Origin of the sequence: Siphonobacter sp. (assembly GCF_048595215.1) — a bacterium.
Taxonomy (GTDB): domain Bacteria; phylum Bacteroidota; class Bacteroidia; order Cytophagales; family Spirosomataceae; genus Siphonobacter.
The window spans coordinates 1-42894 of sequence record NZ_JBMDWJ010000031.1 but is presented as its reverse complement, the minus strand read 5'-3'; the positions used below and the strand labels follow the sequence as shown (position 1 = coordinate 42894).

The 42894-nt window shown below is 49.5% G+C and carries 37 protein-coding genes; 9 read left to right on the top strand and 28 right to left on the bottom strand.

What is annotated here, in order from left to right; all coding sequences use genetic code 11:
* Together ACOJTG_RS02190 and ACOJTG_RS02185 are read right to left on the bottom strand one after the other, a co-directional pair.
* Positions 1-682 (bottom strand): MlaE family ABC transporter permease (locus ACOJTG_RS02190; RefSeq protein WP_420152306.1); only part of this gene is annotated, 682 nt, incomplete at its 3' end.
* A 285-nt stretch (positions 683-967) separates the two neighbouring features.
* Positions 968-2878, bottom strand: a complete 1911-nt coding sequence (locus tag ACOJTG_RS02185; RefSeq protein WP_420152305.1) for an amidophosphoribosyltransferase — start codon at positions 2876-2878, stop codon at positions 968-970.
* Between the two features lie 579 nt (positions 2879-3457).
* On the opposite strand from ACOJTG_RS02185, the gene ACOJTG_RS02180 reads away from it, so the two are divergent.
* Entirely contained in the window at positions 3458-4975 is a 1518-nt protein-coding gene (locus ACOJTG_RS02180; RefSeq protein WP_420152304.1) for an FAD/NAD(P)-binding protein, read from the top strand.
* A complete protein-coding gene (locus tag ACOJTG_RS02175) occupies positions 4975-5892 on the top strand; it encodes an AEC family transporter (RefSeq protein ID WP_420152303.1) in 918 nt (305 codons plus the stop codon). The genes ACOJTG_RS02180 and ACOJTG_RS02175 overlap by 1 nt, the downstream gene beginning before the upstream one ends.
* A gap of 94 nt (positions 5893-5986) precedes the next feature.
* Here the strand turns inward: ACOJTG_RS02175 and ACOJTG_RS02170 are convergent, their stop codons facing one another.
* From ACOJTG_RS02170 to nuoL, 3 genes are all read right to left on the bottom strand, one after another.
* Positions 5987-7453 (bottom strand): NADH-quinone oxidoreductase subunit N, encoded by a 1467-nt coding sequence (locus ACOJTG_RS02170; RefSeq protein WP_420152302.1) that lies wholly within the window; start codon positions 7451-7453, stop codon positions 5987-5989.
* Positions 7454-7523: 70 nt separating this feature from the next.
* Complete coding sequence (locus tag ACOJTG_RS02165; protein WP_420152301.1) at positions 7524-9179, bottom strand: complex I subunit 4 family protein; 1656 nt, start codon at positions 9177-9179, stop codon at positions 7524-7526.
* Between the two features lie 58 nt (positions 9180-9237).
* A complete protein-coding gene (gene nuoL / locus ACOJTG_RS02160) occupies positions 9238-11091 on the bottom strand; it encodes an NADH-quinone oxidoreductase subunit L (protein ID WP_420152300.1) in 1854 nt (617 codons plus the stop codon).
* A 192-nt stretch (positions 11092-11283) separates the two neighbouring features.
* Between nuoL and ACOJTG_RS02155 the strand changes: the two genes are divergently transcribed.
* Together ACOJTG_RS02155 and ACOJTG_RS02150 are read left to right on the top strand one after the other, a co-directional pair.
* Complete coding sequence (locus ACOJTG_RS02155) at positions 11284-11835, top strand: acyl-CoA thioesterase (RefSeq protein WP_420152299.1); 552 nt, start codon at positions 11284-11286, stop codon at positions 11833-11835.
* A 169-nt stretch (positions 11836-12004) separates the two neighbouring features.
* Complete coding sequence (locus ACOJTG_RS02150) at positions 12005-12547, top strand: DUF2911 domain-containing protein (RefSeq protein WP_420152298.1); 543 nt, start codon at positions 12005-12007, stop codon at positions 12545-12547.
* An 87-nt stretch (positions 12548-12634) separates the two neighbouring features.
* Here ACOJTG_RS02150 and nuoK read toward each other — a convergent pair whose 3' ends face one another.
* The 5 genes from nuoK to dnaG form a co-directional block, all read right to left on the bottom strand.
* On the bottom strand, positions 12635-12940 hold the full coding sequence (gene nuoK / locus ACOJTG_RS02145) for an NADH-quinone oxidoreductase subunit NuoK (protein WP_094814041.1): 306 nt from the start codon (positions 12938-12940) through the stop codon (positions 12635-12637).
* Between the two features lie 7 nt (positions 12941-12947).
* Positions 12948-13487: an NADH-quinone oxidoreductase subunit J gene (locus tag ACOJTG_RS02140; protein WP_420152297.1), complete on the bottom strand. Its 540-nt coding sequence runs from the start codon at positions 13485-13487 to the stop codon at positions 12948-12950.
* The gene (locus tag ACOJTG_RS02135; protein ID WP_420152296.1) at positions 13484-15154 is read right to left on the bottom strand and encodes a 4Fe-4S dicluster domain-containing protein; all 1671 of its coding nucleotides are present in this window, start codon (positions 15152-15154) and stop codon (positions 13484-13486) included. The genes ACOJTG_RS02140 and ACOJTG_RS02135 overlap by 4 nt, the downstream gene beginning before the upstream one ends.
* A 180-nt stretch (positions 15155-15334) precedes the next feature.
* Positions 15335-15754 (bottom strand): hypothetical protein, encoded by a 420-nt coding sequence (locus ACOJTG_RS02130; RefSeq protein ID WP_420152295.1) that lies wholly within the window; start codon positions 15752-15754, stop codon positions 15335-15337.
* Between the two features lie 79 nt (positions 15755-15833).
* Positions 15834-17873 (bottom strand): DNA primase, encoded by a 2040-nt coding sequence (gene dnaG, locus ACOJTG_RS02125; RefSeq protein ID WP_420152294.1) that lies wholly within the window; start codon positions 17871-17873, stop codon positions 15834-15836.
* 172 nt (positions 17874-18045) lie between these two features.
* Between dnaG and ACOJTG_RS02120 the strand changes: the two genes are divergently transcribed.
* On the top strand, positions 18046-18564 hold the full coding sequence (locus ACOJTG_RS02120; RefSeq protein ID WP_420152293.1) for a phosphoheptose isomerase: 519 nt from the start codon (positions 18046-18048) through the stop codon (positions 18562-18564).
* Between the two features lie 110 nt (positions 18565-18674).
* Here the strand turns inward: ACOJTG_RS02120 and ACOJTG_RS02115 are convergent, their stop codons facing one another.
* From ACOJTG_RS02115 to ACOJTG_RS02105, 3 genes are all read right to left on the bottom strand, one after another.
* Positions 18675-19472 carry an anti-sigma factor gene (locus ACOJTG_RS02115; protein ID WP_420152292.1) on the bottom strand — a complete coding sequence of 266 codons (798 nt, stop codon included), beginning with the start codon at positions 19470-19472 and terminating at the stop codon, positions 18675-18677.
* 34 nt (positions 19473-19506) lie between these two features.
* Positions 19507-20094 (bottom strand): RNA polymerase sigma factor, encoded by a 588-nt coding sequence (locus ACOJTG_RS02110; protein ID WP_104709868.1) that lies wholly within the window; start codon positions 20092-20094, stop codon positions 19507-19509.
* 484 nt (positions 20095-20578) lie between these two features.
* Positions 20579-20971 carry a DUF1573 domain-containing protein gene (locus ACOJTG_RS02105; protein ID WP_420152291.1) on the bottom strand — a complete coding sequence of 131 codons (393 nt, stop codon included), beginning with the start codon at positions 20969-20971 and terminating at the stop codon, positions 20579-20581.
* 301 nt (positions 20972-21272) lie between these two features.
* Between ACOJTG_RS02105 and ACOJTG_RS02100 the strand changes: the two genes are divergently transcribed.
* Positions 21273-23741: an alpha-ketoacid dehydrogenase subunit alpha/beta gene (locus ACOJTG_RS02100; RefSeq protein WP_420152290.1), complete on the top strand. Its 2469-nt coding sequence runs from the start codon at positions 21273-21275 to the stop codon at positions 23739-23741.
* On the opposite strand, the gene ACOJTG_RS02095 is transcribed toward ACOJTG_RS02100, so the two are convergent.
* The 5 genes from ACOJTG_RS02095 to ACOJTG_RS02075 all read right to left on the bottom strand — a co-directional run bounded on the left by ACOJTG_RS02095 (position 23680) and on the right by ACOJTG_RS02075 (position 30800).
* Positions 23680-25629 carry a hypothetical protein gene (locus tag ACOJTG_RS02095; protein WP_420152289.1) on the bottom strand — a complete coding sequence of 650 codons (1950 nt, stop codon included), beginning with the start codon at positions 25627-25629 and terminating at the stop codon, positions 23680-23682. The two genes, ACOJTG_RS02100 and ACOJTG_RS02095, sit on opposite strands and share 62 nt — an antisense overlap.
* Before the next feature lie 72 nt (positions 25630-25701).
* Positions 25702-27024, bottom strand: coding sequence for a Gfo/Idh/MocA family protein (locus ACOJTG_RS02090; RefSeq protein WP_420152288.1), 1323 nt, complete (start codon positions 27022-27024; stop codon positions 25702-25704).
* A 220-nt stretch (positions 27025-27244) separates the two neighbouring features.
* Positions 27245-28216: a formylglycine-generating enzyme family protein gene (locus tag ACOJTG_RS02085; protein WP_420152287.1), complete on the bottom strand. Its 972-nt coding sequence runs from the start codon at positions 28214-28216 to the stop codon at positions 27245-27247.
* A 66-nt stretch (positions 28217-28282) separates the two neighbouring features.
* Positions 28283-29281: an FAD:protein FMN transferase gene (locus ACOJTG_RS02080; protein WP_420152286.1), complete on the bottom strand. Its 999-nt coding sequence runs from the start codon at positions 29279-29281 to the stop codon at positions 28283-28285.
* Between the two features lie 64 nt (positions 29282-29345).
* A complete protein-coding gene (locus tag ACOJTG_RS02075; protein WP_420152285.1) occupies positions 29346-30800 on the bottom strand; it encodes a UDP-N-acetylmuramoyl-L-alanyl-D-glutamate--2,6-diaminopimelate ligase in 1455 nt (484 codons plus the stop codon).
* A 170-nt stretch (positions 30801-30970) separates the two neighbouring features.
* On the opposite strand from ACOJTG_RS02075, the gene ACOJTG_RS02070 reads away from it, so the two are divergent.
* Positions 30971-32194 carry an NAD(P)/FAD-dependent oxidoreductase gene (locus ACOJTG_RS02070; protein ID WP_420152284.1) on the top strand — a complete coding sequence of 408 codons (1224 nt, stop codon included), beginning with the start codon at positions 30971-30973 and terminating at the stop codon, positions 32192-32194.
* A gap of 1 nt (position 32195) precedes the next feature.
* On the opposite strand, the gene ACOJTG_RS02065 is transcribed toward ACOJTG_RS02070, so the two are convergent.
* The 8 genes from ACOJTG_RS02065 to ACOJTG_RS02030 all read right to left on the bottom strand — a co-directional run bounded on the left by ACOJTG_RS02065 (position 32196) and on the right by ACOJTG_RS02030 (position 37369).
* Positions 32196-32594, bottom strand: a complete 399-nt coding sequence (locus tag ACOJTG_RS02065; protein ID WP_420152283.1) for a DUF983 domain-containing protein — start codon at positions 32592-32594, stop codon at positions 32196-32198.
* Positions 32595-32750: 156 nt separating this feature from the next.
* The gene (locus ACOJTG_RS02060) at positions 32751-33224 is read right to left on the bottom strand and encodes a DUF6691 family protein (protein ID WP_420152282.1); all 474 of its coding nucleotides are present in this window, start codon (positions 33222-33224) and stop codon (positions 32751-32753) included.
* Between the two features lie 22 nt (positions 33225-33246).
* Complete coding sequence (locus tag ACOJTG_RS02055) at positions 33247-33807, bottom strand: YeeE/YedE family protein (RefSeq protein WP_420152281.1); 561 nt, start codon at positions 33805-33807, stop codon at positions 33247-33249.
* A gap of 155 nt (positions 33808-33962) precedes the next feature.
* The gene (locus tag ACOJTG_RS02050; protein ID WP_420152280.1) at positions 33963-35360 is read right to left on the bottom strand and encodes an MBL fold metallo-hydrolase; all 1398 of its coding nucleotides are present in this window, start codon (positions 35358-35360) and stop codon (positions 33963-33965) included.
* A 58-nt stretch (positions 35361-35418) separates the two neighbouring features.
* Positions 35419-35724, bottom strand: a complete 306-nt coding sequence (gene trxA, locus ACOJTG_RS02045) for a thioredoxin (protein ID WP_094814081.1) — start codon at positions 35722-35724, stop codon at positions 35419-35421.
* 189 nt (positions 35725-35913) lie between these two features.
* On the bottom strand, positions 35914-36219 hold the full coding sequence (locus tag ACOJTG_RS02040; RefSeq protein ID WP_094814083.1) for a thioredoxin family protein: 306 nt from the start codon (positions 36217-36219) through the stop codon (positions 35914-35916).
* A gap of 42 nt (positions 36220-36261) precedes the next feature.
* A complete protein-coding gene (locus ACOJTG_RS02035) occupies positions 36262-37059 on the bottom strand; it encodes a sulfite exporter TauE/SafE family protein (protein WP_420152279.1) in 798 nt (265 codons plus the stop codon).
* 1 nt (position 37060) lies between these two features.
* Positions 37061-37369: an ArsR/SmtB family transcription factor gene (locus ACOJTG_RS02030; protein ID WP_102201142.1), complete on the bottom strand. Its 309-nt coding sequence runs from the start codon at positions 37367-37369 to the stop codon at positions 37061-37063.
* Positions 37370-37496: 127 nt separating this feature from the next.
* Between ACOJTG_RS02030 and ACOJTG_RS02025 the strand changes: the two genes are divergently transcribed.
* Complete coding sequence (locus tag ACOJTG_RS02025; RefSeq protein WP_420152278.1) at positions 37497-38894, top strand: sodium:solute symporter family protein; 1398 nt, start codon at positions 37497-37499, stop codon at positions 38892-38894.
* Between the two features lie 242 nt (positions 38895-39136).
* On the opposite strand, the gene ACOJTG_RS02020 is transcribed toward ACOJTG_RS02025, so the two are convergent.
* The gene (locus ACOJTG_RS02020) at positions 39137-39823 is read right to left on the bottom strand and encodes a response regulator transcription factor (RefSeq protein ID WP_420152277.1); all 687 of its coding nucleotides are present in this window, start codon (positions 39821-39823) and stop codon (positions 39137-39139) included.
* 43 nt (positions 39824-39866) lie between these two features.
* Complete coding sequence (locus ACOJTG_RS02015; RefSeq protein ID WP_420152276.1) at positions 39867-41732, bottom strand: sensor histidine kinase; 1866 nt, start codon at positions 41730-41732, stop codon at positions 39867-39869.
* A 208-nt stretch (positions 41733-41940) separates the two neighbouring features.
* Between ACOJTG_RS02015 and ACOJTG_RS02010 the strand changes: the two genes are divergently transcribed.
* Positions 41941-42744 (top strand): T9SS type A sorting domain-containing protein, encoded by an 804-nt coding sequence (locus ACOJTG_RS02010; RefSeq protein ID WP_420152275.1) that lies wholly within the window; start codon positions 41941-41943, stop codon positions 42742-42744.
* The last annotated feature ends 150 nt before the right edge of the window (positions 42745-42894 follow it).

Here is a 42894-nt window from a genome sequence, read left to right as displayed (position 1 = left end):
TGGAAGAATGGTAGCCTTTGTAACAGCCTACGGTTCCAATCGTGAATCCAAAAACGAACGATTTAGTAATCGAAGCAAAAACATCCGTAAACGTAATGGTATTAAACACCTGCGTAAAGTAGGTCTGAAAACTGGTGGCTTCGTGCTGGTGAATGTTGATGAAACCGCCGAGCAATGCCAGAATCGTTGTATAGACGGTGAGAATCGGAATCATGGTTGTGGTGGCAATGACCCGGCTAACGACCAGAAACTTGAACGGATTCGTAGCAGAAACTTCCATCGCGTCAATTTGTTCAGTCACATTCATGGAACCCAGCTCAGCCCCAATATTTGACCCGACTTTTCCAGCCGCAATCAATGACGTAACCAGCGGGGCCAGAGCCCGCACAATGGCAATGGCAATCAGCGAAGGGAGCCAGGAGACGGCCCCGAATTCAGAAAGTGACGGACGCGACTGGTTCACAAAAACGATACCCGTAATAAAACCAGTCAAAGAAATGAGGGGAAGTGACTTCACGCCTACCTCGAAACATTGCTTAACGATTTCCTTGAATTCGTAAGGAGGCAGAAACGCTTCCTTAAAAATTCGAATAACAAACAGAAAGACGTCATGCAAATCCAAGAAAAAGCGATTGATCCTGCTTAGGCGTTTACTGCCATCTTGGGTATCAGTTTTATTCATTCGATAGGATGGTCTATAAAAGCAGATCTGACTACTCAGAACGTACTCTGGAGGATTTTCACGGCGACTAAAGGTTGTCAGATGGTTTGATAAAAAATCATACCTCATCTGCTCATTGAGGCTGCGAAGATACAACGAGCCCTTTATGGCAGTACTATGGCCCGTCGAAATTACGGGGTTGCTGGTCTATTTTGTAAACCAGCGTACTCGAATTCAGATCTTTGAAACACAAGAAAAAGACCAGCCTTTTTTAAAGCTGGTCTTTACTTAATCATACTAAGAATATTAGAAAGCTCCGTACGCCCGTTCGTTGCCCTTGCCAATCATGTAATTGACGAAAGCCCGGTTTACGACTTTGTTTCCGCCCGGCGTTGGATAGTTTCCGGTGAAGTACCAGTCGCCCGTATGGTTCGGACATGCTTTATGCAGGTCGTCCACGGTCTGGTAAATGATGGAAACTTCCGCCTGACAGTTTTTCGGCGTTACGATTTCAGCAATTTTCTTGGAAATCTGTTCGTCCGTGAAGGGTTCGTAGAGGGCTTTCACGTAGTTCTCCTGCGTGGCGTAACCATTCTCCAATGCATCTTTACAACGGGCCAACGTTTCTTCGAGTAACTCTTCGCGGTTTTCTTCTTCCAGTAATTTCAGTACCGCCCGGAACGCTACAAAATCCTTCATTTTCGACATATCAATGCCGTAGCAGTCGGGGTAGCGAATTTGCGGAGCAGAACTGACAATCACGATTTTCTTGGGTTCCAGCCGATCGAGCATCCGTAAAATCGAACGCTCTAACGTCGTACCCCGTACGATGGAATCATCAATCAGTACAATCGTGTCTTCTTTCTTTTTGATTACTTCGAAAGTCGTCTCGTACACGTTCGATACCATCTCGTCCCGGTGGGTGTCGTTGGTAATGAACGTACGCAGTTTAACATCTTTCGAAATAATCTTCTCCGTACGAGGCCGGAAGGAAAGCAGACGATCCAGGTCTTCCTCGAACAGAACGCCTTCGCGAATATGTTTCTTGCGTTCCTTCACCAGATGTTCGTCCAACCCTTCGACTAAGCCGAAGAAGGCCGTTTCTGCCGTATTAGGAATATAACTAAAGACCGTATTGGCCAGATCGTTATCAATTTCTTTCAGAATCTGGGGCAGCACCAGCTTACCTAAATTCTTACGTTCCCGGTAAATGTCCGGATCGGAAGCCCGTGAGAAATAGATGCGTTCGAACGAGCAGGATTTCTTTTCCAGCGGATCGCGGAATTGTTCTTCGCGGTACTCGCCGTTTGTATCGATGATCAGGGCATTGCCCGGTCCGATTTCTGCAATTTCGTCGTAATCGCAATTGAACGACATCTTGATCGCGGGCTTTTCAGAGGCCACGACAATCACTTCGTCATCCGCATAATAGTACGCCGGACGAATCCCTGCCGGGTCGCGAGCTACGAATGCAGCTCCTGAACCTAACATACCGCACATCGTATAGCCACCGTCAAAATCACGGCAAGACCGCTGTAACATACGGGCTACGTCGATGTTCTCTTCAATCAGAGAAGTCAGTTGCTGATTATCTTCGGGAAACAGCGGTTTGAAATGGTCGAATTGACGCTGTACTTCCTCATCTAGGAAGTGGCCAATTTTCTCCATTACCGTTACTGTATCCACTTTATCTTTCGGGTGTTGACCCAGGGAAACCAACTTATCGAACAATTCATCGACGTTGGTCATATTGAAGTTACCGGCTACAACCAGATTCCGACTCCGCCAGTTATTCTGACGCAAAAACGGGTGGCAGTTTTCGATTTCGTTCTTACCGTGCGTACCATACCGCAAGTGCCCCATCCAGACCTCGCCCGTAAAGCCGTAATTTTCCTGTAGCCATTCGGCGTTCAGGTACTTCTTCGAGTCTTCTTTCTCGGCCTTACGATACTTCTTATTGATTTTCTCGAAGATGTCTTCGATGGGCTTGGCCTCCACGGAGCGGTACCGACTGATGAAGCGATACCCGGGAGCTACATTGAGTTTGATATTCGCTATGCCTGCTCCATCCTGTCCCCGGTTTGCCTGCTTGTTCATGAGCAGGGCCATCTTGTTTACGGCATATAAGGGCGTGCCATACTTGTCGATGTAATACTGGAGCGGTTTGCGGAGGCGGAGAAGAGCGATCCCGCACTCGTGTTTGATTTCGTCGGACATTTAGGATGTCGTTTTGACTGCTCGCTTAATGAAGTAAATTTCCTTGAATCGAAATTACAACTTTAAGCCGGGAATGGTTCAACAAAAGTTCACAAAAAATTCATACTCGCATCAACGTCCGAATCGGACTTGGAATTGTTCAATTTCTCTAGTACTTACGTTAACCTACTCGTTTTTGGTTTCCCAAGTATGCCTATCCATGGTGAATTCATCCAAAATAATCGGGCCATCTTTCTAAAAACAGAAGCGATTCCTGCGAATTGCCAAATATTTCCCTAGCATCTATGTATTAGTAACAAATCAAAGGGTAGTGAGTTCGATTAATCACCTAATAAATAAAAAGTCATTCGTTGACGGAAGCTCTATACGTTGTCTTCTCGCGTCCCCTTCAGTGCCTTCCAATCCATACCTGCTCAAAATCAGGGCATGTTTTTTTAATGCTTTTTTAATACCACGAATACGCGTGTATGCTAAAGGTTTTTTTGACCTAAGCAGTACTGACCATCTTTTATGATCCGATAGCCCATTCGAATTCTACCCTTAGCCGGGGAAATCAAGAGTCGAGTAAAACCCACGCAAATGAATCAGAACTACCGGCAAACCATTGCCATTGTTGGAGCAGGAGCCAGCGGAACCACCTGCTTAATCCAGCTTGTACTCAAATACGTTGTCAACCGCTGTACTACGCCCCTCCGCCTGTTACTCTTCGAACGTAAACCGGAATTTGGTCCTGGACTTGCCTATGGTACGGGTCAGGAAGGGCACTTACTCAATACCAAAGCGGGACTCATGGGGATTGTACCCGGCGAACGTCTGCACTTTGTTGACTGGATGCATGCCAACAAAGCTGTTCTTGAGGAAGAGTATCCCGATCTGGAAATTAGCCCGGACTCGTACCCACCCCGTATGCTTTTTGGTAGCTACGTAAAGGCCATGCTTCAGGAATACACCGATCTGGCGGCAGAACATGACATTGAAATAGAAAAAGTTCAGGACGAAATCGTTGACGCTCAATTACTTGACGACGACCGTTTTGAATTGAAGTCGACGCAGGGCGAGACTTTTTTGTGCGATTACGCCATTCTGGCTACGGGTAATCCGGCTCCCTCTGCTTTTCAGGAATTCAAAGATTTACCGCAGTTTCTGATGTCTCCCTGGCCTTCCAAAAAAGTTCTGGAAACCATACGCGACAAAGAGGCTTCCGTGGCTATTATTGGGAGCAGCCTGACAGCCATTGATGCCCTCATTACGCTGGTTTCCAATGAGCACAAGGGCAAGATTCGTTTCTTTTCGAAAACCGGGTTACTTCCCCGCGTACAGGCCGCTCAGGAAGTGCCTTTCGATCGAAAATACCTGACGTTGCCCATGATTCGGCAGTGTATTCGTGAAAAACGGAGGGCTCTGCGAGTCACGGACCTGATCCGGCTTTTTAAGAAAGAGGTAGAAGAGCATCAGCCCCTGAAACCCGAATGGTCGATTGAAAAACGTACAGCAACGGATACGCTTCCCCTGCTGGAGGAAGATCTTCAGCAAGCCTATGAAGGTAGTAACCTCTACCAGAATATTCTGTACGACCTGCGGGATGATATTTATCCCATTTGGCAACTGCTCTCTCCCGATCAGAAATTACTCTTTTTATCGTGGGTAAAACCCTTTTACGACATCAACCGACATTCCATTCCTATCGAAAATGGGGAGAAGCTCGCCGCGTTACTCAAACAGGGACAGCTAAGTGTTACGGGCAGCAGCAAGGATCTGGAATGGGATGGCAAGCGATTCGTGCTACAAATGCAGGATGGATCGACCGAGTACGCGGATTTTGTCATCAATGCTTCCGGTCCGGCGGTTACGGTCGATGAAATGGTTGACCAACCCCTGCTCAAGCAATTGCTGGAAAAAGACCTGATCCGTAGCTACGAAGCGGGTGGTATCGTGGTCGATCTGCGTACCATGCAGGTCGTAGCCGATCAGACTGCCGGAAATTTATACGCCATCGGGCAACCCTTAGCGGGCATCCAGCACGAAGTAAATTCCCTTTGGTTTAATGTGGAACAGGCGGATTTGCTTACGAATCACCTGCTTGAAAAGATCAGCTGATGGAGATACTACAGGAATTATTACGTAAGGTACTGCCGCTGTACGGGTTCATTATCCTGGGCTTTTTTGCCGCCCGCAAATGGGGTCTCCAAAGCAAGTGGATTTCAAAAGTGATGCTGTATGCCCTGATTCCCCTCATCATCATTGAGAATCTGCTGAAAGCAGACTTGGCCGAAACGGCAGTCATTGGGGCCATTGTCTTCATACTGGCTAGCCTGATGAACTTACCCGCTATGCTGACGACCCGCTTTCTGGCGAAGGATCTGAATCCGAACATGCTGAAAAGCAGCTTTTCGTACTACAACATTGGCTGGTTTGGTATACCCGTGGTGATGGCCCTGTTTGGAGACGAACAAATGCCGCTGATCATCAGTGCTTACGTAGGGAATGCCTTGTACGGCGACACCGTTTGTTACTATCTGATGTCGCGAACCAAGGATATTCCCGTCAAGGAATCGGTGTTGAATGTTTTCAAGATTCCCGCTATTTATGCCTGTGTACTGGCGATTGTCCTGAACGTACTTGAGGTAGAAGTACCCGAAAGTATGGAGGTAGTGGGCGATGTGGTTAGCTGGGTCGTATCGGCCTCCGGGATGTTGCTCATTGGCATCACGCTGGAAAAGATCGATTTCAAAAAAATTCCCTACGCCACCTTTGCCAAGATCCTGAGCGTACGCTACATCGCGGGAGCGATCATCTTGGTAGCTTTAGTTTTCCTGGAAAAGGGTTTAATTGGCCGACTGGACGAAAATCAGAGTAAGCTGATGCTACTGCTCGCCAGTTTCCCTATTGCGGCTAACCTGGTCGTATTTGCCACGAATCTGGATACCGAAAAAGAAAACTCAGCCCTGCTGGTTGGCCTGTCTTCCATAGCCTCGCTGGTACTAGTACCGGCGGTTTGTCTGGTGTTGTTTTAGGAGGTACACATGTCTAAAAAACGAAAACGCAGCCTTTGAAAGGTTGCGTTTTCGTTTTCTGGTAATGTCACAAGCCGTTTACTCTTCGGCTTTTCTAACTCACAAATCCCGCAATCCAGTTCATCAGCCAGTCCGTTCGAAGGAATAGGACAATAATGGGAATTACTAACACCAGAGCGAGGATTACTTGCGGCCAGCGGGGCGATACCAGCGACTGCCCCGGTTCAGCCGTTTTGAAGAATAGGGCGTAAGGAATTTTCACGTAAAAAGCCAGGGAAACCGCCGTATTGAGCAAGCCAAAGACAAACAGTATCAGGAACAGCGATGCGTTCGTATGCTGATACGCCTCCCAGAGCGAACTAAAGATGAGTAGCTTGGCCGAAAATCCAACCGTCAACGGCAAGCCTACCAGCGAAATAAAAGCGATACTAAGCAAAATAGCGGGCAACGGCTGTTGCCGCCCTACCCCACTAAAACTTTGAATGGGTACTTCATTTTTCGAACGGGACGTCGATAAAATGTCAATCAGCAGAAAGCAGGCCATGCTGGCGAAGACATAACTCCCCAGGTAGAACGTAGCCGTTTGCTGACCCAATTCGGAAAAAGCCACTAAACCCACCAGTACAAAACCCGACTGAGCAATGGAGGAATACGCCATGAGTCGCTTGGCTTCGGTTTGCCACAGGGCTGAGAAATTGCCTACGGTAATGGTGGCCAGCGAAAGCACCGCTAGTACGGGCTGGAAATTCAATGGCAGTACGCTAAACAAACGCATCAAAACCAGAAAAGCCACCGCCTTCGGTGCTACTGAAAAAAAGGAAACAACGGGTGTGTCGGCCGCTTCATAGACGTCGGGATTCCAGACCTGAAAGGGTACCGCCGAAACCTTGAAAAGTAACCCACTGATCGCCAGTAAAATGGCCGACGCCGATACCAGCGGATCGGTTTCGAGCAACGCCCGACTAAAGCTCGGATTGGTGAAATCAAGCGTACTGGTCAGGCCATACAGCAGACTCATTCCGTAGAGCATCAGGGCCGATGCGACGGACCCAAACAGTACGTATTTCATGCCCCCCTCGGAGCTTTTCCGGTCGCCGCGAAGGGCGGTAAGGATGTAACTGGAAATGGATACGACTTCCAGGGAAAGGTACACCATTAGCAGGTTCGTAGCCATCGACAGTACCAGCAATCCGAATACGGTGCCGATGAGTACGGAGAAAAATTCGCCCGACCACCGCCGTCCCGTCACCCAGCTGTGCAAAACCGTAATCAGGGCCGTCAGCGTCACCAGTAGCTTAAAGAAAATAGCCCGGTCGTCGAGCCGCAGCATGGATCCAAACAGGACTCCCCGCGGCTGTATCTGCCACTGTTGTACCAGCAATACCCCCAGAAAAGCAAAGGCCAGAAAGGTAAGTCCGTGAAAGAATCCACCCCGACTTTCGGCGTGTGCTTCGGGAGCAATCAAATCCCAGGTAATAATTCCCACAAAAGCCACCACCAGCCAAACTTCGGGAGTGAAGCCGGAAAGACTGGCCAGGATGTGGTCGAGTTTTTGAAGCATGATGCGTATAGGCCGTTCGCTCCAGGCGGCAGGCTGTTATGGACGAAGGGCCAAGGCCCTTTTCATTGCGTTAAAAGTGTTTCATGAACTCCAGCACGTAGCCTTCGGTAATGGCGAACACGGTACCCGGTAGTATCCCGAAAAACAGAGAAAGCAGAGCCAGGGGTACCAGCATGAGTTTTTCCCGGGCGTTGAGATCCGTCAACAGCTGGGCATCGTGCGTGGACCAGCGTTTGCCCAGAAACACCCGCTGGAAGGTCCACAGGAAATAGCCCGCTCCCAGAATCAAACCGAATCCCCCCGCTACCACCATCCACACGGGAATGTACAGCGAATTAAAGGCTCCCATCAGACTAAAAAACTCTCCAATAAAGCCCGAGAAACCGGGTAAGCCCAGAGAAGCAAAAAAGGCGATGGCCGTCAAACCCGTATAGGCAGGCATGGTACTGGCGAGTCCCTGGTAATGGTCGATGTTTCGGTCGTGCGTCCGGGCGTACACCACTCCCACCACCAAAAACAGCATAGGTGAAAGAATACCGTGCGAAAACAGCTGGTAGATGGCCGCATTGGCTCCCTCGGGCGTGAGGGCCGCTAATCCTAGCAACACAAAGCCCATGTGCGAAACCGAAGAATAGGCAATGAGCCGTTTGAGGTCTTTCTGACTCAGGGCATTAAAGGCTCCGTAAACGATACTCAAGACGCCCAGCCCGGCAATCCAGTCGGCAAAGTAAATGGCTCCGTCGGGGAAGATTTCGTAGGCAATCCGGAAGAATCCGTATCCGCCAATTTTCAGCAAAATCCCCGCCAGTACGACCGAAATCGGCGTAGGGGCTTCCACGTGGGCATCGGGCAACCAGGTATGCAGGGGCACCATCGGTAGCTTTACAGCAAAACCAATGAAGAGCATCAGAAAAGCCAGCAACCGGGCCGATAGACCGAAGATTTCGTGACCGGCCATGCTACTCAGCAGAGACTCGGGGACAAAATTGCGAGGATTCGTAAGGTACGGGATTTCAAACGTATGAACGAGTTGGGCCGGATCAATCTGTAACTGGCTCACCAGCGATTGTACCTCGGCCAGTACGTCTTCCGTAATCTGGGCCCGATCCTGTACCAGTCCAATGTTCAGAGCCGTTTCCACCGGATCAATCACCGAGAGGTACAAACCAATCATCACCAACAGAATGAATACAGAACCGGCTAGGGTATAAATGAAGAATTTCAAACTGGCGTATTCGCGTCGGGGTCCGCCCCAGATTCCGATGAGAAAGTACATCGGCAGGAGCATAAATTCAAAGAACAGGAAGAACAGAAACAGATCGAGAGCGACGAAACAGCCCATCACACTACCCATCAGCAACAGGTATAAGGCGTAATACGCCCGTTCCTTTTCCTTGATCTCAAAGGAAGAGACCGCTCCCACCAACATCACCAGACTCGTCAGCCAGACCATCGGTAAGCTCAGCCCGTCCGTTCCCACGGAATAATCAATGGAAATGATACCGAACTGCCCCAGAGCCATCGTGATCCAGTCGTGATTTTCGGCGAACTGGTACCCTACCAGTTGCGGATCGAACTGGAACCACAGCCAGCTACTCAAGGCCAGATGAACGGTACACAACAGCACCGTAAGCCAGCGGCAGGCGTTGCGGGCTGCCTCGGGTAGCAGTAACAAAAGCACGGCTCCGAGAAAAGGTAAAGCTATAAGGGTAGTCAGTATCGGCATTTTTCTACGTATACAATGGAAAAGTATTCCTCCTTTTCCGGCTAAAATTTCATTCGTACTACCAGGTCCACCAGATTAGCAAAGCCGCCATTCCCATGACCATCGCTACGATGTACGACTGAATTTTTCCACTCTGTACCTGACGGGTCATCCCCCCCAGCGTTCGACTCAACCAGGCTAAAGCGGTTACAAACCCATCAATGATATTTCGATCAAACCAGCCCACCAGATGAGCCAGAATGACCTGTAGTTTAGCAATTCCATCCACGATGCCATCCACCATAACCCGATCCAGCCAGGTACAGAATTGGGCGAACTTGAGTACAGGTTGTACGAAAAAGCGTTGATAAGCGTCATCGAGTGTAGTAAGCGGCATATCCCGTAGCGATTCCGCATCGGGTACAGACCGGTAACGAATCCAGGCCAGGGCAATACCCCCTACCGCCACGGCGGTGGAGCCCAGGGCTACCAGCGGAGCAAAATGCTCACCCAGCGGATTAATCGAAAACGCAAAAGGCAACGACAATAAAGCCAGCCCTATCAGCGGACCTTTCTGCAGCCAAGACGATTCATGAACCTGATCCAGCGACAGGATTGGGTTTCGCCAATTTCCGAAAAAGACGATCCGCCACTGCTTCGCCATGTAAAAGGCCGTTAAACCCGCTGAGATAAGAGCCAGAATGGGAAAAATCATTCTCCAGGAATGAGCCGTATGCGTGAAGGCTTCGTGTAGAATTTCATCCTTCGAGAGGAATCCGGCCGTCAGGGGCAAGCCCGCCAGAGCCGCCGCACAAACCGTATAGGCCCAAAACGTTACGGGCAATTGTTTCCGTAAACCGCCCATCAGGCGTACGTCCTGAGCGTCGAACCCGTGCCCCGCGTGGTGCAGCGAATGAATGACTGAACCCGAAGACAGGAACAAACCCGCTTTGAAGAAAGCGTGCGTAAACAGATGAAACAGAGCCGCCTGCGGAGCCCCTACTCCTAAGGCCAGTACCATCAGGCCCAGTTGTGAAATGGTGGAATAAGCCAGCGTTTTCTTAATGTCCGTTTGCGAGAGAGCATACACGGCTCCCATCACCATCGTAATGGTTCCGATACTGGCAATAACGACTAAAGCCTCGGGCGTCAGGATTGGGAAAATTCGAGCCAGCAGGTATACCCCAGCCGCTACCATCGTAGCCGCGTGAATCAGGGCCGATACGGGGGTTGGCCCCTCCATGGCGTCGGGCAACCAGACGTGCAGGGGAAACTGAGCCGATTTGGCAACGGTACCGCAGAATAGTAACAGGCCGATCGCCGTCAGGTACAGATCGGACCCTTCGGCCATCCCCGCGAACGTCGAAAAATCGAGCGTGCCGAAGCGATGGTAGACACCAAATACGCCCAGAGCCAGCCCTACGTCCCCGATTCGGTTGACCAGAAAAGCTTTTTTGGAAGCAGCAATGGCCTCTTTTTTCGTGAACCAGAAGCCAATCAGCAGGTAGGAACTAAGCCCTACTAATTCCCAGAAGACGTATAAGACGAGTAGATTATGGGCCAGTACAATGCCCAGCATCGAGCCGACAAACAATTGGAGAAAGCCAAAATACCGAAAGCGGGCGGCGTCTTCCCGCATGTATTCAATGGAAAAAAGCTGCACGAGCGAAGCGATGAACAATACCAGTCTCAGCATCCGTAAGGTCAGCCCATCGACGCGAAAACCGAAACTGAGTTTCGCCGTAAGCCAGGGATAAGCAACGGCTGTAACCCCTTGATCGGTCAGCAGATAGGAAAGAGCCAGTCCTGATGCAGAAAGTCCCAACCCCAGCCAGCCCGCTGCTGTATTGGCTTTTTTCCCCGAAAGTATAAGCAGTAAAAACCCAGCGAACGGCAAAAGCAAGGTGATCCAGAGCAGTAGTTCGGGGTTCATGTAACAATACTTGGGAAGCGATTTCGATCAGACCTACGAAAAGAGTATGGCAGAAATCTTGTTAATTCGTCGGCAAATATCCGTTCTCCGTTTGGGAAAACCAATTGAATTAGTAGACAAAAGCACTTGTTTTTGAAATTTATTTAGAACTCTTCCAAATAACTTTCAAGTCACTTCTTAACACACTCGCACGTGGAGCCTAAATCTGTTTCGTATTCCCAGACTACCATTACCGAACTGATGATTCCGAGCTATGCCAATTTCGGCGGCAAGATCCACGGCGGTATTCTTTTGTCATTAATGGATAAAGCGGCCTACGCTTGTGCATCCAAACATGCCAGTACGTACGTAGTTACAGTAGCCGTTGATCACGTGGAATTTTTACAGCCCGTGGAGGTGGGTCAACTGGTATCATTGCTGGCTTCGGTCAATTACGTTGGCAAAAGCTCCCTGATTGTAGGAATTCGGGTCATTGCCGAATCCATCAAGACGGGCGTCAAGGTTCATACCAATACCAGTTACTTTACCATGGTGGCCAAAGATGAAGAAACGAATCAACCCACATTGGTGCCGCCTTTATTGCTGGAAACCCGCGAAGATGCCCGTCGTTTTCTGGAAGCTTTGAAGCGAAAAGAGTTACGCAAAGCCTATCAAAATGAATTAAATAACGCAAAAACCAGTCTGGCTGTCGAAGAGGATTTACCTTTGCTGGCCGGAGAACGTTGCGTACTGGGAACGATTTAAAGGCCTTTGTTACGCTTAGGTTTTGTGATTTAGCTGTACATGCGGTGAAATTTTTTAGGATTTTGATGAGTATGTCTTTCACCCTATCTACTCTAATCCAAGTATAAGGCTCGTCGGACTGAAATAGTCTTGAGCATTTAGCGTTCACTGAACGTCTTGCATACAACTTATGAAAAAAGTAATCATTGCTCTGGTTGTCGTAGGTGGACTGGCGGCACTTTCGGCGTTTCTGTACAAGCAGTACGCCAAGCCTTTAAGTCAGGAGGCTCATGCTCATTTCAACCAGAATGGACTTCGCCTGGAGGTTACCTACTGCCAGCCCGCCAAAAAAGGAAGAACCATTTTTGGTGATTCTTCCACGCGTGCCCTGGTTCCCTACGGAAAAGTATGGCGTACGGGAGCCAATGAAGCAACGAAGCTGATCGTCAATCATAATGTAACGCTGGCCGGGCATCCTTTAAAAGCGGGTGAATATACGCTCTGGACCATTCCTGGACCGCAGGACTGGCAAGTAGTCATCAATCAGGAAACGGGTCAGTGGGGGACGGAATATGATGCATCCAAAGACCTCTTTCGAGCCGCCGTGCCTTCGCATCAGGTGCCGGAAGTACAGGAGCTTTTCGAAATAAGCTTTATGCCCCAAACGGGTGGTACTGACCTGGTACTCCACTGGGATCATACGGAAGTAGCGGTCCCGATTCGTACCCAATAAAAAAAGGCTGGTCCATGAGTACCAGCCTTTTTTTGTTAGATATGCCCGATTCCTGGCAACCGCCGGGAAGGGCTATTTCATGCTTGTCTAGTCTTTCAATTCGGAGACTTCGTCCAGTTGTACCGTCTGGAAATGCTGGAAAACTTTCAGTACGATCGCCAGAGCTACCACAATTTCGGCCGCTGCTACAATGATCACGAAGAGACTAAAAAACTGCCCGGTCAAATCCGTATCAAAGCGACTGAAGGCCACCAGATTGAGATTAGCCGCGTTGAGCATCAGTTCAATGCCCATCAGTACGACAATGGCATTTCGCTTGACAATGACCACGGCCAAGCCGATACTGAACAGTAAGGCGGCCGTTAGCAGGAAATAAGAAAGTGGAATTTGCATACGGGTGTTATTCTTTCGTACCGAAGTTTTTTGCTTTACCGGATAAGTACGCCGCTCCCAGTAAGGCCACCATCAGTAAAATACCAGCGACTTCAAAAGGCAGGGCGTAATCCGTAAGTAAGCCAATCCCCAACTCCTGTATGGTCGTTTTACGCTCGATCAATTCATAATGATTACGTTCCACCGTATCGAAGCGAGCTTTGGCCAGAATCGTCGACAGAATGGCGAAGATACCTCCAGCCGTCAGTATGCCCCAGAAGGTACGACTATGTTCGGTTCGAATGACGTTGGCTTGGCCCGTACCCCGATCCGCTTTGTTTCGGGTCAGCATGACGCCAAATACCAGCAGTACCAGAATTCCTCCTACGTACACCATAATCTGCGTAACGGCCAGAAAATCAGCTCCGGCGAATACGTACAGTGCCGCAATACCCAGAAACGTGACCATCAGGCTAAACGCCGAATACAGTACGTTTCGACTAATCAGCACCACCGCCGCCGACGCGATGGTCAGCACAACAAAAAATAGAAACACAAAAGCGGTCATTCTTGATTGGGGCGTTTGAATACGGGCTTGAATGATTTGCCGCCGGGTTTGGGCGTTTCGGGTTCTTCGGGCTTTACTTCAGGCGTTTGCTCTGGCTGGGTAGACTCGCTTATGGGTTCCGCAACGGCGGGTTCATCAGCCTGCTTTTTAAAGACGGGCTTGAAGCTTTTCCGTACCGGCTCTTCCACTTTGGGTTCTTCAGGCTCCGGTGCGGCGGGCTCTTCTACGACTTTGGGCACCTCTACTTCGGGCGTAGCAGCCTTTTTAAACACCGGCTTGAAGCTCTTTTGTACAGGAGCTTCTTCGGCCTTTGGCTCCTCTCCTTTCGGTTCTTCTGAAACGGGTGATTCGGGTTCCGTTTTCTTTTTGAAGACGGGTTTGAAACTTTTCGTTACGGGCTGTTCCGTGGGTACCTCAGGCGTTGGTTCTTCTACCTTCGGCTCTTCGGGTTCCGCTGTTTTTTTCTTGAATACCGGCTTAAAGCTTTTGGCTACGGGCGGTTCGTCAGGGGCTTCTGCCGATGCGGCCGGTTCCGGCTGAATCGGTTCTTCCGCCATCGGCTCAGCTTCTTTTCGCTTAAAGTTCGGTTTAAAACTCGTTGTTTTTTTCGCTTCGGGTTCCGCCGGCGTTTCCGTTTTCTCCGGAATCTCCTCTGGAGCCTTGGCTTCTACGGGCGTTTTCTTAAATCCGGGTTTAAACGCCGGGCGGGCCGGTTTTGCCTCTTCCGTGGGTTCAGATTCAGATTGCGTAGGTTCAGTCGTTGGCTTTTTGAATCCAGGCTTGAATGCCGGACGAGCGGGTTGATCCTCTTCCCTTGCTTCGGGCTGTACCGTCGGTTCCTCCGTAGTTTTTTTAAACCCAGGTTTGAACGCAGGTCGAGCCGGTTTTTCCTCGCTCGGTTCGGTGATTTCCGGTTCCGTGGGTTCAGCCGTTTTCTTGAATCCAGGTTTGAACGTGGGACGGGCGGGTTTCGCCTCTTCGCTTCGTTCCGCCTGTACTTCCGGAGTCGCTTCTTCAGTCGTTTTCTTCAAGCCGGGCTTAAAGGTCGGACGAGCTGCGGGCTGCGTTTCTTTTTCTTTCGCGACAACGGGCTTACTGGTCTTAGCCGCTTCTTTTTCAGCCACGAATTGTTCGTAAAGCTGTTTCTTCTCTTCGGCTTTTTCGGGCGTAAGATTCGTGAAATGGTAAACCATATCCCGAATGTCAAACTCCGAATAGTCGTACGTTTTCGTCATGGTCAGGCACTCCGTCGGGCAGACAGTCGTGCACAGGCCGCAGTAGCAGCACTTGGCCATGTCGATGTCAAATTTGGCCGCAAACAAACGAATAGCCGATCCATCGGAGGCTTTCCCCACCTCGCCCGTAGCCCGAATGGGTTCAATCTCGATGCAATCCACCGGACAAACTTTCGCACACTTATCGCAGACGATACAGTCTTCCATTTCATTGTGGAGCCGGTATCGTCCATTATCGGGTACCGGAATGGCTTCGTACGGATACCGCAGCGTTACCATTCCCGTGTCTTGTTCAAAATAATTCGGGTCGTCCACATAAATGGGCTTACGCCGCCGCGTGGAATCTTTCAAATGTCGCAGGGAAATTTGAAGTCCTTTCAGGCTGGATTGTATGCCGCGTTTAATGGTCCCCCAGTAGCTCTGATCCTGCATGTACTGATTTTCTTTATCTACTACGAAGTAAACTCCTTCCCCCCCTGACGAGTTCCGGAATAATGAACAGTCGATCTACTCTATCTACAAAAGTACACGTCAAATGCAAACGACCGCCCTTTCGGACAGTCGTTGCTCAGACTTTTTTAGAACAGTTCTTAATAAAACCCAATCTTTAACCTATTCTTCTACCCCTATTCGATTAAAAATCAGTCGTATTAACGTAAGTGGACTGTTTAGTAAGGCCCCTATTTTTCGAACCATACTCAGCTGGATAATGACCCCAATGAGCAAACCCGCGACTGCCCAATTAATTGAAATAATCTGCTTTTCCCAATGATCGCTAATCCAGAGGGCAATCAGTCCCAGTATAGTCACGCCCAGAGCCAGTTTCCGGGAATAATACAGACTATAGATTCCGTACCCCATCCACAGCAACATGCTGGCATTCAGCATCAAATCGGCAGTTAGCATTACGGGGAATTTTACCTGTGACAGCACTACGGTTCCACTCAGAGCCGTAACCCATAGGCTGCATCCATACAGCACGGTTTGTCTACGGTGTAGATGAGCAAGCTGATTCAGTACTTGATTTTTCATAGCCTGGTCGTAAAGTCGCCAAGCTACGCCAAATTCGTTTGGCTTTTGAAAACCGCTCCGCCGTACTTAGGCTACGGTATCAATAGCCCGTTACCACAATTCCCAATTCTTTCGCCAGAGCCTGATCAATCCGTTTCATTTTCATGAATTGCATCAGTAATTCTTCCTGCTCGTGGGCCTGCGTCACTTCCGTCAACCGTTGTTTAATGTCGTGCATCCGCTGGTCGTTGAATGATTTTTTCAATCGAAGGACACACCGGTGAGCTACTTTATCCAGTTGATCGCGTTCGTGGGGGATATAAATTTCATGCATTTTCTCCCAGTTTTCGCTGAGCGGATGCCGTTCCGACACAAAGTCAATACTGGCTTCCTGAATAATCGTATCGGAATGGCTCAGGAAGAAATTGGTATCCGGATAAGCTTCCTGCTGGGTTGCCGCCCGAAAAATATCCATGAATTGCTGGTACAGAGGCGTCTGAAAATCCAGATCATACGTCTGACTGACCATGTACTCCATCAGCGTAATGTCGTGCGGACCGTCTTCCCGGGTTTCCGTTTCAATCACCGTCGTTCCGTACAGAATCAGCAGTCGACAAAAGGCTTCTTCCTGGTACGAAAGTGGCGTACGCTTCGGCTTGGATGCCGGCGGGGCGGCGGGCTGACCTTGTTCAGCCGCCATTAACTCCGCAAAATCCGGCTCATCGTCCGGCGAAAAAGCCCCTACCCCTGGTGGCAAATCCAGCGGTGGTTCGGACTTTCGCTCCTGTTTTTCGCGGACTTTGGTATCGTTCTTGATTCGCTCGCGTACCCGTTTGTTAGCTTCGGCTATCAGTGTTTCTTCGGGCAAATCCATCAGCCGGGCCGTCTGCTGGAAGAATACCTGCCGCGTAATGGCATCCGGAATTTTGGAAATGCTCTCGACCATTTCCTTAATCACACCGGCCTTGCGGAAGGGATCATTGCCCGCGTCCTGCAGCAGTACTTCGGCTTTGAAACGGATGAAGTCAACCGCCTGGGTTTTGATGTACTGACGGAAGGCTTCCCCCCCGATTTTGCGGACGTAACTATCGGGATCTTCGCCTTCGGGAAAGGTACAAAGCTTCACGTTCAGTCCTTCTTCCAGAATCAGATCCAGTCCGCGTAAGGAGGCCTTGATTCCCGCCGCATCGCCGTCGTACAGTACCGTAATATTCTGCGAAAAGCGACCAATCAGTCGAATCTGTTCGACCGTCAAAGCCGTACCCGATGAAGCCACTACGTTGGTAATTCCCGACTGATGCAGGGAAATCACGTCGGTGTAACCTTCCACCAGATAAGCGACGTCTTCATTACGAATCGCATTCTTCGCCTGATAGATTCCGTACAGGACGTTCGACTTGTGATAAACTTCCGTTTCCGGCGAGTTGAGGTACTTGGGCTGGTTTTTATCAGCCTTCAGAATCCGGGCCCCAAAGGCAATCACTTTGCCGGAAACGTTATGAATGGGAAAGATTACCCGAGCCCGAAAGCGATCGAAAACGCGGGCGTCAGGACGGGAATCCAAATCCCGCCGAATCGACAAACCCGCTTTTTCCAGTACTTCAATCTGAAATTTCTGCTGAAGGGCATTCTTGGTAAACGCATCCCAGCTTTCCAGAGCGTAACCCAGTTCGAACTGCTGGATGGTTTGCCGATTGAAGCCCCGTTCCTGAAAATAACTTAGACCAATCGACTGGCCTTCGTCGGAGTGCAGGAGTTGTTCCTGGTAGAATTTCTTGGCGTAGTCGAGGGCGATGTACAGACTTTCCCGTTCGTTCTGCGACTGGATTTCTTCGGGCGTCTGTTCCGTTTCCTTGAGTTCAATGCCGTATTTTTTGGCCAGATGCCGCAAAGCTTCGGGGTAACCGATGCCTTCAATTTCCATGATAAACTTCACGGAATCACCCGCTTTACCGCAACCGAAACACTTGAAAATGCCCCGTACCGGATTAACGTTGAACGAAGGTGTTTTTTCGTTGTGAAACGGACAACAGGCGATCAGGTTGGCTCCACGTTTTTTAAGCGTCACGTAATCGTTGATGACGTCGACAATGTCGGCCGTTTCCTGAATGAGCTGGACGGTTTCCTGTGGTATTCGCATAAGTCAAAGATACAGCAATTGCCCGGGATCAGAATGCAGGAACCCTGTGGTATATCTTTTTCGAGAAATTTCTGGTCTGATGCGATGGCGGGGACCCTAAAAGTTTTAGTACTTTGCGGCCAAGGCCGTGTTCTCCTTTCGATACTATCACCGTAAATCACGAATACAAATCATGAATCTGTCTTTTTCTGCTGAAACTTCTAAAGCCGAACTTTTCGAAAAAATTGCTATCGAGCTGGGCAGCCACGGGCTGAACATTGCTACGCAGGACCAAACCCGTCCCTGGGGTGGCTTCTTCGTGATCGATGAAGCTCAAACGGCTGAATTTGTCAGCACGTATTTCCCTACGATTCAAATGACGGATCTGGAAGGTTATGCTAAACTGAGTCCGAAAATCCTGGTGGTTGGTCCCGAAAAACGTCTTTCGTGGCAGTATCACTTCCGTCGGGCCGAAATCTGGCGAGTGGTTGCGGGTACTGTAGCCGTGATGACCAGCCCGACTGACGAAGAAGGCGAAACCCGTACGTATGAGCCCGGCGAATTAATTACGCTGCAACAGGGCGAGCGTCACCGACTGATTGGTTTGGATAATTGGGGTATCGTCGCCGAAATCTGGCAACACACGGACGCTACTAATCCTTCCGACGAAGATGATATCGTTCGCGTGCAGGATGATTTCCAACGTAAATAATACCGTAATGAGTTGAGCGTTTCAAACTCACGCTAACTACTAATCCAATAAAAAAGGTGACCTGACGAATCAGGTCACCTTTTTTATTGGATTAACTCACTAAACTTTTCTTACAAGTTCCCTTTCACGTACACCTGTCCGGTCGGTATACCACTACCGCCTTCGGGTTCGAGTGAAATGGCGTAGGCGTTAGCTCCGTCAATACTCTTCACTTTCTGTAAGCTGGTGTTCTTGTCAAACAACCCGGCGTCTACGGGTTTGCCGTCAACAATCGCCCACAGTTGATACTGTTTACCGTGCGGAGCAGCGGGTAATTGCACATTAGCCATGTACGTCTCCCGCTTCGAATCGTTCGAGTACAACATCGCAAAAGCCGTTGGAGCGATAGGTTCGCCTCTTAGCTTGATGAGTTTAGTACCCGGATTTTGCAAGACAGCAATTTCCTGACGGGCATTCTCAAAGCTGGCTTTACGAGCTTCCAGATTATTCGCTAACTGTGTATTTTGTGATTCCAGCGAGGCTAACTGTTCCTCGGAAGCCTTCAATCTCTTGAATAAAAATACGTTACCTACTACACTTAGTACTACGATGACTACAGCTGCAGCCACCCAGTTACGGGACGTTACCAAAGATCTGGTAACCGAAATGCCGGGACGTTGGATATTCAGAGTGCTCGCAGACGACTTTGCCACCGGAACACCCTGGCCTGCTGCCAACTCCTGGATACTTCCCAATACTTTTTCTCGAACCGATACCGGAGGTTCCTGAGCATTTTGCCAAGCGTAGGCTTCCAGGGTATCCCGTATGGCCTCTACTTGAGCCTGGTATTCAGGTTGATTCGTTAAAAGACTCTCCACTAACGTGGATTCTTCTTTTGAAGTAATTCCCAGCACATAGCTTTCCAGCAAGCCAGACGAAACTATTTCATGCTCATTCAATTTGTTACGAATTAATGTAGGTGGTGAAAAACAACAAAATGAGAATACTAATCAATGTTCGGAGTTGAGCTAGGGCCGCTTTTACCCTCGTTTTCACCGTACCCAGGGGTATTTCAAGCTCGTCGGCGACTTCTGCCTGCGTATAGCCTTGAAAGTAAACCAAATCGATGATAGAACGATATTCAGGACGAAGTTGATCGACCACTTTACGAACTCCAATGGCATCTACCTGATGCTCTACTGGATTTTCTTCTTCAACTACACTTACGAAATACTCAAGCGGTTGGTTTTGAGTATTTTGTTGATAGTCCTGAGATCGTAACTTATCAATAGCCGTATTACGGGCAACGTTCAGAATCCAAGTGAATAGACTGCCCTTCGAACGTTCATAAGATTCAATATTTCGCCAAATTTTCACGAAGGCTTCCTGCATAACATCCGAAGCCGTTTCTTCCGATTTGACGATTTTCAAAATAACCCCGTATAAAGCCGAGGAATAATTATCATACAGGATAGTAAATCCACGTTGATCTCGCTCACGAAGCAAGCCAACCAGATCTTTTTCAGCGACGACAATGCGTTTTTTTCCCAAAGGAGACAGAACTTAAATTTTTTGGAACAAAACTAACAGGATGATAGATATTTTTCAATAACTCCGCAGTTTTCAACTTGTGCCTTGGGTCGCTGATGATCGTTGGTTTGAGTGATCGGATGAAGTGGGCTGAAAAGACAAAGGGCTTCTATGGAGAAGCCCTTTGTACCGGAAATGAATTAACCCACACCTTTAACTTACTACTCAAGCGACACAAAAGGTATAGCCTGAGCAGTTTCGGTTGTCCAGAGATAGTTACGGGATTTGGATATCGCTTGGATTTATTCTTAGACGCTTTTTTTAAAAAAAAGTTAAAATTATTTTTAATCAGCTCATTATCAGTCTATTAAAAATAATATTTTTTTTCCACTCATTATAACCTGATTTATCTGAGTAGCCCTCGAACCGGTCACTTTCTGTAAAGCCATAAAAAAGAGATCCCTGTTTCCAAGGATCTCTTTTTTACCACTGTCTAAGGCAATGATTACTTCACGCCCTTAGCTGCGGCTTTTTGTTGTACTTCGCCTTTCAAGAACATCGTTATGGTACTGTTTTCAGCATTGCTGTATACCGTGATTTGTTTGTTAAAAGGACCTACAGAGGCTGCATTATAGGTAGCACTTACTTTGCTGGTCTTACCGGGCAGAATGGGAGCCTGTGACCATTTCGGTGTCGTGCAACCGCAAGAAGCCGTTACATTACTGATAACGACCGGAGCTTTACCCGTGTTGGTTACCGTAAATTCGTGCGTAACGGGCGTACCCTGAGCAATTTTACCAAAATCTTTCGTTTCCGAATCTACTTTAATTTTACCCTGAGCGAAGGCTCCAGCAGAAATCAGGAAAAAGGCCAGTAAAAAGAAAAGTTGCTTTTTCATTGGTTGGTATAGGATTTGTTTGGTTTCGAAAATTTGACGAGGGCAAAAGTAGTGGGAACCTTTTTATAAGCAAAACAGTACCTTGTTAACGATATGTTAATGGAATTTGAGCGGCCCCGCCCGCGTTTGGATTGCTCGTGGCTTTTGCTTTATTTTTACCCTGACAAACATCGTACACACGGATAAAAATTCCGTCTTTGAAGGAATTTCTTTCTCAGTTCATGATGTAAAGAAGGCGAGTATTCCTTTTTATATAGAATTACTTACCTGCGTTGTATCACTCGATTAACCGCTTTTTTCGATGGAACAAGCCACCCTTGACAGCGTTGCAGTTACTAAAGAGCAAATTCTCATCGACTACCGGATTGCCTGGGAAAGTCGCCATGCCAGCTTGCTCGCTCGTAAAGAAGTTTTTATGGGCAAAGCAAAATTTGGCATCACCGGTGATGGCAAGGAATTGGCTCAGATTGCCCTGGCCCGAGCGTTTCGCAAAGGCGACTGGCGTTCAGGCTATTACCGGGACCAAACCGTAGTAGCAGCGTTGGGGGAACTGACCTGGCAACAATATTTCGCTCAGATTTACGCCCATACCGATCTGGAAGCGGAACCCAATACGGGTGGCCGTATGATGAACGGGCACTACGCCACACGGCACCTGGATGAACAGGGCCACTGGCTTCCGCAAACGCCCCGGTATAATAACGCTTCCGATATTTCGCCCACGGCCGGACAAATTCCCCGTTCGATTGGCCTGGGATACGCTTCCAAGTTGTACCGTCAGAATCCGGACTTGCAAAACTTCAGTGATTTTTCCATTCAGGGAAATGAAGTCTGTTTTGCCACCATTGGTGATGCTTCTACGTCTGAAGGGATGTTTTTCGAAGCCATCAATGCGGCGGGCGTCTTACAAGTTCCGGTCGTCTTTTCGGTTTGGGACGATGGCTACGGCATTTCCGTACCCATTCGTTATCAGACAACCAAGCAAAGTATTTCCGAAGCGTTGGCTGGTTTTCAGCGTACGGCTGAAAAACCAGGTTTGGAAATTATCACGGTAAAGGGCTGGGATTATTCGGCCTTGGTAGAAGCGTATCAGAGAGCATCCGAACTGGCTCGTACCCAACACGTTCCCTGCTTAGTGCACGTGCAGGAAGTGACGCAGCCTCAGGGGCATTCCACTTCCGGCTCGCACGAACGGTACAAATCCAAGGAACGCCTTGAATGGGAAGTAGAAATGGATTGTAACCGCCAGTTCCGTCAATGGATTCTAGAAAATGGCTACGCTACGGAAGCAGAACTTACCGCGATTGAGAACGAAGCCGCGAAAGTGGCGAAAACGAGTCGGGATGCTGCCTGGCAGGCGTATTTGGCTTCCTTAAAGCCTGATTTTGATGAAGCAATAAACCTTTTAGACCAGGCTAGCCGCGAAAGTGCGGTAGGCAATGAAATTATAACGTTACGTTCGGATTTACAGAAAAAAGGTAATCCCCTGCGTTCGTATGTGGTCGAAACGGTCAAGCAGGTGGTGCGGTTATTACGGTCCGAAGACATCCCGGCGAAACCTTTGCTGATCGAGTGGCTTAACCGTACCAAGCACGAAAACTGGGTTCGATTTAATACCTATTTATACAGTCAGTCGGATGAATCGCCACTGCGGGTTACGCCCGTAGCTCCGCAGTACGCCCAAGACGCTCCTTTTCTGGATGGACGAGAAATACTCAACAAAAATTTTGAAGCCCTGTTTGCTCGGGATCCCCGCATTTTCGCCATCGGTGAAGACGTTGGCAAGATTGGAGATGTCAACCAGGGTATGGCGGGCTTACAAGCCAAATTCGGCGAGCTTCGCTTAACAGATACGGGCATCCGGGAAAGTACGATTATTGGTCAAGGTATTGGTACTGCTTTGCGAGGTTTACGGCCCATCGTAGAAGTACAGTACGTGGACTACATGCTCTATACGCTGGCTACACTATCCGATGATCTGGCCTGTCTGCATTACCGTACGGCGGGCGGACAAAAGGCTCCCGTCATTGTTCGTACGCGGGGACACCGACTCGAAGGCGTCTGGCACTCAGGTTCGCCCATGGCCGTGCTATTGCACGCCTTACGCGGCATGCATTTTATCGTGCCCCGAAATTTGACGCAGGCTGCTGGTTTTTACAATACCCTGTTACGCGGCGACGATCCGGGTCTGGTTGTCGAACCGCTGAATATGTACCGCAGCAAGGAACGACTTCCTACGAATCTGGGAGAATTCTGTCTGCCCCTGGGTCATCCGGAAATCCTACGCGAGGGCCGCGATCTTACGATTGTAACGTACGGCTCCATGTGCCGTATTGTACTGGAAGCCGCCGAACAACTGGCTCAGGTAGGCATCGAAGCGGAGGTGATTGACGTACAAACGCTCATTCCCTTCGACTTGCCACACATGGTTGCGGAATCAGTGAAGAAGACCAATCGCCTACTGGTTGCCGACGAAGATATGCCCGGAGGAGCCTCGGCCTTCATGTTGCACAAAATTCTGGATGAACAGAAGGTATTCCGTTTCCTGGATTCGGAACCGCGTACGATGTCGGCTCACCCGCACCGTCCGGCTTATACCACCGACGGCGATTATTTCTCGAAACCCAATACGGAAGATGTATTCGATGTAGCCTACGAAATGTTACACGAGTGCGATCCACATCGGTACCCGGCCCTGGGTTACGAAATTAGTGATTGGTCTTTTTCGGGAAGTCGCTGGTGGAAAGAGAACGATTCGGCTCAGAAATAGCATGAACAACAATAAACCCGTCTTTTGTTACTTTACTCGTATAACGAAGATGCGGTAAAAGAGCAGCGGCTTCCGTAGGCGTTTCCGTAACTAAATAGTACCCTTCGTTAAGTAATTGTTGCAGGAAAGGTACTAATTCAGTCATTAGCGGCCAAGCTGAGTACGGCTGGTAATAACCCACCGGCGGGTACTCGCCATCCAGCATGTACCAGAAGTTTCTACCCAGGCTTTGGTCATAGAAATACACTTTAGAGCTATGGTTCGTGAGTTGACGAACCATAGCTCTTTTTGCTGAACTGGGGTGCTGGAAGGAATAAATCGTTCGTCGGTGTTTTACATTCGTAGCCATCCCTGAAAGCTTATCTTTAATACCCACCATATACGCCAACCCCGAAAACCAGAGTATGCCTACGGGTAACCAATAGAGTACCCTACGGATGGATCGCACCGGTATCTTTCTTCGCCAGAGTAAATCAATCCAGACAAATAGCAAGACGAATACCGGACCGGAAGTATTGGGCAGGTTGTGCTCGTGACTTCTGCCGAGAAAATAAAAGAGGTTACAAATCGTCAGTGCCATCAACAGAAAAACAGCTTCCCGGTACCGGGCTGAGACTTCCTCTTTGAATCGAACCAGCGTAGCTCCCGTAAGGGCGATAATGCCGATAATGTACCAGAAAAAGGAAGTCGGAGCGACCCGCATAAAGCCTATTTTTAAGCTCTGGTAGATTTTCATGCCCGGTGAGAGTACGTTACCGAAGATGAGGTACGTCACGATAAGTCCTGTTCCCAGCAGGATTACATTGATGGTGTACCGTCGTACATAGGTTTGAACCAGGGGGAGAAATTTCGTTTTCCGACCAGACGGAGCCAGTAGTTCGCTACCCATCGCAAGAACTATGTACTCGACGTAGGCAATGGAATAGAAAATGCCGAAGCTGCGGTGGAGTACGAGAAGAAACGCTAGTAACAATCCCACGCTCCAGTGATCCGTTCCTTTTTTCCAGGCCAGCAGAGCTACGACAATCCACCAGTCCAGCCGAAGCGGACTCATCTGAAATTCAGCGTAGGTATCCGTGTAGTACGGAAAAAGTCGCATGATGAATACGACCACTAACAGGTAAAGAGCCAGTTGCTTAGCTTGAAAAACTTCCTTCGCCCACCAGAAAATCAATACACAGAAAATCCATACCGAAGCCTGACCCAGTACCTGAAAGTAATTCAGGTCAATATGCCATTTGAAGAACAAAGCAGCCAGCCCGGAAAGCAGTAAGTCGTATTGAAAATAGATAGCCTTAATCGAAATACCACTGACTAAGGCATACGCCGGAGCGAAGACAAACGAGTAATCCCAATCGGAAGGACCTGCTGCTGCGGTAAAACAGGGCACGGCCAGAGCCGCCAACCATAGCCAGGCATGCCAGGGTTTATAATGGCTGGAAAGCCAGACTACTCCCCCTACAAATGCCGAGAGTCCTACCAAAACCACTGGGTAATACCGAACACCCGTGCCAAACAGAAACCCATCGGCAGGCGGATGAAAACCAGCCTGAAAGAAGAACAGTACGCACAGACCTACCGCAGGCCATACGCTCCAATTTTTGAGATATATCGTCTTTAGGAGCCCCCATCCTACTAATACCCACATGCTCCCGTGTAAAACAAACGCTTCAACGCCATCCGGCTCGGTCTGATTGGTATAGAGTCCGGTCAGCCCATACGCAATCGTAGGTGTTAAGGTTTCGGGCTTCGGCGGCGTCCATTGATTCCAGATCAGTTCAGCGAATTGATAGAACAAGACATGGAGTACCGAAACACCTGCTCCAATCCACCATCCTAACTGAGCATACGAATGACGAAAGAGATAATAGAACGCTTTAGAATTCACCGGCAAAGGGGGTATAGACAGAAAAAGGTCTGGACCCTTGCGAGTCCAGACCCCTAAAATGAGATAAAATTTCTATACAAAAAACCGCGTCACGCCCGGTACAGCCACTGGATACAAACCATTGGAATCCGGATTGAGGGGCATTTTCGCGTCCCAGCTATACTCAGCGGGTTGCAGACTCAGTCCCGACATCAGGGCCGTATCCCATTCCATCACCTGACCCGAGTACGTAGCTAGACGTCCGAGAATGGCCGTCATCGTGGATTTGGCTCCGTTTTCAGCGTCGGCGAATTTGTATTCACCTTTGGCGACCGCCGCGAACAACTCATCGTGCTCGGCCTGATAGGGGTTGTTTTCCGTTTTCTTGTTGAACTGGAACAAAGGCTTGCCTTTGTAATCGACAATCTTCGCATCCCCGCACAGGATTTTTCCTTTCGTACCCAGAATGGTTTCATCTACCTTGGCCCAAGTGCCTTTCATGTGACGGCACTCGGAATTCAGGATCGTACCGTCCGCGTACTCAAATTCAACGTGGTGGTGATCGAAAATTTCGCCGTAGTCCTTGCCTTTTCGCACTTCACGGCCACCCGTACCCTTAGCCCGAACGGGATACGATCCCTTGAACCAGTTGAATACGTCGATGTTGTGAATATGTTGTTCGTTGATATGATCACCGCATAACCAGTTGAAGTAGTACCAGTTACGCATCTGATATTCCATCTCGGTTTGTCCGTCTTTACGCGGATTTACCCAAACACCGTCGTTGTTCCAGTACACGTTTCCGGAAACAATATCACCGATCATGGCCTTGTTTTTCAGCAAAGCCCGGTACGAATTCTGATAGTGACGTTGCAGCCCTACCACAACGTTCAGCTTTTTCTTTTTGGCTTCTGCAGCAGCAGCCAATACTTTTTGCACACCTGCCGGATCCGTTGCTACGGGTTTTTCCATGAAAATGTGCTTACCCTGCCGAACAGCCTCTTCGAAATGGATGGGACGGAATCCCGGAGGTGTCGCCAGAATGACTACATCGGCCAGGGGAATGGCTTTCGTATAAGCATCGAAACCCACGAATTTATTATCCCCTACTGCGATTTTGTCGGCAGAACCCGAAGCCGTCAGGGCTTCCGTAATATTTTTCAGGCCACCTTCCATACGATCCGCGAAGGCATCGGCTACGGCGACCAGCTTGACGTTTTGTTTAGTTGACAAGGCCTGTACCGCCGCTCCCGAACCGCGACCCCCGCAACCAACCAACGCTATCTTGATTTCATCCGCTACACTTGAATTGAAGAAACCGTCAGCTTTAGACGTAAGCGGTACGGCTAATAGTCCACCAGCCAGCAACGAGCCAGCTTTCACAAAATCCCGACGAGATTTAAATTCTTTGTTCATAGAAAAGGGTTTGAGTTTAGAGTTGATTAGTTCAGTTTTCCGTTTGCAATTTTCGGTTTTCAGTTAAGTCTCGACTTGAGAGCGTCATGCCATGATCTGATTGGCTTGTTTTGCGTTTGAGACGCTTGACGACTCCTGTCCCAATTCATTGCATGACGTTATAAATCGAGGCAAGCAAGTGACGCTCTAATTGAAAACAGCAAACCGAAAACTGTAAACTTTACTGTCCCAGCATTTTCTTGAAAAACGCTTCCGCTTCTTCGGGGCTGGGTTGTTTGACGGGTCGGACGACTCGGAAACCTACGAAATCGCCGTCGGTAAGCCACCATTTCGAGCGGGGTACTTGCGGATCCCGCTGATTCCAGTCTTCTACCTGAGCCAGACGATCCGCACTACGTAGCTCGGCAGCTTTGCTTTTAAAACTGCCACCACGGGCCGTGTGATACGCCCGCGGTGCCGTACGTTCAATGATAAAACCGCTTTCAGGGCGAGCGGCCAGTTTCTCAAAATACTTGGCATCGTACATGTCCATCGTCCATTCCGACACATTTCCCAGCATATCGTACAAACCGTACGCGTTGGGTTTCTTCTGCCCTACTTTATGATAAGCATCTTTACTGTTGCTTCCGTACCAGGCAAACTGAGCCAGCGTGGCAGCCTGTACGCCCGTAGGATACGCCGTTTTACTACCCGCCCGACAGGCATATTCCCATTCGGCTTCGGTAGGCAGACGGTAGAAGATACCCGTTTTTTTCCATAACCATTTGCAGTACATGATGGCCGTATAGGGTTGCATGGAGTTGGCCGGGAAACCGCCTTCTTTTCCCATACCCCAGGTCAGGTCAATATACTGAGCCGTGGGCCGTGAGATGGCGTCTGGCTTGGGCTTTACATCTTTTTCGTCGAAACGGAAGGGGAAAAACTGATCGTGGGTAATCTCCGTGGCCGACATCCAGAAGGGCTCTACTTTAACTTTGACCTGCGGCCCTTCATCGGCCTGGCGTCCGGCCTCCGCTACCGGACTTCCCATTAAAAATTCGCCCGCCGGAATGGGAACCATACTGATTTTAACGGGTATTCCGGCAAAATCCTGTTCATACGGTTTGCCTTCCTGAGCCTGGGCTACTGATACCAGCCCCAGCGATGTAAGTATAGAAAAGGTAAGCGTACCAAGCGTATTTCGGAAAGTCACAATGCGTTGATTAAGAGGTTAACGACAGAAACGTCTTTAGTACTAATAGAAAAATACAGGGGAAACTTACTCTTCTTTGAAGAATTTTTTAAATCCTGGGGAAGTAAAGGTTTTCAAACCCGAAGGCTGATTATCCAGAATTAAGATTTCCGACTGCTCGGATTCCGCCAGTTTCAGGGCCTGTGGTACGGGTAACAGATAACAGGCCGTAGACAGCCAATCGGCCTGAGCGGCGTCTTTGGATAGTACTGTCACCTGTCGCTGATAGGTCACACCTAGTCCGGTTTTAGGAGAAACAATGTGCGAGTAATTTTTACCACCCATGCGAACGGCCTGGTACGCGTCGCCCGACGTGGAAATAGCCATTTGTTGCAGTACTAACCAACTCGCCAGTAATTCGCCCTGCTGGTTGGGCAGTTCGATACCAACCGTCCAGCCCGCATCCGGATTTTTACCAATGGCCATATTACCCGCGGCGTCACATAAACTTTCCTCAAAACCCGCCTTTTGCATGATTTCCAGCATTCGCTGGGCGGCGTACCCCTTGCCGATTGCTCCTAAATCCAGTTTAGTACCCGGACGCTTCAGCTGAATCGTATGGTTTTTCTCATCGAACTGAAGGTACTGCGTACCCGTAGTCGTCAGGGCTTTCTGGCGTACCGCTGGCGAAGGCAGTTGTTTACTCTTACGCGATTGTCGCCAGAGTTGCGTCAGTTGGCCCACGGTTACATCAAACGTTTTTGAGCTTTTCTCCCAGGCCATGCGGGAAGTCCAGAGAATGTCCCACAACGCCGGAGATACTGGAACGGCTTTTCCCGACCCCGCCGTCTGACTCAGGCGACTCAATTCCGAATCAGGCAGATAATCACTGAAAATCAGATTCAGTGAATCGACCGCAGCAAAAGCCAGCGTAGCAGCCTGAGCCGCTTGTACGGAATCAGCCGTCCAGACCTGTACCGTAAACATTGAACCCATTTTGGGTTGCTGAAAAATGAGCTTGCGAGCCTGAGCCTGCGTACTAAATGTCACCAGTACAAGCCCAACGAACAGGAGTAATTTTTTCACGTCTCAAAGCTAGATGAAATCCCCACCGTTTCTGTCCTCCACTTTCGCCAAAGCTGAGCGAATTCTATCCTTTTTGAAAAGCAGCCCGTAGTTCTTCCCGATCGTCAAAGTGATTTTTCACCCCTTTGACGTCCTGATACGTTTCGTGCCCTTTCCCCGCTAACAGAATGACATCTTTGGACTGAGCTAATGATACGGCCCGGGCAATGGCTTCCCGGCGATCCACCAGTACGGTTACTTCGGCCGGGGTATCATTCGGTACGCCTTTCTTCATATCCTCCAGAATGGCCTCCGGTTCTTCATTGCGAGGATTGTCCGAAGTCAGGATCACGTGATCCGAAAACTGACAGGCAATCCGGGCCATTTCGGGGCGTTTGGTCGCATCCCGATTGCCACCGCAACCCACCACCGTAATGATTTGTTCGCTACCCTGCCGCAGTTCGGCGATAGTTTCGAGTACGTTTTTCAGGGCGTCGGGCGTATGGGCGAAATCCACAATACCGACGATATGATCGGGCGAAATCACCTGTTCGAAGCGTCCCGGCGGTGGTTGCAGTGCCGAAAGTTCGGTCAGTACTTCTGCCGGATCCTCGTCCATGAGAACTGCCGCTCCGTATACCCCTAACAAATTATAGGCGTTGAAATTTCCAATCAACTGAAAGTGAACCTGACGGCTATCGATTTCCATTTCCAATCCGTAAATCGAATCGGCCAGTAGCTTACCTTTAAAGCTCGCTCCCGTTTCCAGCGAGTACGTTTCCCGACGGGCTACGGTATTCTGCACCATGATGCGGCCCCTAGGATCGTCGGCGTTTACCAGAGCAAAGGCCGTTTTCGGTAGCTGATCAAAAAAGCCCTTTTTCGCTTTAATGTAGGCGTCGAAGGTCTTGTGAAAATCCAGGTGATCGTGGGTAATGTTCGTGAAGATTCCTCCCGCAAACTGAACACCCGCGATGCGTTGCTGTACCACCGCGTGCGAGGAAACTTCCATAAAGACGTGCGTACAGCCTTTATTCAGCATTTCCGCCAGCAGGGCATTCAGCGTCAGCGAATCGGGCGTGGTATGCGTGGAGGGAATAATCTCGTCCTCCACCTGATTCTGTACCGTCGAAATCAGTCCGCAGCGGTGACCCAAGGCCCGAAATAATCGAAATAACAGCGTTACGGTCGTCGTTTTTCCATTGGTACCCGTCACTCCCACGAGTTTGATTTTCGATGAAGGTTGTCCGTAGAAATTCGACGCCGCAAAGCCCATGGCCCGAGATGCATCTTTCGACTGGATATAAGTAACCCCTTCCTGTAACGTTTCGGGCAATCGCTCGCACAGAATCGCCGTGGCTCCCAATTCAATGGCTTTTGGTATAAAATCGTGACCATCGACCTGGGTACCGGGAATGGCCACAAAGAGCGTACCGGGAACGACTTTTCGGGAATCAAAGGTGATGGTACTGATTTCCAGATCAGTGGACCCTGCCACTGCCTCGAGTGAAACTTTATAGAGAATGTCTTTTAAAAGCATACGGAATAGGCATTGGGCCCGTTTAGGTGCCAAAAATACGGGCTCAATTGAAAAGTGAATACAAACGATGAAGTGATTTCCGATTCAAAGCCAGAAAGCAAGCTCTTCGCTTTCTGATTCTGCCGGAGAAATTAGCTAATGCTCAGAAAATTAAGCCGTACCTTTGTAGCGTGAAAAAAACGATTGCAGTGATTGGCGGAGGAGCCGCCGGTTTTTTTGGAGCGATTGCCGCAGCGGAAACGTATCCGCAGGCCCGGGTGGTCTTGTTTGAAAAAGGACGGAATGTACTGTCCAAAGTTCGTATTTCGGGCGGGGGTCGCTGTAATGTGACGAATGCCGCCACTACGGTTGCCGACTTGCTCAAGGGGTATCCCCGGGGAGCAAAGTTTCTCAAACCCCTCTTTCCGCGTTTTTCCAATCAGCATACCATCGAATGGTTCGAGCAACGGGGGGTGAAATTAAAAACGGAAGCCGATGGCCGCATCTTTCCGACGACAGATTCCTCCGAAACCATTGTTCGCTGTCTGCAACAACAGGCTCAGCAAGCGGGCGTTGAACTTCAGTTGAGTACCCCAATCCGCCAGATTCGTCCCGTGGCTACTGGTTTTGAACTGGTTGGCACGGATGAAACGATCTTCGCGGTGGATCGGGTGCTGGTTACAACGGGCGGACATCCGCAACTTACGGGCTATCAGTGGTTGAGCGAATTGGGGCTTTCCATTCTATCGCCCGTCCCTTCCTTGTTTACGTTCAATATCCCCGATTCCTTTACCCGCGAGTTACCCGGTCTTTCCGTTTCCGATGCTCTGGTACGACTGGCGGGTTCCAAACTGCAACAGGAAGGCCCCGTACTGATTACTCATTGGGGGTTAAGTGGTCCTGCGGTACTGAAACTTTCGGCCTGGGCTGCCCGCGAACTGGCAGAAACCAATTACCAGTTTACAAGTCTGGTGAACTGGACGAACGAAAAACCCGAAGCCGCCCGTACCTCACTAGAAGCGTTCAAAAAACTAAATGCCGGAAAGTTCGTCGCTACGGTCGCTCCCTTCGGCATTCCCAACCGTCTCTGGCGGGCCTTACTCGTTGAAAACGAGATCAAAGACCAGGTTCGTTGGGTTGATTTGAACGGTAAGCTTTTTAATCGATTACTGGAAAATCTGACCAACGGAACGTTTCAGGTACAGGGCAAAACGACTTTCAAGGAAGAGTTTGTTACCTGCGGCGGTATCGCTCTGAATCAACTTCATCCGCAAACCTTGGAAAGCAAGGCGATTCCCGGTCTGTACTTCGCGGGCGAGGTACTTGACATCGACGGGATTACGGGTGGGTATAACTTTCAGGCGGCCTGGACTACGGGCTGGATTGCCGGACAATCCATCGGCCAGGGGCTGTAGTTTAGGAATCGGCGTGCAGAATTTTGTCGGGATTTTCTTCGTAGTCTACACCCGAGAACAAATGAATGTACAACACCCGCGAGGCCCGAAAAGTAAAGGGTACGGATATGACAATCAGGGCAATGGAAACGCCAATGTACACGAAAGGCGAAGGGTCGTTGAACAAATAAAACAGTACGACTGCCGTTGCCAGAATGATACCCGTAGTCAAGCCATAGCTTACGTACATGGCTCCAATGAAGAAGCCCGGTTCGCGTTCAAACCGCAGGCCACATTCGGGGCAGTACTTATGCATCTGGTCAAACTTGGTCACGTTCCACAAGGGATACTTGAACATTTTTCCTTCCCGGCAACGGGGGCAACAGCCGCCCGCTACGGCTTCGAGTTTACTGCGTTTCATAGGTAACAAGTGATTATAGGGTCAGGTGATTATTAGTAATTATTTATAATAGTTCGTCCCACTCAAACGGCTGGTAGCTTAGTCCGTATCGTGAACGCCCTGATTCCCTTACAAGTCTACCCTAAATCGCTTCCGCGTGTAATGACTTTGGTCAGTTTAGGGTAAATAACGTCGTAGGGCACCGTACGTCCATGTTCCGGCAAGGGCCGCCAACAGGGTGATTAGTACGACGGAATAACCAGCTCCAATCTGGGCGAACAACGGGCCGGGACAGGCTCCGGTTAAGGCCCAGCCAAAACCGAATAGCAATCCACCGTAGATTTGTCCCGGTTGAAACACTTTGTCCGAGATTCGAATCGGCTCGCCCGTTAAGGCTTTGACTTTCAATCGTTTCAATAGAAATACGGACACCATGCCCGTCAGTACGGCCGAGCCAATAACGCCATACATGTGAAAGCTTTCCAGCCGGAACATTTCCTGAATCCGAAACCAGGAGACGATCTCAGCTTTCACAAAAACAATGCCAAAAAACATTCCAACGATCGCATACGGTACTAACGAACCCAGCGAAAGGCGGGCTTTCTGCTCGTTCGATACGGCAGGGATAAATTCTTCCGATTCGGTTTTCATCGTGTTCAAAACGTAGTAGGAGTTACAAAGACAAAATCCAGGGCAGACCGAGCCAGGTCATCAGGAAGCCGCCGATCATGAAACACACCGTTGCCACCAGCGAGGGCCATTGCAGGTTAGATAATCCCATGATAGCGTGACCGGAAGTGCAGCCCCCCGCCCATCGGGTACCAAAACCGACCAGAAATCCTCCGACTACCATCAGGATGAACCCGCGAAGGGTAAGCAAAGCGGACCAGGAAAATAAGTCTTGTGGAATGAGTCCACGAAAGTCCGTTACGTGTTGAGCAGTCAGAGCCTGTTTTGTCGCCGGAGCAATCTGAATGAACCCGGGATTGGACAGAAACGTACCCGCCACCAGGCCACCCACGAATACGCCGCCCACAAAGAAGAGATTCCAGCTTTCCTTTTTCCAGTCGTACTGAAAAAAGGGAATTCCGGCGGGCAGACAGGCCGCACAAATGTGCCGTAGTGACGAAGAAATACCGAAGGTTTTATTGCCCAACAGGAGCAGAATCGGTACGGTCAGTCCAATGAGCGGACCCGCTACGTACCAGGGCCAGGGTTGCGTAAGCCATTCCATGAGGAGACGAGAAAAATACAGAGGTCTTAATCTGAAAGGAAAGCTTCATCCCTGTATACAGGGATGAAAATCGTTCAAAAGGTATCCTTTTGAACGAATAAAACTCAGTCCGCATCCACGATTTTCCTGAACGCGTGACCGAGTTTTTTCAAGTCTTACTCAGCCAGTTGTCCGCTAGCCGTCGGTATATTGGTTTTGGCAATTGCTCCAAAGCCACCCGCCACTTCCCGTACCTGATCATACCCGCGAGCTTTGAGAATGGAAGCCGCAATCATGGAGCGATAGCCGCCCGCACAGTGTACGTAAAAAGGCTCGTCTTTCGGAAATTCAGCCATCTGTTCGCTCAGGGAAGCCAGGGGGACGTTATCGGCACCCGCAATGTGGCCACCTTCGAATTCAGTAGCTTTACGAACGTCTTTGACTATCGTTTTTTCGGGATCAAAACCAGCCGAAAACGTTTCCGCCGATACAGATTCAATCTGATCTACTTCTTTGTTTGCGGTCCGCCAGCTTTCCATACCCCCTTCCAGGAAGCCCAGTACCTGATCATAACCCACCCGCGAAAGCCGCGTAATGACTTCCTCTTCGCGACCCGGTGAGGTGACCAGTAACAGGGGTTGATTGATGTCAGTGATGAGCGTGCCTACCCAGGGAGCAAAGTCGCCGTCGATACCAATGTTGATACTCCGGGGAATGAAGGCCTGGGCAAACTCCTGAGCTTTCCGCGTATCGAGTACCAAGGCTCCCGTCTCATTCGCGACAACCTCGAACGCTTCGGGTGAAAGCGGGTGATTACCCCGTTTGAGTACCTTCTCGACTGGCTCCGTACCCGCCTTGTTCAGGCGAACGTTTTCGGGGAAGTACGCGGGCGGCGGCGTTAGTCCATCCGTCACAGCGGTTATGAATTCTTCCTTGCTTTGCGGTTGCAGGGCATAGTTTACTTCTTTCTGATTACCCAGCGTATCAAAAGTTTCCTTACTCATGTTTTTGCCGCAGGCCGAACCCGCTCCATGAGCGGGATACACGATGACGTCGTTGGGCAAAGGCAGAATTTGGGAACGCAGGGAATCGTAGAGCATACCAGCCAGATCGTCCTGCGTGAGGTCGGCTTTCTGGGCTAAGTCCGGGCGACCTACATCGCCAATAAATAGTGTATCACCCGTGAAAATGGCGTTTTTTTCCCCGTTTTCGTCCAGTAACAAAAAGCAGGTTGATTCGAGGGTGTGACCCGGCGTATGCAACACGCGAATGCGGCAGTCACCCAATGAGAACTCCTGACCATCTTCGGCAATTAAGGCTTCAAAGGCAGGAGCAGCATTCGGACCGTAGACAATGGGAGCTCCCGTTTTCGCTGACAAATCCACGTGACCCGATACAAAATCCGCGTGGAAGTGGGTTTCGAAGATATACTTGATCGTTGCTCCGTTACGAGCGGCTTTGTTCAGATACGTCTGCACTTCCCGCAGGGGATCAATAATAGCGGCCTCGGTGCCCGACTGGAGGTAATACGCTCCCTGAGCCAGACAGCCCGTATAAATTTGCTCAATGATCATAACGATTCGTCGTGTTGTTGAAGTAAAATGGGGGAAAGCTTTTACGTAATCAATGCGTTTACATACTGGCTTTCTGACGAATAACCTGCTCCATTTGCTGAGCCGTTAGTACGCCCGATTGTCGCCAGAGTTGCTGGCCGTTCTGGTACAGGGCCAGCGTCGGTACCGACTGGATTTGCAGTTGCTGAGCCAGAGCCGGATTTTTATCAATGTCAATTTTGACGACCGTTAACTGATCACCCAGTTTCTCCTTGACTGCTTTCAGGTACGGAGCCATCATTTTACAGGGTCCACACCATTCGGCAAAAAAGTCGATCAGTACGGGTTTATCCGATGCGATGAGTTGTTGAAAGTTTCCGTTCATGGATGGAAGTGTTTAGGGTTTTGAGTTGAGTGTTTTGAGTTTTCTCAACAGGGTTCAGTTTTAACCACACAGGTACTCAAAGTTTGGCACGGAGGTACCATTAAGTTATAAACGTCGCGTCTTTATTTCTGCTTCGTTCTTGGCGAAAAACAACCCAAAATGCCAAACACTCAACTTTAAACGCTCCTACTAAAACCGTACCTTTTCCCGAATGACTCGTTCGAGTTTATCGGCGTAGATACCGCCCGCCTGCCGCCAGAGTTGCTTGCCTTTCTGGTACAGAATCAGAGTAGGTACGGAATCTACTTTAAGGTGTTTTTTCAGGCCCATGTTCTTCTCGGCGTCAATTTTAATAATGGTCAGATCGTCACCGAAAATGTCCTTTACTGTATCCAGTTCGGGAGCCATCTTTTTACAGGGCTTGCACCAGTCGGTATAAAATTCGAGCAATACGGGCTCGTCCGAGGCGATGATTTCTTCAAATGTTCCGTTCATAAAAGTCTTCTGTCTATACTAAATTGTTTCGGAAATTCGGGTTTAAAATACTAACTCTTTTAACAGAATACCCGTTCCCATCAGTAAGGTAAACCAGCCAAAGGCCGGCTTGAGTACCTGGCCGGGAATGCGTCGGGAAAGCCCCGTACCCACCACCACGCCCAGTAAAGTCAGACTGGTAAATTCCCCAAGAAATTTCCAATCCATGGTATGTTGACCCAGATCACCCAGAAATCCGATACAAGAATTAATGGCAATGATCATTAGGGAAGTACCCACGGCAAGCTTCATCGGCAGCCGTACGAAGTTGGCCAGTACCGGAATGATCAGAAAACCACCCCCGACGCCCACAAAACCCGTAAGCGTACCCACCAGCAGTCCTTCGACGAAGATGAGTGGATAGTTCAGCCGCTTTCGGATTTCTTCGCCCGTATCGATCCGCTCCCGTCGTCCGCGAATCATCGACTGAGCCGATAACACCATCAGTACCGCAAAGAGCAGCATCATCAGTGTACTTTTCGTTACCACCCAGCCATTGCTTTCCATCACGACTTCGGGCAGGGCCGGAACGAGGTATTTCCGAGAAATAAACACCATCATAAACGATGGAAACGAGAAAAACACCGCCGTTCTGGGGCTGGCGAGTCCTCGCCGCAGGTAATCAACCGAGCCGAGCAGCGAAGCCGAGCCCACAATCAACAAACTATAAGCCGTAGCAATTGACGGAGGCAGCTTAAAAATGTAGACCAGCACGGGTACCGTCAGAATCGAACCGCCACCGCCTAACAAACTGAGTAATAAGCCAATGAGTACGGCTAAACTAAAACCTATAATCTCCATACTACATGCGGCATTCGCAGTTCTCAATGCAGGCAATCAGCTTGAGTACGTCCCGTTCTTTTAACGAATAATAGCGATTCTGTCCTTCCTGCTCGGCCCGTAAAATGCCTTTCAGCTTCATATTGATCAGGTGGTGCGAAAGCAGCGACTGCTCACATTCCAGCACGCGGGCCAGCTCGTTTACACTCATCCGTTCCTGGGTGCCGAGTAAATCAATGATGGCCAGCCGGGTCGGGTGAGCTACGGTTTTCAAAATGAATGCCGCTTTTTCGAGTTTTTCCTTACTCTGATTTTTTTCAGTGATCGTCATACCATGTCTTGAATGATCGCTCAAATATATGAACATACTTTCATATATTCCTATTGATTCAATTTCATTACTACAATTTCCCGAGTATCCGCGTATTTTTATCCCTTCAATTCTTAACCAAATCCGTATGCTCATCGCTGCCATCGTCGTGTATTTACTCCTGAATCTGGGGGTTGGCCTCTGGGCGTCTCGACGGGTGAAGAATACGGAAGACTTTGTACTGGCCGGACGGAAACTCAATTTTGCCCTGGCCTCGATGGTGACCTTTGCTACCTGGTTCGGGTCGGAAACGATGATGGGAGCACCGGGACGTTTTGTACGGGAAGGATTTCTGGGGGTGATTGAAGATCCGTTTGGAGCGGGCTTGTGTCTGGTATTGGTTGGACTGTTTTACGCCCGGATCTTTTACCGCTGGAACATCATCACCTTCTGCGATTTTTTCGGGTTACGGTACGGAAAGTCCGCCGAACTGCTCTCGGCATTACTGATTGTTCCCTCCTATTTCGGCTGGATTGCCGCCCAGCTGGTTTCCATGAGTATCATCGGACAAACCGTTTTTGACGTACCCATGTCCACGGGTATCTGGGCCGGAGCGGGCCTTGTCATGGTGTATACGCTGACGGGCGGGATGTGGTCGGTATCCATTACTGATTTTCTGCATAATATCATCCTGATCGCCGGACTGGTTATTCTACTGGTCATTTTATGGATGGAAACCGATAACGTAAGTGCCGTATTCGCCCGACAATCCGATGGCTTCTTTCGCGTCATTCCGCACCGATTTTCCTGGCACGACTCCACCGAGTACGTCGTTGCCTGGATTACGATTGGCTTAGGCTCGATTCCCCAACAGGATGTTTTTCAACGGGTTATGGCAGCAAAAGATGCCAATACGGCCGTAAAATCCGCCGTTACGGCTGGTCTTTTGTACTGGACGGTGGCGTTCTTTCCCTTGCTCATTGCCTTGATGGCGGTGCAACTTCATCCCGAACTTTTGCAGGGTGATCCGCAGTTGATTCTTCCCAACATGGTACTCCAGCACGCTCCGCTAGCCGTTCAGATTCTGTTTTTTGGAGCCTTGATTTCGGCCTTGCTCAGTACCACGTCGGGGGCAATTCTCGCCCCGGCGGCGGTGGTAGGCGAAAACCTGGTTCGCCCTTTTTTGCCAAAGCTGACCGATCAGCAACTTCTGCTATCCATTCGGCTTTCCGTACTAGGCGTCACAGCGGCGGCGGTCTGGATGGCCCTGGAACAACAGGATGTGTTTGAGCTAGTCAGCGAATCTTCGGCCTTTAGTCTGGTATCGCTGTTTATTCCCATGACGGCGGGGCTATACTGGAAACGGGCTTCACTCGCGGGTTGTCTACTCTCCATGAGTCTGGGGCTGCTTAGCTGGATGCTGGCTGCGTATCTAAATACAACCACGAACCCGATTGTGTACGGATTACTGGCCAGTGGCGTAGGGATGTGGGGCGGATCGCTGGTATTTCGGCAGCGGGGGAAAGTAACGGATTCCTTGGGTTGAATGCCGTATTCGTCTGCTGTTTCGGATTATAAATCCTAGGGTTAAAACCCCAGGCTAGTGAAATGGAACCCCGTTGGGGTTCTTACCTCCGCTGTTCCAGATTTGCAATCTGGCACTATCCTGTAGCGAATTTATAATTCGCTAGTTTGTAAATCTAAACGAGCGGAGTACTAAACAAAACTACCCGAAGGCTCTTAAACCTTCGGGTAGCGGATGACATACGGAACGATAGAATTGACCGGTTAATCCACAATCATCTTAAATCCTTCTCCGTGGAGATTGATGAGTTGAATACGTTCGTCGGACCGCAAATACTTCCGGATTTTGGTCAGGTATACGTCCATGCTGCGGGCGTTGAAATAGCTGTCGTCCCCCCAGATTGCTTTCAGAATGTAACTCCGGCTGAGCGGCTGCCCCAGGTGCTGACAGAAAATTTTCAGTAACTCGGCTTCGCGGCTGGTTAGTTTCTGCACATCGTCGCCGTGGGTGAGCGTTTGCCGTTCGGCATCGAATGTGAGGGTACCGATTTGAAAAAGGCGGTTTGACTTCTGTTCTTTTTGTTCATTCCGCTGACTCCGCCGCAGAATGGCCTCCATTCGGGCCACCAGTTCTTCCATGTTGAAAGGCTTGGTCAGATAATCGTCCCCGCCGAGTCGGAAACCTTGCAGGGTATCTTCCTTCATGGCTTTGGCCGTCAGAAAAATAATGGGAATATCCGCATTGGCCTGGCGAACTTCCTTGGCCAGCGTAAAGCCGTCTTTCTTGGGCATCATGACATCGAAAATGCACAGGTCATACGAATGCTTCACGAACTGATTCAGGGCTTCATCGCCGTCGCGGGCCAGGTCGGCCGGGTATCCTTTCAAGGTTAAATATTCCTGTAATAACGTTCCTAAATTCGGATCGTCTTCGGCGAGTAAGATTTTCATTTCTGTTGCTCTTTACGTTCAATGCTAAAAATCGGAGCGTCGGTTAGACGTACGGAAGGGTTATTTCAAAGGTACTTCCCTTGCCCGGCGTACTGTCTACTTTGATGCTGCCTTTGTGTTCATCGACAATTTTCTTTACGTAACTCAGACCCAACCCGAAGCCCTTCACATCGTGCACGTTTCCCGTCGGAACCCGGTAAAATTGCTCGAAAATGTGCCGTAAAGCCTCTTTGTTCATACCAATGCCTTTGTCACTGACCGTGATCTTTAAGGCACCGGTGGCGTTTTCGGTACGAATGCTGACATCCGTAGTTTCGCCTGAGTACTTGATGGCATTATCCAGCAAGTTAAAAATCAGGTTGGTTAAATGTACTTCATCCCCCGTAATGATCGAAGGATTAGCCTGTAAATGCGTCTCCAGAATGCCGTTACGAGCTTCTACCTGCGGACTTAGGCTGTGCACAACGGTTTCGATCAGCTCGTGCATATCCGTTTGTTCACGGTTCATCTTCACCTCTCCCCGATCAAAACGGGCGGCCTGCAAGACTTTTTCTACCTGCGAGCCCAGCCGCTGGTTTTCATCCCGAATAATGCCTAAGTACCGTTTCAACATGGTGGGTGAAGCGGCTACGGCACTATCCTCCAGCATCTGGGTAGCCAGCGAAATGGTAGATACGGGCGTTTTAAACTCGTGGGTCATGTTGTTGATGAAGTCGTTTTTCATGTCCGAAAGTTTTTTCTGCCGAACAATGGTACTCATGGCCACATAAAAACACACCCCCATCACCAAAATCAGAATTACGGAACTAATCAACGTCGTCCAGACCTGCTCGGCCAGATAACTTTGGCGTTCCGGAAAATAGACAAACAGCATATTGTCCGTCGCCAGCAAATCCGAAGGAAAGAGCTGCATACTATACCCCGCCAGCAGACGATCTTCGCGGTACCCCGGCGAAGAGGTGAAGACAAAATCGTGCGGATTGTCATCCGAACGCAAGCCATATTCAAACGGGAGATCAATGCCGCGTAACTGGAATTCATACTTCAGCAACGAGTCCAGTATAGTCATGTCCACCCGTTGTGTCAGTGGACGATCATTGGTGAGTAAGTCCAGGAACACTTCCCGCATTACTCTTGATTTCTGTTCGGCTTTCTCGTATTCCGTCAGCGGACGCGATTTACTACTATCTGCCCGCCGCAGGGACCGTTTCGGTTCTTTGACCACCACGGTTCGAGGTTTCGTCTTCGCTGGTTTCGTCGCCGTACTCTTGCTCTTTGAACCCGTTACGCGACTCGACAGAAAACGACTGACCGAGTCTTTCCGAAGCTTGGCCGTTTCTACATCCCGGCGGAGGTTGCGAAACATGGTTTCATCGTACCGTTTCTCCAATTCTTCCCGCGAACGGTCGGCCGTATTGTTTGGACCGTCATTGCGGTAATACTCACCGATATAGTGCATTTCCGCTTCCGTCAGTTGACCACTCGGACGACCCAGTACATCGGAAGGGGCCGTTACCCGACCATAAAATTCCCATTGCTGTACAATGGGGGTCTGGGAGGCATATTTGCGGGTAATCGTTGCCGGATCCGCAGTCGTGACGGGCTTGCTCGGCGATTGCTGTTTTTTATTCTTTACAATTTGGGGCGTTTTTACGGTTTTATGCGGGATCGCCAGATGCTGTAGCTGCTCCTTGCGGCGTTCGGCGGCCAACTGGCGATTGGTCAATACCGTTACCTCCACTTTTTCCAGTTTATGCACCACGGCATCCATAGCCTCGGTTACGGTCCCGTCAAACTGATCGGCCTTGGCATTCAGCGTTTCCCGAATCCCAAATACCTGAAATACCACCAGCCCAATAAGAGCCAGCGACATTAAAGCCACCAACCAACGGATTTTCTGTTGCGTCATTTTTACTTTTCGCGGGTCTCTCTACCTGTTTTATGATGACTGTTTAACGAAGGTAAGATCCAGATTCTTCCCCGGAAGATGCCAAAGTTATCAGTTTAAGCATTTTTAACAAGTCTCCGGCTCATTTGTCCCAACAAATCATGCCCAATCGTGCAACGTTGCTACCGCTTCGCTTGTCCTTGACTCACGAAACCAAACCAACTCGTTTATGCGTTTGCCATCCTTACTTGTTGCGGTGATCCTTGTATCCGCGGGCACGACTTTCGCTCAGGAAAAAAGTACTTCCAAGAAAGAGAAAGAAAAACTTCGGCTTCATTACGAACGGTCGAATGGGAATTATGGTCATCAGATTGACCGCACGTTCGACACCCAGGAGCAACTGGACCGATTCGTTGATTCGTTGAATAATACCCAGTCTCCGGGCGGCCGTACCCGAATCATCATCGGTGATGAAGCTGACGTACTGAATCGATTGGAGAAGGGCGACTATCAAGTCCAGACTTTCCGTACGCCCAAACCACCTAAGGCTCCCAAAGCTCCCCGCACCTACCGCAACGACGAACCACTCGCCCGGGGCGAGTGGGAGAACTTCGATCAGGAAATGGAACGCTTCGGACGCGATATGGAACGCTGGGGTAAAGATTTTGGGGAGAAGTTCGGCAACGAATTCCGGTACCGGGCTCCGCAATTGAAGCGACAGCTGAACCTGGCTCCGCAGGTACTGACTTGGGAAGGGGGCAGTTCGTCCAGCACCGTACGTAGCCTGAGCGTTTATCCGAACCGGCCCTTCAATCAGACTCTCAACCTCCGTTTTACGTCTCCGGTCAAGGGTGACGTAACGATTCTGGTTACGGATGTAAAAGGGCGTGAAGTAGCCAAAGAAGTAGTGAAAGATTTTGAGGGCGATTTTGTAGGTCAGATCACGCTGACGAAAAAAGCCGAAAAAGGAACCTTCTTCGTGACGGTTACCCAAGGTGAAGACGGCACCGTCAAACGCGTGGTGATTGAATAAGGAGTGCTTCGTAAGCAAACCAAAGAGCTGGCAACGGTTACGTTGCCAGCTCTTTGTATTTTAAAACCGAGATCCCATTAACTATCAATCAACAACTAGTAGCTATCACCCCCCCCCGCCCTGCAGCACAAAATTCATCTCCCCCAAAGA

Excerpts from the sequence above, each read along its gene's own strand:
- ACOJTG_RS02185 (WP_420152305.1), bottom strand. The coding sequence starts at position 2,878 with ATGTCCGACGAAATCAAACACGAGTGCGGGATCGCTCTTCTCCGCCTC.
- ACOJTG_RS02030 (WP_102201142.1), bottom strand. The coding sequence starts at position 37,369 with ATGACGATCACTGAAAAAAATCAGAGTAAGGAAAAACTCGAAAAAGCG.
- ACOJTG_RS02170 (WP_420152302.1), bottom strand. The coding sequence starts at position 7,453 with ATGCTTCAAAAACTCGACCACATCCTGGCCAGTCTTTCCGGCTTCACT.
- nuoK (WP_094814041.1), bottom strand. The coding sequence starts at position 12,940 with ATGCAAATTCCACTTTCTTATTTCCTGCTAACGGCCGCCTTACTGTTC.
- ACOJTG_RS02090 (WP_420152288.1), bottom strand. The coding sequence starts at position 27,024 with ATGAACAAAGAATTTAAATCTCGTCGGGATTTTGTGAAAGCTGGCTCG.
- ACOJTG_RS02130 (WP_420152295.1), bottom strand. The coding sequence starts at position 15,754 with ATGAAAAATCAAGTACTGAATCAGCTTGCTCATCTACACCGTAGACAA.
- trxA (WP_094814081.1), bottom strand. The coding sequence starts at position 35,724 with ATGAACGGAAACTTTCAACAACTCATCGCATCGGATAAACCCGTACTG.
- ACOJTG_RS02035 (WP_420152279.1), bottom strand. The coding sequence starts at position 37,059 with ATGGAGATTATAGGTTTTAGTTTAGCCGTACTCATTGGCTTATTACTC.
- ACOJTG_RS02010 (WP_420152275.1), top strand. The coding sequence starts at position 41,941 with ATGCGTTTGCCATCCTTACTTGTTGCGGTGATCCTTGTATCCGCGGGC.
- ACOJTG_RS02120 (WP_420152293.1), top strand. The coding sequence starts at position 18,046 with ATGAATCTGTCTTTTTCTGCTGAAACTTCTAAAGCCGAACTTTTCGAA.
- ACOJTG_RS02055 (WP_420152281.1), bottom strand. The coding sequence starts at position 33,807 with ATGGAATGGCTTACGCAACCCTGGCCCTGGTACGTAGCGGGTCCGCTC.
- ACOJTG_RS02175 (WP_420152303.1), top strand. The coding sequence starts at position 4,975 with ATGGAGATACTACAGGAATTATTACGTAAGGTACTGCCGCTGTACGGG.
- ACOJTG_RS02040 (WP_094814083.1), bottom strand. The coding sequence starts at position 36,219 with ATGAACGGAACATTTGAAGAAATCATCGCCTCGGACGAGCCCGTATTG.
- ACOJTG_RS02075 (WP_420152285.1), bottom strand. The coding sequence starts at position 30,800 with ATGCTTTTAAAAGACATTCTCTATAAAGTTTCACTCGAGGCAGTGGCA.
- nuoL (WP_420152300.1), bottom strand. The coding sequence starts at position 11,091 with ATGAACCCCGAACTACTGCTCTGGATCACCTTGCTTTTGCCGTTCGCT.
- ACOJTG_RS02060 (WP_420152282.1), bottom strand. The coding sequence starts at position 33,224 with ATGAAAACCGAATCGGAAGAATTTATCCCTGCCGTATCGAACGAGCAG.
- ACOJTG_RS02165 (WP_420152301.1), bottom strand. The coding sequence starts at position 9,179 with ATGCCGATACTGACTACCCTTATAGCTTTACCTTTTCTCGGAGCCGTG.
- ACOJTG_RS02180 (WP_420152304.1), top strand. The coding sequence starts at position 3,458 with ATGAATCAGAACTACCGGCAAACCATTGCCATTGTTGGAGCAGGAGCC.
- ACOJTG_RS02050 (WP_420152280.1), bottom strand. The coding sequence starts at position 35,360 with ATGATCATTGAGCAAATTTATACGGGCTGTCTGGCTCAGGGAGCGTAT.
- dnaG (WP_420152294.1), bottom strand. The coding sequence starts at position 17,873 with ATGCGAATACCACAGGAAACCGTCCAGCTCATTCAGGAAACGGCCGAC.
- ACOJTG_RS02020 (WP_420152277.1), bottom strand. The coding sequence starts at position 39,823 with ATGAAAATCTTACTCGCCGAAGACGATCCGAATTTAGGAACGTTATTA.
- ACOJTG_RS02135 (WP_420152296.1), bottom strand. The coding sequence starts at position 15,154 with ATGCAGGATCAGAGCTACTGGGGGACCATTAAACGCGGCATACAATCC.
- ACOJTG_RS02015 (WP_420152276.1), bottom strand. The coding sequence starts at position 41,732 with ATGACGCAACAGAAAATCCGTTGGTTGGTGGCTTTAATGTCGCTGGCT.
- ACOJTG_RS02100 (WP_420152290.1), top strand. The coding sequence starts at position 21,273 with ATGGAACAAGCCACCCTTGACAGCGTTGCAGTTACTAAAGAGCAAATT.
- ACOJTG_RS02025 (WP_420152278.1), top strand. The coding sequence starts at position 37,497 with ATGCTCATCGCTGCCATCGTCGTGTATTTACTCCTGAATCTGGGGGTT.
- ACOJTG_RS02065 (WP_420152283.1), bottom strand. The coding sequence starts at position 32,594 with ATGAAACGCAGTAAACTCGAAGCCGTAGCGGGCGGCTGTTGCCCCCGT.
- ACOJTG_RS02140 (WP_420152297.1), bottom strand. The coding sequence starts at position 13,487 with ATGACCGCTTTTGTGTTTCTATTTTTTGTTGTGCTGACCATCGCGTCG.
- ACOJTG_RS02150 (WP_420152298.1), top strand. The coding sequence starts at position 12,005 with ATGAAAAAAGTAATCATTGCTCTGGTTGTCGTAGGTGGACTGGCGGCA.
- ACOJTG_RS02105 (WP_420152291.1), bottom strand. The coding sequence starts at position 20,971 with ATGAAAAAGCAACTTTTCTTTTTACTGGCCTTTTTCCTGATTTCTGCT.